Source organism: Paenibacillus sp. 10L310, from assembly GCF_056395745.1.
In genome coordinates this window covers 115344-173014 of sequence record NZ_JBFTKC010000010.1, presented here as the reverse complement: position 1 = coordinate 173014, position 57671 = coordinate 115344, and the positions used below count along the sequence as shown (strand labels likewise).

General features: G+C 43.9%; 59 protein-coding genes (2 of these 59 cut by a window edge). 17 read left to right on the top strand and 42 right to left on the bottom strand.

Annotated elements, in window-relative coordinates:
- Together AC1DE7_RS20815 and AC1DE7_RS20810 are read right to left on the bottom strand one after the other, a co-directional pair.
- Positions 1-341, bottom strand: partial view of a sugar phosphate isomerase/epimerase family protein gene (locus AC1DE7_RS20815; protein WP_017687548.1) — the 5' portion only. Its footprint begins 628 nt before the window's first position; only the first 341 of its 969 coding nucleotides appear in the window; it begins with the start codon at positions 339-341; the stop codon falls past the left edge of the window.
- A gap of 200 nt (positions 342-541) precedes the next feature.
- The gene (locus tag AC1DE7_RS20810; protein ID WP_036614448.1) at positions 542-1654 is read right to left on the bottom strand and encodes a Gfo/Idh/MocA family protein; all 1113 of its coding nucleotides are present in this window, start codon (positions 1652-1654) and stop codon (positions 542-544) included.
- Between the two features lie 190 nt (positions 1655-1844).
- On the opposite strand from AC1DE7_RS20810, the gene AC1DE7_RS20805 reads away from it, so the two are divergent.
- Entirely contained in the window at positions 1845-2663 is an 819-nt protein-coding gene (locus AC1DE7_RS20805; RefSeq protein ID WP_017687546.1) for an AraC family transcriptional regulator, read from the top strand.
- A 25-nt stretch (positions 2664-2688) separates the two neighbouring features.
- On the opposite strand, the gene AC1DE7_RS20800 is transcribed toward AC1DE7_RS20805, so the two are convergent.
- Both AC1DE7_RS20800 and AC1DE7_RS20795 read right to left on the bottom strand, forming a co-directional pair.
- The gene (locus tag AC1DE7_RS20800; protein ID WP_036674958.1) at positions 2689-3003 is read right to left on the bottom strand and encodes a hypothetical protein; all 315 of its coding nucleotides are present in this window, start codon (positions 3001-3003) and stop codon (positions 2689-2691) included.
- A gap of 31 nt (positions 3004-3034) precedes the next feature.
- Positions 3035-3973 carry a Gfo/Idh/MocA family protein gene (locus AC1DE7_RS20795; RefSeq protein WP_405157529.1) on the bottom strand — a complete coding sequence of 313 codons (939 nt, stop codon included), beginning with the start codon at positions 3971-3973 and terminating at the stop codon, positions 3035-3037.
- A 121-nt stretch (positions 3974-4094) separates the two neighbouring features.
- Between AC1DE7_RS20795 and AC1DE7_RS20790 the strand changes: the two genes are divergently transcribed.
- Positions 4095-4784, top strand: a complete 690-nt coding sequence (locus AC1DE7_RS20790) for a TVP38/TMEM64 family protein (protein ID WP_340386735.1) — start codon at positions 4095-4097, stop codon at positions 4782-4784.
- Positions 4785-4965: 181 nt separating this feature from the next.
- Complete coding sequence (gene msrA / locus AC1DE7_RS20785) at positions 4966-5928, top strand: peptide-methionine (S)-S-oxide reductase MsrA (RefSeq protein ID WP_036614455.1); 963 nt, start codon at positions 4966-4968, stop codon at positions 5926-5928.
- Between the two features lie 104 nt (positions 5929-6032).
- Here msrA and AC1DE7_RS20780 read toward each other — a convergent pair whose 3' ends face one another.
- From AC1DE7_RS20780 to AC1DE7_RS20770, 3 genes are all read right to left on the bottom strand, one after another.
- Positions 6033-7268: an MFS transporter gene (locus AC1DE7_RS20780; protein WP_405157530.1), complete on the bottom strand. Its 1236-nt coding sequence runs from the start codon at positions 7266-7268 to the stop codon at positions 6033-6035.
- A gap of 81 nt (positions 7269-7349) precedes the next feature.
- Complete coding sequence (locus tag AC1DE7_RS20775; protein ID WP_339186610.1) at positions 7350-7958, bottom strand: TetR/AcrR family transcriptional regulator; 609 nt, start codon at positions 7956-7958, stop codon at positions 7350-7352.
- Positions 7959-8095: 137 nt separating this feature from the next.
- Positions 8096-8896 (bottom strand): lipid II flippase Amj family protein, encoded by an 801-nt coding sequence (locus AC1DE7_RS20770; protein ID WP_036614460.1) that lies wholly within the window; start codon positions 8894-8896, stop codon positions 8096-8098.
- 391 nt (positions 8897-9287) lie between these two features.
- On the opposite strand from AC1DE7_RS20770, the gene AC1DE7_RS20765 reads away from it, so the two are divergent.
- Positions 9288-9758 carry a DUF2188 domain-containing protein gene (locus AC1DE7_RS20765; protein WP_339283343.1) on the top strand — a complete coding sequence of 157 codons (471 nt, stop codon included), beginning with the start codon at positions 9288-9290 and terminating at the stop codon, positions 9756-9758.
- A gap of 125 nt (positions 9759-9883) precedes the next feature.
- Here AC1DE7_RS20765 and AC1DE7_RS20760 read toward each other — a convergent pair whose 3' ends face one another.
- Positions 9884-10618, bottom strand: a complete 735-nt coding sequence (locus AC1DE7_RS20760; protein WP_477535093.1) for a YitT family protein — start codon at positions 10616-10618, stop codon at positions 9884-9886.
- Positions 10619-11567: 949 nt separating this feature from the next.
- Here AC1DE7_RS20760 and AC1DE7_RS20755 point away from each other — a divergent pair.
- The 4 genes from AC1DE7_RS20755 to cysK all read left to right on the top strand — a co-directional run bounded on the left by AC1DE7_RS20755 (position 11568) and on the right by cysK (position 14792).
- On the top strand, positions 11568-12605 hold the full coding sequence (locus AC1DE7_RS20755) for a nucleotide-binding protein (protein ID WP_083677397.1): 1038 nt from the start codon (positions 11568-11570) through the stop codon (positions 12603-12605).
- A complete protein-coding gene (locus tag AC1DE7_RS20750; protein ID WP_091018200.1) occupies positions 12602-12835 on the top strand; it encodes a hypothetical protein in 234 nt (77 codons plus the stop codon). The genes AC1DE7_RS20755 and AC1DE7_RS20750 overlap by 4 nt, the downstream gene beginning before the upstream one ends.
- Before the next feature lie 454 nt (positions 12836-13289).
- Positions 13290-13673: a YhjD family protein gene (locus AC1DE7_RS20745; protein ID WP_477535092.1), complete on the top strand. Its 384-nt coding sequence runs from the start codon at positions 13290-13292 to the stop codon at positions 13671-13673.
- A gap of 162 nt (positions 13674-13835) precedes the next feature.
- Positions 13836-14792 carry a cysteine synthase A gene (cysK, locus tag AC1DE7_RS20740; protein WP_477535091.1) on the top strand — a complete coding sequence of 319 codons (957 nt, stop codon included), beginning with the start codon at positions 13836-13838 and terminating at the stop codon, positions 14790-14792.
- Positions 14793-15282: 490 nt separating this feature from the next.
- Here cysK and AC1DE7_RS20735 read toward each other — a convergent pair whose 3' ends face one another.
- A complete protein-coding gene (locus tag AC1DE7_RS20735; RefSeq protein WP_477535090.1) occupies positions 15283-17265 on the bottom strand; it encodes an ATP-dependent DNA helicase in 1983 nt (660 codons plus the stop codon).
- Between the two features lie 187 nt (positions 17266-17452).
- Between AC1DE7_RS20735 and AC1DE7_RS20730 the strand changes: the two genes are divergently transcribed.
- Together AC1DE7_RS20730 and AC1DE7_RS20725 are read left to right on the top strand one after the other, a co-directional pair.
- Positions 17453-19045, top strand: a complete 1593-nt coding sequence (locus tag AC1DE7_RS20730) for a catalase (RefSeq protein WP_477535089.1) — start codon at positions 17453-17455, stop codon at positions 19043-19045.
- A 553-nt stretch (positions 19046-19598) separates the two neighbouring features.
- Complete coding sequence (locus tag AC1DE7_RS20725) at positions 19599-20975, top strand: right-handed parallel beta-helix repeat-containing protein (RefSeq protein WP_477535088.1); 1377 nt, start codon at positions 19599-19601, stop codon at positions 20973-20975.
- A gap of 137 nt (positions 20976-21112) precedes the next feature.
- On the opposite strand, the gene AC1DE7_RS20720 is transcribed toward AC1DE7_RS20725, so the two are convergent.
- The 10 genes from AC1DE7_RS20720 to AC1DE7_RS20675 form a co-directional block, all read right to left on the bottom strand.
- Complete coding sequence (locus tag AC1DE7_RS20720) at positions 21113-21382, bottom strand: DUF6809 family protein (protein ID WP_477535087.1); 270 nt, start codon at positions 21380-21382, stop codon at positions 21113-21115.
- Positions 21383-21847: 465 nt separating this feature from the next.
- Complete coding sequence (locus AC1DE7_RS20715; RefSeq protein WP_477535086.1) at positions 21848-22459, bottom strand: hypothetical protein; 612 nt, start codon at positions 22457-22459, stop codon at positions 21848-21850.
- A gap of 115 nt (positions 22460-22574) precedes the next feature.
- Positions 22575-22784, bottom strand: a complete 210-nt coding sequence (locus tag AC1DE7_RS20710; RefSeq protein ID WP_477535085.1) for a hypothetical protein — start codon at positions 22782-22784, stop codon at positions 22575-22577.
- Positions 22785-23089: 305 nt separating this feature from the next.
- Positions 23090-23239: a hypothetical protein gene (locus AC1DE7_RS20705; protein ID WP_477535084.1), complete on the bottom strand. Its 150-nt coding sequence runs from the start codon at positions 23237-23239 to the stop codon at positions 23090-23092.
- Between the two features lie 85 nt (positions 23240-23324).
- Entirely contained in the window at positions 23325-24110 is a 786-nt protein-coding gene (locus AC1DE7_RS20700) for a hypothetical protein (protein WP_477535083.1), read from the bottom strand.
- A 108-nt stretch (positions 24111-24218) separates the two neighbouring features.
- A complete protein-coding gene (locus AC1DE7_RS20695) occupies positions 24219-24410 on the bottom strand; it encodes a hypothetical protein (protein WP_477535082.1) in 192 nt (63 codons plus the stop codon).
- A 245-nt stretch (positions 24411-24655) separates the two neighbouring features.
- Positions 24656-25519: a hypothetical protein gene (locus AC1DE7_RS20690; RefSeq protein WP_477535081.1), complete on the bottom strand. Its 864-nt coding sequence runs from the start codon at positions 25517-25519 to the stop codon at positions 24656-24658.
- A 460-nt stretch (positions 25520-25979) separates the two neighbouring features.
- Positions 25980-26591: a hypothetical protein gene (locus AC1DE7_RS20685; RefSeq protein WP_477535080.1), complete on the bottom strand. Its 612-nt coding sequence runs from the start codon at positions 26589-26591 to the stop codon at positions 25980-25982.
- Between the two features lie 240 nt (positions 26592-26831).
- Positions 26832-27989, bottom strand: a complete 1158-nt coding sequence (locus tag AC1DE7_RS20680; RefSeq protein WP_477535079.1) for a PIN-like domain-containing protein — start codon at positions 27987-27989, stop codon at positions 26832-26834.
- 63 nt (positions 27990-28052) lie between these two features.
- A complete protein-coding gene (locus AC1DE7_RS20675) occupies positions 28053-28298 on the bottom strand; it encodes an ArpU family phage packaging/lysis transcriptional regulator (RefSeq protein ID WP_477535078.1) in 246 nt (81 codons plus the stop codon).
- A 796-nt stretch (positions 28299-29094) separates the two neighbouring features.
- Here AC1DE7_RS20675 and AC1DE7_RS20670 point away from each other — a divergent pair.
- Positions 29095-29616, top strand: a complete 522-nt coding sequence (locus AC1DE7_RS20670; protein WP_477535077.1) for a GNAT family N-acetyltransferase — start codon at positions 29095-29097, stop codon at positions 29614-29616.
- A 333-nt stretch (positions 29617-29949) separates the two neighbouring features.
- On the opposite strand, the gene AC1DE7_RS20665 is transcribed toward AC1DE7_RS20670, so the two are convergent.
- From AC1DE7_RS20665 to AC1DE7_RS20655, 3 genes are all read right to left on the bottom strand, one after another.
- Positions 29950-30435, bottom strand: a complete 486-nt coding sequence (locus tag AC1DE7_RS20665) for a hypothetical protein (RefSeq protein ID WP_192134068.1) — start codon at positions 30433-30435, stop codon at positions 29950-29952.
- 331 nt (positions 30436-30766) lie between these two features.
- Positions 30767-31141 (bottom strand): ribonuclease toxin immunity protein CdiI, encoded by a 375-nt coding sequence (cdiI, locus tag AC1DE7_RS20660; protein WP_164783154.1) that lies wholly within the window; start codon positions 31139-31141, stop codon positions 30767-30769.
- Positions 31142-31163: 22 nt separating this feature from the next.
- On the bottom strand, positions 31164-32486 hold the full coding sequence (locus tag AC1DE7_RS20655) for a WXG100 family type VII secretion target (protein ID WP_477535076.1): 1323 nt from the start codon (positions 32484-32486) through the stop codon (positions 31164-31166).
- Between the two features lie 648 nt (positions 32487-33134).
- Between AC1DE7_RS20655 and AC1DE7_RS20650 the strand changes: the two genes are divergently transcribed.
- Entirely contained in the window at positions 33135-33698 is a 564-nt protein-coding gene (locus AC1DE7_RS20650; protein ID WP_338706519.1) for a DUF4879 domain-containing protein, read from the top strand.
- A 202-nt stretch (positions 33699-33900) separates the two neighbouring features.
- Here AC1DE7_RS20650 and yaaA read toward each other — a convergent pair whose 3' ends face one another.
- The 9 genes from yaaA to AC1DE7_RS20605 form a co-directional block, all read right to left on the bottom strand.
- Positions 33901-34653: a peroxide stress protein YaaA gene (gene yaaA / locus AC1DE7_RS20645; protein WP_253501689.1), complete on the bottom strand. Its 753-nt coding sequence runs from the start codon at positions 34651-34653 to the stop codon at positions 33901-33903.
- A gap of 214 nt (positions 34654-34867) precedes the next feature.
- Entirely contained in the window at positions 34868-35746 is an 879-nt protein-coding gene (locus AC1DE7_RS20640; RefSeq protein ID WP_081746030.1) for a prohibitin family protein, read from the bottom strand.
- Positions 35724-35882 (bottom strand): hypothetical protein, encoded by a 159-nt coding sequence (locus AC1DE7_RS20635; protein WP_338587828.1) that lies wholly within the window; start codon positions 35880-35882, stop codon positions 35724-35726. The genes AC1DE7_RS20640 and AC1DE7_RS20635 overlap by 23 nt, the downstream gene beginning before the upstream one ends.
- A 395-nt stretch (positions 35883-36277) precedes the next feature.
- A complete protein-coding gene (locus AC1DE7_RS20630; protein ID WP_127545531.1) occupies positions 36278-36718 on the bottom strand; it encodes a hypothetical protein in 441 nt (146 codons plus the stop codon).
- A 156-nt stretch (positions 36719-36874) separates the two neighbouring features.
- The gene (locus AC1DE7_RS20625; RefSeq protein WP_477535075.1) at positions 36875-37075 is read right to left on the bottom strand and encodes a DUF4279 domain-containing protein; all 201 of its coding nucleotides are present in this window, start codon (positions 37073-37075) and stop codon (positions 36875-36877) included.
- 177 nt (positions 37076-37252) lie between these two features.
- Positions 37253-37735 (bottom strand): hypothetical protein, encoded by a 483-nt coding sequence (locus AC1DE7_RS20620; protein ID WP_127545528.1) that lies wholly within the window; start codon positions 37733-37735, stop codon positions 37253-37255.
- Between the two features lie 235 nt (positions 37736-37970).
- Complete coding sequence (locus AC1DE7_RS20615) at positions 37971-38252, bottom strand: hypothetical protein (protein WP_477535074.1); 282 nt, start codon at positions 38250-38252, stop codon at positions 37971-37973.
- A 62-nt stretch (positions 38253-38314) separates the two neighbouring features.
- The gene (locus AC1DE7_RS20610; RefSeq protein WP_477535073.1) at positions 38315-38674 is read right to left on the bottom strand and encodes a hypothetical protein; all 360 of its coding nucleotides are present in this window, start codon (positions 38672-38674) and stop codon (positions 38315-38317) included.
- A 135-nt stretch (positions 38675-38809) separates the two neighbouring features.
- Positions 38810-39484 (bottom strand): hypothetical protein, encoded by a 675-nt coding sequence (locus tag AC1DE7_RS20605; protein WP_477535072.1) that lies wholly within the window; start codon positions 39482-39484, stop codon positions 38810-38812.
- 400 nt (positions 39485-39884) lie between these two features.
- Between AC1DE7_RS20605 and AC1DE7_RS20600 the strand changes: the two genes are divergently transcribed.
- The 4 genes from AC1DE7_RS20600 (at position 39885) to AC1DE7_RS20585 (ending at position 43604) form a co-directional block, all read left to right on the top strand.
- The gene (locus AC1DE7_RS20600; RefSeq protein WP_477535071.1) at positions 39885-40655 is read left to right on the top strand and encodes a hypothetical protein; all 771 of its coding nucleotides are present in this window, start codon (positions 39885-39887) and stop codon (positions 40653-40655) included.
- A 322-nt stretch (positions 40656-40977) separates the two neighbouring features.
- Positions 40978-41913 (top strand): LytTR family transcriptional regulator DNA-binding domain-containing protein, encoded by a 936-nt coding sequence (locus tag AC1DE7_RS20595; protein WP_477535070.1) that lies wholly within the window; start codon positions 40978-40980, stop codon positions 41911-41913.
- Between the two features lie 138 nt (positions 41914-42051).
- Positions 42052-42897, top strand: a complete 846-nt coding sequence (locus AC1DE7_RS20590; protein WP_192134083.1) for an ABC transporter ATP-binding protein — start codon at positions 42052-42054, stop codon at positions 42895-42897.
- On the top strand, positions 42894-43604 hold the full coding sequence (locus tag AC1DE7_RS20585; protein ID WP_282320831.1) for an ABC transporter permease: 711 nt from the start codon (positions 42894-42896) through the stop codon (positions 43602-43604). Before AC1DE7_RS20590 ends, AC1DE7_RS20585 begins: the two co-directional genes overlap by 4 nt.
- A gap of 122 nt (positions 43605-43726) precedes the next feature.
- Here the strand turns inward: AC1DE7_RS20585 and AC1DE7_RS20580 are convergent, their stop codons facing one another.
- The 6 genes from AC1DE7_RS20580 to AC1DE7_RS20555 form a co-directional block, all read right to left on the bottom strand.
- On the bottom strand, positions 43727-44614 hold the full coding sequence (locus tag AC1DE7_RS20580; RefSeq protein ID WP_477535069.1) for a cell wall hydrolase: 888 nt from the start codon (positions 44612-44614) through the stop codon (positions 43727-43729).
- A 277-nt stretch (positions 44615-44891) separates the two neighbouring features.
- Complete coding sequence (locus AC1DE7_RS20575) at positions 44892-46109, bottom strand: MFS transporter (RefSeq protein ID WP_036614537.1); 1218 nt, start codon at positions 46107-46109, stop codon at positions 44892-44894.
- Between the two features lie 113 nt (positions 46110-46222).
- Positions 46223-47038, bottom strand: coding sequence for a carbohydrate ABC transporter permease (locus tag AC1DE7_RS20570; RefSeq protein WP_036674932.1), 816 nt, complete (start codon positions 47036-47038; stop codon positions 46223-46225).
- A 49-nt stretch (positions 47039-47087) separates the two neighbouring features.
- The gene (locus tag AC1DE7_RS20565; RefSeq protein ID WP_017687487.1) at positions 47088-47960 is read right to left on the bottom strand and encodes a carbohydrate ABC transporter permease; all 873 of its coding nucleotides are present in this window, start codon (positions 47958-47960) and stop codon (positions 47088-47090) included.
- Positions 47961-47963: 3 nt separating this feature from the next.
- On the bottom strand, positions 47964-49238 hold the full coding sequence (locus tag AC1DE7_RS20560; RefSeq protein ID WP_477535068.1) for an ABC transporter substrate-binding protein: 1275 nt from the start codon (positions 49236-49238) through the stop codon (positions 47964-47966).
- Between the two features lie 226 nt (positions 49239-49464).
- Complete coding sequence (locus AC1DE7_RS20555) at positions 49465-50667, bottom strand: LLM class flavin-dependent oxidoreductase (RefSeq protein WP_477535107.1); 1203 nt, start codon at positions 50665-50667, stop codon at positions 49465-49467.
- Positions 50668-51334: 667 nt separating this feature from the next.
- Here AC1DE7_RS20555 and AC1DE7_RS20550 point away from each other — a divergent pair.
- Positions 51335-52207, top strand: a complete 873-nt coding sequence (locus AC1DE7_RS20550) for a helix-turn-helix transcriptional regulator (RefSeq protein WP_036674928.1) — start codon at positions 51335-51337, stop codon at positions 52205-52207.
- A gap of 260 nt (positions 52208-52467) precedes the next feature.
- Here AC1DE7_RS20550 and AC1DE7_RS20545 read toward each other — a convergent pair whose 3' ends face one another.
- The 5 genes from AC1DE7_RS20545 to AC1DE7_RS20525 form a co-directional block, all read right to left on the bottom strand.
- Positions 52468-53388 (bottom strand): hypothetical protein, encoded by a 921-nt coding sequence (locus tag AC1DE7_RS20545; protein ID WP_405141602.1) that lies wholly within the window; start codon positions 53386-53388, stop codon positions 52468-52470.
- Between the two features lie 8 nt (positions 53389-53396).
- Entirely contained in the window at positions 53397-54764 is a 1368-nt protein-coding gene (locus tag AC1DE7_RS20540) for a nucleotide sugar dehydrogenase (RefSeq protein ID WP_036674926.1), read from the bottom strand.
- Between the two features lie 154 nt (positions 54765-54918).
- Entirely contained in the window at positions 54919-55722 is an 804-nt protein-coding gene (locus tag AC1DE7_RS20535) for a response regulator transcription factor (RefSeq protein ID WP_036674925.1), read from the bottom strand.
- 274 nt (positions 55723-55996) lie between these two features.
- Positions 55997-57397 carry a glycosyltransferase family 2 protein gene (locus AC1DE7_RS20530; RefSeq protein WP_174806433.1) on the bottom strand — a complete coding sequence of 467 codons (1401 nt, stop codon included), beginning with the start codon at positions 57395-57397 and terminating at the stop codon, positions 55997-55999.
- A gap of 22 nt (positions 57398-57419) precedes the next feature.
- Positions 57420-57671, bottom strand: partial view of a HEAT repeat domain-containing protein gene (locus tag AC1DE7_RS20525; RefSeq protein WP_036614555.1) — the 3' portion only. The gene runs 957 nt beyond the window's last position; only the last 252 of its 1209 coding nucleotides appear in the window; its start codon lies off the right edge, out of view — the gene reads right to left on this strand; it ends in the stop codon at positions 57420-57422.

The following is a 57671-nucleotide window of genomic DNA, read 5'->3' as shown; positions in this document are numbered from 1 at the left end:
CAACCGGAGAATGTATTCACTACAGGTACTTCCAGCTTCTCAGCCAGTTCTACCGATTTAACAAAATCATCGTGAAATCCTTTGGCAATATCCTTTTGCGGATGTAGCGGGTTACCGTGACAGCTAAGTGCACTGATCGTCAAACCACGTGATTCCACTGCATTTTTGAAGTTTTTCAAGGCTGTAGGATTGCTTAACAACTCATCTGGCTTACAATGTGCATTGCCTGGATGTCCGCCTGTTCCGATCTCTACTGCTTTTAATCCCTTGGATGCTACATAATCAAGAGCATCCTCCAATTTACGTCCTCCGAATAGTACCAAAAATACGCCGAGTTTCAAGTGCGATTCCTCCCTGGATTAGATATCGTATGATTGCTGAATTCATGAATATTGAACTGTATACAATTACCGTTCAGATCACATGCCTGTTTGATTAGTGTGGAAAATCGAGAGTGTTTCTATCCTGAAATTGAACGTAAGAATACTGGTTATTCTTCACCACTTGTAAGAGCATCAAGCTTCGAACACTTTTACTCAGACTAGTGGGATTCCACGGTTTCAATCTCAGTTTGAACTGTGCGAGTTACTGCAAAAGAATCATAGCTGCTCTCCAGATGTATGTGCTTGCCTTCAAGTGAAGAACGCTGGAATGAGTGCATGGCTTCCAGTACGTGATAAGCAAGCTTGCCACTGGCTTTGTGTTCCCGTCCGGCACGAATGGATTCAACCATTTCGGTTACGCCGATGCCTCGTTCGTTTTGTCCACTTTCGAAGACTGGTTTGACCGTCTCCCAAGTGTCTTGACCGTATCTGCGAACCTTCACTTCCCCGTTAAAATAATTGGGGTCCGGTACACTAAGCGTACCTTCTGTACCATAGATTTCAATACGTGGCAGATCCGAAGCTCCGCGAATATCGAAACTGGTAATCATGGTTGCAATGGCACCTTCTGCAAAATCAATGGTTCCTGCCAAGTGGGTAGGCGTCTCTACTTGCAGTGCTGTACCTTCCTTTGGCCCAGAGCCAATCTTGCGATCTGCAATCTGTATGCCTGCCGAGGCGCTGATTCTGCGTATCGGTCCAAGCAGCGTAATCAGAGCGGTCAGGTAGTAAGGTCCCATATCAAACATCGGTCCGCCACCTGCAACATAAAAGAACTCCGGATTAGGATGCCAAGCTTCTGGTCCTCCACCCATGAAGAATGAAGTCGCTGCAACCGGCTTGCCAATCAGCCCATCCTCAATGGCTTTACGAGCTGTCTGTATGCCTGAACCAAGGAAGGTATCCGGTGCAGAACCAACATACAATCCCTTTTCCTCAGCCAACTCAACAACTTTGCGACCATCCTCAAGAGAAATTGCCAGCGGCTTCTCGGCATACACATGTTTGCCTGCTTCGAGTGCAGCCAGATCGGTCATGGCATGACTGCCAGGAACCGTAAGGTTCAACACAAGTTCAATTTCGTTATTTTGCAGCAACTCATCTACATTGTAAACGTTTGCGATATTAAATTCATCTGCCCGTTCCTGAGCGCGTTCACGAATCAAATCCGCAACAGCCACGACTTCAATGACCGGGTTGTTTTTGAGATTTTCCAAGTAGATGGCGCTGATGTTACCACACCCGATGATGCCTGCTTTCATTTTCTCCACTGTGACGTTCATCTCCTTACGCATGGTGAAAATCTGCGTTTGAATGGTTGAGATACATATGTTTTGTTGGATGTTTCCTGTTCCTTAAATCTAATACTATGGTATTCCGTTTCAGCTTCAATTAAAATGAATAATATGATTGAAACATGAACTATCTGGTCATAATTTTCAAATTGCAAGGAGTATGCCCATGCCGACAGATCAATCCTGCCAAGTTCTTACAGCAGGCTTTTCATTTCATCGTAAACCCTACGCTATGGTGCAGCCTGAAGGTGTGAAGAACTACCTGTTAAGACTGCAAACAGACGGACGTTGCCGTGCACGCATAGACGGGGACATGTCCCTGGTGGATGCGGGCGATCTGCTTCTTTTTGATCCTGATGAACCCTATGAGCTGAGAATAGACAATGAAACCAATCCGATGGGAGAACGACTGGTGGAGAGTGGTGACTATCACATCTTCTTTAATGGTTCCTGGGTGGATGAGTGGTGGAAACGTCACAAAAGGCCAACCCGGATCAAAGTCGAACTGACGGAAAGTCTTTTGGTCCTGTTTCGACAGCTCGTACTGGAACAGCGCCGCATCTCCAATCCTTATCCGGAAATTTCAAGTTATTATATGCGAATTTTATGTCTCGAAGTGGATCGTCTGCTCGCGGAGCATCCAACGATAACCAACACCAATTATGTGGCTTATGAGATCAAAAACTACATTGAAGAAAACGCTTCCTCTTTATTCAAGCTCGATGATGTGGCAACACATATTGGCATCAGTGTTTCACGGGGTGTTCATCTCTTCAAAGAAGCGTTTGGCAAAAGCATCATGCAATACACGCTTGACGTACGGCTGAATATGGCCAGGGAACGAATTATTTTCAGTCCAATGACCCTGGAGCAAGTGTCTGAGTCTTCCGGCTTTAACAACTATACCTATTTTCATCGGGTATTCCGTTCCCGGTTTGGCATGTCTCCGAAGGAATTCCGCGTCATTCACCGGGAACAGATGTAATCATATCAGTATACGTAAGTTGAACTTATTTGCGCGCGGCTATGGCCTCGGATACAACCATCGCCAGATCTTCATTGCCAAACATGGACAACACGCCAAGTACCGTATCATCCGGGATTTCACCGGCTTCCTCCTTGGATACAATCAGCTTCTGCACCTGCTGCAAACGCTCGTTGCTCTGCTGATCCGGGTAGGCTTGCCGGTACATCTCTTCCGGGTCCAAACCATTATTGACACACCACTGGGCAAATACGAGGATCATCATCTCTTCTTCCTGTTTATAGGTTTCTACAACAGCTTCCTCGATCTGTTTATTACGTTCCTTTTCATATTCATCCATGACTTGATTCCTCCGTATGTGTATTCTGCAATTATTTGCGAATCAATTGTTCCGCCAGTTCATGACTGTCCATGACGTGACTTGCACTGATCAGGCAATCATCAGGTGAGTCCAGACAAGCCAGGAAATTATCAACTGCTCCGCTAAAACCTCTGCGTGTTAACACGGTGTCCCAGCTCCCGAACGTTTCTTTGGTTTCCAGACTCCCTTGTTCCATGCAGCTGATCGTGTCCATGTTCACCACTTCAACAGATCGTCCACCACCATGCAATTCGATCTTCTCCAGATCTGCCCCAGCTTCACGCACCATATCGAATCGACCGTAGGCTGTTCTGCCCAGCTTGGCCGTTCCGGTTGCATGCAGCAGTCTGTCCAGATCATTCTTCCGAATCCATTGATGAAGCAACTCCACATTATGATCCGAGTACCACAACATCAGATCCAGTATATGGATGAGATCATCATAGATGGTTTCTGCCGCAGGACGATCCTGAATGCCTGTACGATGTTTGGTCACTGTCAAGGATTCAAAACCTTTTCCACCCTGCATCCATTCTTTCGCTTTTTGGTACATCGGTGCGAATCTACGGTTGAAGCCTACTGCGAGTAGCAGCCCTTGTGCCTCGGCAAAAGCAGTCATCTCTTCCGACTCCCGAATCGTATAGGATAACGGTTTGTCTACGTACACGGCTAATCCCTGTTCCAGACATTGCATGACAATGTCAAAGTGCGCTTCCGTTGCTGTATGTACAAACACCGCATCCAAGTCCCAGGACAACAGTTCTTTCAGATCCGTTGTTCCCCGTTCTAATCGATACGCCTCCTGAACGGTTTTGACCGGCTCCGGAGATCGGTTCATAATGCCTACAATCTCCACGTTCGGATGAGCTGTTAACAGCGGCAAATATACTTTACGTGCAATATCGCCGAGGCCGATAATTGCAACTCGTTTACGTTGGGTTGTTTCCATGATGATCATTCCACCTTCAGTTCGGTTCTATATTTCCACGTCCTATAGTGTAACCCTTCGGACAGCAACTTGCCAGTGATTGCAGCACACTTCGCACGAATTGTTCAGACAATGGGCGAACGTGGTAAACTTAGGAGGAACAGCAGTACAGATCGGGACACGACCAGACCTGCCTGATCTGAAAGGAGCGTTTGGGATTTTGCGAAAATGGTTATGGCTTCTGTTATATGTTTTACTTGCAGGAGTCACGTTTATTTACAGATATGAACTGCTGGCCTGGACCGATCTTCATCAGTCCATTCCGCTGTTACTCGCCATGGCAACATTGTTTGCTCTTGTGCCTGTAATTCCTTATAAGTTTGTTATTATCGCCTTTGGTTACAGTTACGGTACCACCACAGCAGCCTGGATATGCTGGCTTGGCACCACACTTGCAGCCATGCTCGTGTATGGCGGAGCAAGAACCATCTTCAGACATCAGGCGAGATCGTACCTCGAACGTATTCGGGGTCTGAACCGTTTTACTACATGGATGGAAGCACATCCGTTCATGGGTGTCATGTCGATGCGACTGTTGCCGATCGTGCCTCAGATGGCCGTTAATATCTACGCAGGTATAACGTACACGCCATTCTGGGTCTTCATGCTTGCCACGGCCATTGGGAAAATGCCAGCGATTTTTGTATTTGCCTATGCAGGTGCACAAGCTGAAACCTCAATCTGGCTGAGCCTGGCCATCCTTGCCGGATATCTGGTGCTCATGGCCATTGTATTGCTCTTATTTCGCTTTCGGTCACGCAACAAAGCCTGAATTCAGAATTCGCAAACCGTTCAGATTCAGCTTGTTTTCATTCCGGCTTGGTTGGCTTGCCAATTCAGGATATAATAGAAGAGCAAGCCTAATGCTTGTGTAACAAGTTTTAATAAAACGGTAGATTGCTGGAGCTCGAACACGAGCGCTAAATCTTCATCAGAAATGGAGTGACTATAGCATGGAACAACATTCAAGTGAGTTAGCAACTTTTGCAGGCGGATGCTTCTGGTGTATGGTATCCCCCTTTGAAGAACTGCCCGGTATTCATAAGATCGTATCGGGTTATACAGGAGGACATACCGAGAATCCAACATATGAAGAGGTCTGCTCGGAGACAACAGGACATGTAGAGGCTGTGCAAATTACGTTTGACCCTGCCATCTTCCCTTATAAGAAACTGGTTGAACTGTTCTGGCAGCAGATTGATCCTACGGATACAGGCGGGCAATTCCATGACCGTGGATCTTCCTATCAGACGGCCATCTTCTATCACAGCGAAGAACAGCGCCAGATTGCGGAAGCTTCCAAAGCGGAGCTGGGACAAAGCGGACGTTTTGATAAACCAATCTTCACTCCGATTTTGCCAGCCAAACCGTTCTATGAAGCGGAAGAACATCACCAAAATTATCACCGGAAGAACCCTGCCCATTACAAACGCTACAGCAAAGGTTCTGGACGTGTAGATTTCATCGAACGCAACTGGACCGGTAACGTGGATAAAGACGGGCTGAAAGAGCGTTTGACGCCGCTTCAATATGAAGTTACGCAGAATAGCGCGACCGAGCCTGCATTCCATAACGAATTCTGGGATCACCACGGTGATGGTATCTATGTGGACATCGTATCTGGCGAGCCATTGTTCAGTTCTACCGACAAATACGACTCCGGCTGCGGCTGGCCGAGCTTCACACGTCCATTGCGTGACCACAACGTGAAGGAAAAAACTGATCTCAGCCACTTCATGATTCGTACCGAAGTGAGAAGTCGTGAGGGCGATTCCCATCTGGGTCACCTGTTCAACGATGGTCCTGCCGAAGCAGGTGGAATGCGTTATTGCATCAACTCTGCGGCACTTCGTTTTGTACCCAAAGAAGACTTGCAAAAAGAAGGATACGGTGAGTACGCCGTCCTCTTCCAATAAGTTATAATACAAATACAAAAAGAGCAGTGGGATGATCCCGCTGCTTTTTTGTTATACATTTTTGTTTTTAATAGACGAACTATTGTTGCACGAGAATGCATTGATTAGGTTTGGCTCGAAGAGATTTCCGAATTCAATTGACTGGCAGGAGCCGTCTGATCATTACGAAATTGAATTCGCATCGCTGGAACGATACCCAGGATCATCACGGTAACCGAAATTGCGTAGACGATAAAAATGGATGTGCTGTTCATCAGTACACCTGCCATGGAAGATCCAAGAAGCATACTTCCTATGAATAAAGGTGTGATGGTGCCATTCACTCTCCCGATCAAATGCTCATCGATCCGAGTGACCAAGTACGTGGAGATGATGACGTTGATGAATGCCATACTGATTGAGCTTAAGAAGCTGATCAAAAGGGTCAGCCAGAACCAACTGGATAACACTTCCCCCATCGTGGCTACAGCCAGACACAGCACACCTACAAGCAGAGTTAAGGTCTGGTTCAGCTTAGCACTTACAGCAGCCGCAATACCTCCTCCAATCAATAAACCTATTCCGGACGCTCCAGAGAGGAACTGTAACGACGTTGCTTCAAGTCCCAGACGTTCAGTGATTAGAAATATTCCAAGTGGACTGATGAGACCCGCTGAAAGCCCTATACAGATGAATACCAGACTAAGCATTTTTAACGAGCGAGATCGAGCAACATATTGCCAGCCCTCTCTGATATCCGCTAATAATGAGGTACTTGTTACCCGCTGAGTGGCGTCTTTAGGCAGAAATGTGAGTAGAAGCGCAGAGATCAGGAATAGAATGAGTAATGCGTACATGGATGCCTGAATTCCCATTGCAGTGTATATAAACGTTCCGACGATTGGTCCGAGAATTAAAAACAACGATTGACCACTCTGGGTAATAGCAATTGCAGATTGCAAATGTTCTCCCTTTACATTTCGCCTCACAATCTTTAGAGAGGATGGTTGAGAAAACTGGCTAACGATAGAGGATACAAACGTGGCTACGTATAGAATCTGCCAATACCCAGAAGATAAAACGCCAATAATCATGACAATAGACAACGCACTCAGAATATCCCCCAGTATCATCGTACGTTTGGGATTCCAGCGATCAGCAAGTGCACCGCCTATGATGGAGAAAACAAAAATCGGGGCATATTCAAGTACGGTAATCAGCGAGACAGCTATTGGACTTCCTTGAGTTCGATCCATTACATAATAGAGGATTGCCATATTCCGGATCCATATCGCCAGATTTTGCAGCAGATCAGACCCTGTCACGATTAAAAAAGCTTTATTCCTGAACAATGTGTTCATTCGCCATCTCCTCTTTTAAACCGACTGTCCGGTTTATTAATATTTAAAAAGAAAAACTGACGTTACATCAGCTTTTCATGGTTAACGTTGTTGAATTCCTGCCAGTAGACCGGCCATGCCTTTGTGGTAAATACGACGAATATCCGTCAGGTCCTTCTCATAATAGAGTGTAGTCAATCCGCTAAACAGACCGTAGATAATGTGCATTACATCCTGTGGGTCATCCGGTTTTAACTCTCCATCTTCCATTCCTTTAGTAATAATGGACTCATATGTCGCATACGGAATACGGATCAGGGAAAGCATCTCATCAAGCATCTCCTGACTGACGACCTGACCCGAGACAAACTCGTTAATGGCGTGATTCAGCGGGTTAGCCAAATCATCCACGTAATGGTCAGCAAGTCCGTACAATTTGTCTATGGCAGTCTTATACCCGGATTCTTTGTCCAGCCAAGCATCCATCCAATCTTCATTGTTAAGCTTGATTAGATACATGAATAACTCTTCTTTGCTTTTGAAATGATAATAGATGCTGCCTTTACTCCGATTGTTAATCGTACATATGTCTTCCATGGAAGTTGCACTATATCCCTTTTGGGCAAACAGTTCCTTGGTATTACGTGCAATGTCTTTCTTTATCTGGGTAACATCTTTTCTTCGTTTAACTTCGATTGGAAAAACCTCCATAAATTAAACCGACTATTCGGTCTAATAGTATCACAGCACAAATACCCCGTCAATTCAATTTGCTCAGGCACCCTCTCATTTGCTGTTTCAAAAGGATGTACAAGAGAGTGCCTGGCTACAATTCAGGAAAGAAGTCGTCACATCATACTTACGATCCAACCGATCCAATACGCAAATGGAATTAATAACAACTGTGCCAACAGTGTACCGAATAAACGGGATACGAGCATGCAACCATAAATCTGATTCATGCGATCCAAACGGATCTCGCCACGTAATGATTTGTCACTGAGCAGGGAAATCCGTGGATCAATCAGGATGGTTAGCAAAATAGTCGCTATTCCGTTAATTAACCCGGTTGATTGGGATGCAGCTACAGCCTGCCCTGGGTAAAGGTACGCTGCGTATAAGCTGGACAGGACACCTGTGGTATAGATTGCGGTTACCGCTACATTAAGCAGCATTAACCGTCTTGGCATCCCATGTTGTACCAATCGTTTGGCCATCTTCCAGGATGGCGGGGTGATGTAATACGTTGCATTTCTAATCTTGCTTCGCTTCAGCATACCGCGAACCATCGCAGGGATGGAACCGGCTGCTTCAAAATGTACAACCATTCTTGATGAGAGCTTCACCATGGTTGGAAAACACAATATGGCTAATGCCGTTCCAATTGTTGCCGCACCCATTAACCAGTGCAGCTGCGCCGCAAAGTGTGGATTGGTTCCACGTGTTGCAGTATCCACTAGATTACCTACCATCGGACCCTGGGCCATATTCGAGGTTCGAGAAACCAACAACAAGATCCCTGCCAATGAAATGGCCAACGCGATTCTGCGTGTGCGTAATCCACCGAGGCGGAGCGCGTATGACAAGCTGTCTGCGGCATGAATCAGCATAGTGAACAGCATAGGGATTGCCAGACTAAGACTAAACATATGTATGTACTCCTTTATATTCCTGTTATTGAACTTATTTCTTTCATGGACAGCATTATACTCCTCTGGCTTGCAAAAGTATAGGAACGAGATCCTTTTATATAAGTTGAACTAAAGAATGTTTACACTGGGACACTCCGATGACAGAACAACCTTCCGATCGCTGTTATCCCCAGATTTTTTGATTCCTTTTAGAAATGGGTAAATCCGGGGATAAAGGCGAACACTTCGTTTCTTCAGGTTTTTTCTGTCCTCTCCGTTTCGTGTGAATGTTTATTTCAATTTATATAGATCATCGGTAAATGCACTTACGACCTCTGCTGTTCATCGTTTATCCCTCCCCTCACAGGGTAATATACAACTAATCCATCATTGTATAGGAGGGGTTTATATGCCTTGGAACAAACACGACTATCCGGTATCCATGAAGAACCTGGAACCACGTGTCAGAAACAAAGCAATTGAAATCGCGAATGCTCTGCTTGATGACGGGTATGAGGAAGGGCGCTCGATTGCCATAGCGACAGCTAAGGCAGAAGAATGGGATGAGAACCATCCCGCACCGGAAAGTTCGAAATCGGACTCCACATCTTCTTCCGATAACTCCAACTCTAAAAAGTCGTCTTCCACGGATCGTCGTCATTCCGAGCCCGTCTCTTCGTCCAAAAGTCATGACAACATCCATGTCGTGCCTACTGACTCCGGTTGGGCGATCAAAGAAGAAGGAAAGTCTACCTATCTGTCCACATTTGATACTAAGGCAGAAGCTGTAGATAAGGCCAAAGAACTGAGTAGCAAACAAAATATTCGAGCGATTATCCATAATCAGGATGGTCAGATTGCTTCTTCGATCAAACCCTGAATGAATCGGAAAACAACAAAATCCCTTTTGCTGCTGAAGAGCAATCAAAAGGGATTTTGTATGAACTTTAACTATCAAGACCTGAATATGATGCATACAGGTTATGGTTGTTCTGAAACGTATGGTTAATTGGATACCCCTCTAGCCACCGTAGTCCGTTGTGAAATAGCAGCAGCGTTAACTGCCTTGGCTGCAGCCGATGGCATCGGCAATTTCACAGCCGAAGTTGTAACCACGGTTCCGCGAGCCGGAACACTAACGACGTACGTGATGACTTTGCTGGCAATCCATACGGCCAGAATCGTATATAAAGTTTCTTTTACCGGAAGAAAGAAAAGCGACAATCCCAATACAAAAGCATCGCTGACAAAGAAAACTGTTCCCAGCTTCCATCCCTTCCAGCGGCTAACCAGCACGGCGAGAATATCGTCTCCACCTGTCGCTCCACCGAATCGAAGCACGATCCCAGCGCCTACCCCTGTCAATATACCGGATAGAACTGCCGGAATCCACAGATTTCCGTTAAACGACAATACCAGTGTGGAGTATCGTTCAAAGCCGTCATAGAATAGGGAAAATGCACCGACGCCAAGCAATGCCTGAATCATGAATTTCCAGCCTTTAAGGAACCAAGCCAGGATCATGACCGGAATGTCCAGTAACAACATACCGATAGCAGGTGATAAGCCTGTTGCGTATTTTCCGAGCAGGGCCAGACCAACAAATCCGCCCTCCGATAAATGATTCTGAAAGTTAATGTGATAATAAGCAAAAGCTAAAATAAATGTACCGAGTAGCATAATGACGAATTTGATCGCCTCTTTTTTAACGTGTTGTAAGGTTAACGATGTTCTCTTCATTCAGGTTCCCTCGCAGTTTGTAGGTTGGTTTTTTATACCGACCGTACCCTGCAAAAGGTAAGCCTGGAAGAAATCATCGTGTACGTCCTTCGAATATTCATTCCAATCCCCTCTTTCGCAGAGTCAGCCGTTTTTTTGAACCGGTTGGTGTACTCTACAAGGGGCGCTATGTGTATGAGAGATCGTAACGTTTCCAGATCGTCCTTGGGGAGATTGTCCTTCGGGAACTCATGGTATCCTGATCCTTTCTGTTCTGTTGTGGTTAGCTGTGCTCAGTTAAACTGAAAAATAACTACAATGCATAAGCTTGAACATTTAATTGTACACTTACACTTGGATTACAGTACCCTCTTTTGATCGCGGTTATCCCCGGATTTTTGGAATTCCATTTTCCCTCTGGGGAAAATCCGGTGATCGCTTATGCTTCCGAAGCTGCTTTCATTCAAAAAGCTTTCAGGCGAACGCTTCGCTTCTACAGATGGGTTCTGCACTCTTCGTTCCTGTGTAAATTGTAAATCCAACTTACAGCAGTTGCAAGTTCATTCAGTTTAAACACCAAAGCTAACTTGCTTGTTCTTCTATTATATAACACCAACGTGACCGGGTCTAAACAGTAGACCCCTCAAAAACAGGCATAAAGCAGCCTTTGGACTGCTCCAGCAGTCATACGGCAACACCAGGATAAGCAATGCTTGCTAATGGTGCAACCTGCTCCTTTATTCTATGACCAAAGCTTCCAAAAATAACTGTCAGTCACCCAACTGTGACAAATTGGGGCCTTTTTTTATTTTCTTGCGCTTTTTAAAGGAATCATTTTCCTTTCACACATACACTATAGCAAACGTAATCGGCTTATTCTTTGTCCAGTTCAGACGTTTCCAGACTTACTCTGCTTTTTATGGTATAATATAACAATTGAATCCCACTACCGTTTAAGCGAGGCGGATTGATGAAAACGTTAAAGCCAAGAGTCTTTATTGGCTGCTCGCTGGAAGCGAAGCCGATTGCAGCCGCAGTACACGAAAACTTACGTTTTTCAGCCGAAGTTACCCCTTGGTATTCCGGGGTTTTTAATCCAAGCAGCTATACCATGGACGATCTGGAAGTAGAGGTCCGTACGACTGACTTTGCCATTTTTATTTTTCATCCGGATGATATATCCAAAATTCGCGGGAAGTACTACGCGTCGGTCCGGGATAATACAATGCTGGAAATGGGTCTGTTTATGGGTCGTCTGGGACGAAAACGTATTTTTTTCATTCTTCCTGAGGATATTACAGACATTAAGGACACAACCAAGGTCGAAGGATTGCGTATGCCCACAGATCTGCTGGGGTTAAATCCACTCGTATATGAAATCCGTTCTGACGGAAAGTGGGCACCAGCCGTGTCCGTGGCATGTTCCAAAATCGCAGACAGTATTGAGGAACAAGGACGCTGGAGTGATCCAGAATTGGAGAACATCATTGAGGAGCATAAACGCACTGAGGGAGAAGCAAGGTTACAACTGCTTAAGTTGCTGCGGTTCTTTAGGGAATTGCTGCGTACCCGCAAAGCAGATGCCAAGATGCTGGAGCGAATGAGCGATGCCTTGCGTACTGCCTTTGTCTCTCATCCTCCATTCGCTGTACGTGGCACAGCCATATACCGTACAGATGACAGTGGTTACATTGAGCAATTATGTGGTAATGTTGGAGAACCGGGGAGAAAGTATGACTTGTCCGCTAACGACGACAAACAACCGGATGATCCCAAGCGCATTCTGGTGATTGATTCTTACCGGGAGAATAAAATCAAGATCAACCTGTATGATGATTACCTTGAGAAAGAGTATCTGCTATGCTATCCTGTAGCCAAGAGGTATGTAATCACCGTTCACATTATTGGACATATTGAAGCGGATGAGGCGGTATTTCAGCAGATTGACCTACAGAATCGTCAACTGTTCAACGCCATCAACGATTTGTTAGGAGGCGAACCGGAATGAAACCGGAAACGAAAAAAATAAGCAAGCGCTGGGGCAACGAAAAAAAGGTACGCCTCAGTTCTGCGCCCGAATCATCACGACCGGTTCCGGAACCCAAGGAAGAAGATCGTTTCCACAAGCCGGCCGTACCGCTAACTACCATTGGGCCCTCCCTGAAGGGCAAGGAAAGACCTTATAAGGTCATCCTTGAAAAAGAGGCGTTCTACGAAAAGCCTCAATATCTTGCTTAATTTCTGAACACATCATCAAACCTGCCGCTGAATCGGCAGTATTCCATAGGCCCCGCCGCCCAAGGCAGGGGCTTTTTTGTTGCTCATTTTCGCTAAAATAAAACTGCTTCTACTCGTTGACCTGGTGCCATTGTGTTAAGGCAAGACATCCTTAAATCATGATCGCAATTCATTGCTTGTAATTACTTCTGTAGCAGACTGCATTGCATAAGGTTTATTTGGTTTATGGCCTTAGGTTTCCTGCAAAACCCATAAATTATACCTTATTTTGGAGCAGGCTTGTCCCTAAATCCCTAGCCTCACTCACTATCTGTACCTCTAGGAAAATGCGATAATGTGTGCTTCCAATATTTCTCGGTTGTATTGTGTATCTCCATTACATATATTGATTATAATATAGGAACACATGTTCTGTAAATATAAAATTCCAATTAAAGGTTAAGGAAGTGAACATATGACATCCTCAACTTCCGCCCCATCCCCTGCGGATGAAGACCATCGTCTGATTAAAGGTCTGGTTGTTCGCACGCTTTTGCTGGATGTACTTGAACGAGATATTCGCACACTGGATACGCTGCTACTAAAGATGCCCCAAGTCTACATTCTGTCGCTGACCCGCATTCAGAACAATGTGCTCAAGGAGATGTTGACCCTTCGTAAACAGATGAGAACCCGCGGTGTCAAAGTACTGGAAGAGAAACGGGAAGCCGAGGGTATCGAAACTCTGTATATGTGCAGAGGGTATTGGCAACGGTTCTATATGCTGTGGACATTCGCACGCAATGAAGTCAAAAAAGAACTCAGTCGGCATCTGCAGATGGACTTGGCGCAGACCTGATACAACTCTAACAATATTGAACCCATCCCCAGCAAAACAAGTTGACCACGGAAGGTTACGTTCATTAAGATGGAGAAGAGATATCCAACCATTCCAATAAGGCATGAATTGATTTCAACCGGATATACTCTCAACGTCTTATCAATCAAGGAGTTGTACTTCATGGATTTGAATACACATTCGATTAAACAAACACCCGCACATACAGGCATTGCCGCAGATGTAACAGAACTGATCGGCCAGACACCTGCCGTTAAACTGAACAGACTCACAGGCAGCGACTCCGCTGACGTATACGTGAAACTGGAATACTTTAACCCGAGTGGCAGCGTCAAAGACCGTGCCGCATACAATCTGATCGTTCAAGCTGAACTTGCGGGACACTTGCTCCCTGGTGCTACCATTATTGAACCGACGAGCGGCAATACCGGTATTGGTCTTGCGATGAATGCCGCCGCCAAAGGATATAAATCCATTCTGATCATGCCGGACAATATGTCCAAGGAGCGTATCAACATTCTGAAAGCCTACGGCGCAGATGTGGTGCTCACCCCTGCTGCGGAGCGGATGCCTGGTGCAATTCGCAAAGCGAAAGAACTTCAAGCAGACATTCCAGGAAGTTTCATTCCGCAGCAATTCGAAAATCAGGCGAACCCGGACATTCACCGGATCACGACAGCTCCCGAGATTATGCAGCAGATGGAAGGCAAGCTGGATGCCTTCATCGCTACGGCGGGAACAGGCGGAACCATTACCGGAACCGGGGAAGAACTGCGCAAGCAGTTACCCGATATCCGCATCTATGCGGTGGAGCCCAAAGGTTCTCCGGTGTTGTCCGGTGGCGAGCCCGGACCACACAAGCTCGTCGGTACAAGTCCGGGGTTCATTCCGGACATCCTGAATACCGACGTGTGGGATGCCATCATCCAGGTGTCCGATGAGGACGCACTGGATACGATGCGGCAGCTTGCTGCCCGGGAAGGGCTGTTGCTCGGCCCTTCCTCTGGCGCTTCGGTGTGGGCCTCCCTTCGCATTGCGAAGGAACTGGGGCCGGGGCACCGGGTGCTCTGCATTGCGCCGGATACCGGGGAACGGTATCTGAGCATGGGTATTTTTTAACACAGCATAAATCTGTACACATCAAAAAGGGGCTTCCATCTCCCATAAGTCATGAGCATGACAGAGGCCCTCCCTTATTAGCGCTCATTGGTCATTGGTTCTAATGAACCTGACACACGCTATTCGCTCCTATTTGCGCAGGTCTGACGTGTAACGAATCACAGCGACGTTATTTCTCCAAATTCGGTCGATTTACAAGCTTAAAAGCCCTTTTCGTACGGGATAACGTTACTGAGATTCGTTAGAATTTACATCTCTTCATTATCACCCTAATAAGGTGCGGTAGGTTCGTTAGAATGTTGGAGCGATTGGTAGCGAGGAGCGAGGGAAAACCCCTCGAAAAAAAGGGAAGAGAAGTACATTGAAGGAACCATCAAAACAAAAAAAGCCCTTGCTCACTTACGGATGGTTAATCCGCAGAGAACAAGAACTTATTTTGGTAAGAAACTTTATCATCGAAAATAAAACAAGAATATTTAACGTAAGCTGGTTAGTGTGTCAGGGTTGTCCATTCCACACCTTCAGGAAGCAGAGCCGCAATGCGGTCTTTGGCTTCCTTTTTGGTATACAGCGATTCATCGAGAATGACCGCAGAACCGGAATCCGTGCTTGTCCGAATCAGACGTCCGAGACCTTGCTTCACACGTAAGAGCATATACGGAAGATCGATCTCTTCGTATGGTGCTGCCGACGCACTGCGTTTTGCATTGAAGACAGGGTCCTGTGGTGGATACGGAAGCGACCAGATCATGACATTGGATAATGACGGACCTGGAACGTCCAGTCCTTCCCACAGATTAACGGAGCACAACACACTCTCCTCATCCTGCTGGAATGCCGCGATCAGATCACTGATCTCCCGGTCGCCCTCATACATAAAGCGCAAACCTTCTGCTTCAGATACATGAACGATGTCCTGCTTGAACGCACGTAGCTCTTCCATCGTTCGGAACAGAACCAGCGCACGTCCTCCACTCTCCTGAAGTAACGACACCGCATCACGCATGCGATTTTCGTTCTCCGGGTGACCCGGTATAGCTTCATCGGTAATTTTCATCTTCATTTTGTCCGCATAATCATACGGGGAAGCCACTGAGAATGATACAAAATCATCAATGCCCAGGCTGTCCGCCACATAACGGAATGAACTGTCCACAGATAACGTCGCAGAGGAGAACACGATTGGAATACCTGTGTTGAACACACGCTCGTTCAGCATTTCCTTCACGGTGCGCGGCATGATCGATAAGGTCGTCTCATCCTCGCTCTCTTCCGCCCAACAGATGTAACCATCTTCCTTGCGGAACAAGGCAAGCGCAGACTGAATCATATCGAGATGTTCTTCCACGACACGCATCTGGTAACCATCCAGCGAGAACAATCCGCTCTCAAATACCAGTTCTTCGCCGATTGCATCCAGCACACTCGTCAGACGTTCAATCTCACGTAGCAGTGGCGGCTCTACCCGAACTTCTTTCCGTTCCGAACCAGGGATCGCGACCGTATACGTATCCAGCAACGCAAACAGTCGCTCACTGCTCTCAATCGCTTCATCTACACACTCGGCGAGGGATTCACGAATCTCTCCTTCTAACAGGCGAGTGACGAGTTCCTCAAAGATGCGGTGTTTCAGCTTGTAGCTCAGTGCGTTCAGGGCTGCTTCTTCCAGCAAATGTCCTTCATCAAATACAACTGAGCTGTGATCAGGCAGCAGTGGTAATTGTCCCTCGCGTTTGCGCGCATCATACGTCCACACATGCTCCATGTAATAATCATGGGAACAGATGATGATGTCTTTGGAACGACGGTAATGGTCACGTGACAGCGTGAGGCCGCAACGTTGACGTTTTGGACAAACAAAACAATCCTGGAACGGGTCCCAGTTGATTTTGTTCCACTGACGATCATTCAGATGTGGATACTGTTTGCGGTCACCATACGGATGGAAGGCCTGAAGTGTACCCGGCGTGTTCACAAAATCCGGCAGACTCTCATGCACTTCTTCAATAACAGGCGCATCTTCATCCGCAAATCGCATCGCACTTAGTTTGTTCAGACAGACGTATTGATCCGGTGATTTGCCCAGACGTGCGTCCACTTCCAAGTCCAGATGTGCAGCCAGCTTCGCAATATCTCCACCGGGCTTCACAAGCTGTTCAATCAAGGACTCATCGGCACAGGCGATCACCGCCGGTTTGCCCGTATAACGTGCATAACAGACCGCGTAGAGCAGATAGACTAACGTCTTGCCTGTTCCGACACCGGCCTCCGCCATAATGGTCTTTTTATCTCCATAGGCCCGTTCGAGCTGGTACGCCATAAAAATCTGTTCATCCCGTACCTCGAAGCCGAACTCTGGCAAAATATCGTAAAAAACATCGGCAACCCATTCCCCAAGACGGGATACAAAAGGTTCAGCCGGATCATATGCAAAAGGATAACGTTGTGTAGACAATCCTAGGTCAGCCTCCATTCTTAGACGCGGTCCTCTTTCATTTTCCGTTCAAAAAAGGCCGCAGGGCAAAAGTTAATTATCTCACGCGATGAAGCGGGTGACAAGCTTTTTTTACGAGATTATTTGCGAGGTTTAATGTATAGAACCAATTTTCAGGGAAAATATATACAGGAATCCACTTTAAGGAAAGGCGGTGCTCCACTCCATGAATCATCAGTCTTCACAATCAGAGCATTCCTCAGACAAAGACCCTGAGACATTAACGGATCGACAAGGTCATCCCATTACGGACAATCAGAATGTACGAACCGTTGGCAGCCGGGGACCGACTACGCTGGAGAACTATCATTTTCTCGAAAAAATTACTCACTTCGACCGTGAATGTATTCCGGAACGTGTGGTCCATGCCCGTGGTGCTGGTGCTCATGGCGTATTTGAAGCGTATGGAACGGCCGGGGATGAACCGGTATCGAAGTACACACGTGCACGTCTATTTCAGGAAAAAGGCAAACTAACGCCCGTGTTCGTTCGCTTCTCTACCGTTATACATGGTGGACATTCACCGGAGACCCTGCGGGACCCGCGCGGATTTGCTGTAAAATTCTATACCGAAGATGGCAACTGGGATCTGGTGGGTAACAATCTGAAAATCTTTTTCATTCGTGACCCGCTCAAATTCCCGGATATGGTACACGCCTTCAAGCCAGACCCGTTGACCAATGCACAGGATATGGAGCGGTTTTTCGACTTTGTATCGCTAAGTCCTGAAGCTACCCATATGGTGACATTCCTCTTCTCTCCATGGGGCATTCCAGCGAATTATCGGCAGATGCAAGGGTCGGGTGTTAATACATACAAATGGATCAATCAGGAAGGCACGGGCGTACTCATCAAATACCACTGGGAACCGCTCAATCAAGGGATACGCAACCTGCTGCAAAAAGACGCGAGCGAGATTCAAGGACAGAACTTCAATCATGCGACATTGGACCTGTATCACGCTATTGAAAAAGGGGAGTATCCCGAATGGGAGCTGTGCGTTCAAGTGATGGAGGACGGCGAGCATCCGGAGTTGGATTTTGACCCGCTGGACCCAACCAAGTTGTGGCCGCAGGAGCAGTTTCCTTTTCTACCTGTTGGCAAAATGACGCTGAATCGTAATCCCGAGGATTATTTCAATGAAGTGGAGCAAGCAGCGTTTGGCACAGGTGTATTGGTAGACGGGCTGGATTTCTCAGATGACAAGTTGCTGCAGGGACGCACCTTCTCTTATTCAGATACCCAGCGTCACCGGGTGGGTGCAAACTACCTGCAATTGCCTGTAAATGCACCGAAAAATCGGGTAGCCACGAATCAAAGCGGCGGGCAGATGCAGTATCAAGTGGATCGTGCGCCGGGTCAGAATCCACATGTAAATTACGAACCTTCGTCGCTTGGTGGCTTAAAGGAAGCAGCCCCACGTGGCAAGGAACATGAACCACTGGTGGAAGGCCGACTTGTTCGTGAGAAGATTGAGCGTACCAATGACTTTGGACAAGCGGGTGATACGTACCGGGCATTCGAGGATTGGGAGCGAGATGAGTTGATCAGCAACATGGTCGGCGCGTTGGCACAATGCAAACCAGATATTCGGGAGCGCATGATCTCTTATTTCACCCAAGCCGATGCAGATTACGGTCGTCGCGTCTCTGAAGGGTTGGCCTCTGTACCAACCGATGATAGTACAACGGTCCAACCGAAACATGAACCAAGTGTCGAGCAAGCAGAGAAACGCAGTCGTGAGACGGACGGATATTAAAATAGCTGGACAGCGTTTAGACTGATAAGTCTGACACTGTTAGTACATTCTAGTATGTTGAGTAAGCAGATTACGTTCTGAATTAAACATAGCCCTGATCGTCAAGTTGCCAGTTGCAGCTGCTATCAGGGCTTTTTCATGACTAGCTGGAGTGTAATCTCCACTTCAGGATGTAGGCTGCTATTTATTTTAGGTTGAATGAAGTTCATAGGAGTGGATCATAAGTAAAACTGGTACTCTGAGGATGGAAAAGCGTACTTCTCTACGTTCATTTCAGATGATTCTTCGTTAAATGAGAGCTATCACCCAATGGAAAGATTACATAATTCACGTGATATTACAGGCATTGGAAGCTTGCAGGCCTGACCTGCCTGCATGTACCTCCATCTGATCAGATGATTATTGATGATAACGCTTACAACATTTACCATAAAGCTGTGTCCTAGAGATTACACCTAACCAGCCGGCATGATCTATCTCATAGGTAACGGTCTGCTACACGGCTACCACATGCTCTTCATTCTATTCCCAATTAACCAAGGAGGTTTACGTAATGAAATTATTCCCATCCACATCCACTCATGTATCTGCACGATCTGCACGTTCTCTGAAGGAACGCTCCCTCAAATCCAAAATGGCCCATATCTGTCTGAGCGCCGCGTTCCCTCTATTATTAATTGGTGGTGGATCGGCCGGTGCTGAGGAACTGATCGAGAGCAGCTTGCAAAATCCCTCTGAATCGGTGGCGACTTCGAATATCGCACTTGCTGCGGGTGATCTCTATGTCGCGCCTAACGGCTCAGCCAGCAATCCGGGCACCCTCAACAGTCCAACGTCACTGGCTAACGCATTGACCCAGATCGCCCCAGGCAAGACCATCTATCTGCGCGGCGGCAACTACAGCTTCTCTCAGACCATTACCATTGAACGTGGCAACAGCGGCACATCGGGGCAACGCAAAAACCTGGTGGCGTATGGATCGGAAAAACCGGTCTTTGATTTCTCCGCTCAAGCCTTCGCCTCCACCAATCGTGGACTGCAAATGTTCGGAGACTACTGGTTCGTCAAAGGGCTTGAGGTGAAGGGTGCGGGCGATAACGGCATCTTCATCGGAGGCAGTTACAACCGTCTGGAGCAGATCGAAGCTCATCACAACCGGGATACGGGTATTCAAATGGGACGTTATGCTTCCACAGCCGCCAAGAGTGAATGGCCTGCATATAATGAAGTGATTCGTTCCTACTCCCACAACAACTATGACCCGGATGACGGCGAGGATGCAGACGGTTTTGCGGCCAAACTGACCGTTGGCCCAGGTAATGTCTTCGACGGTTGTATTGCGGCCTATAACGTGGACGATGGCTGGGATCTGTATAGCAAAACGGACACAGGTGCCATCGGCGCGGTTACGATCCGCAACAGCATCGCCTACGCGAACGGTGCAACAGCAGACGGTACTTCTACCTCCAACAGTGATGGAAACGGCTTCAAGCTCGGCGGCGAGAAGATTGCAGTGAATCATATCGTTGAGAACAGCATTGCGTTTAACAATAAAAAGCACGGCTTCACCTACAACAGCAATCCCGGTTCGATCCAGATGAAAAATAACACCTCCTGGAACAATGGGCAAAGCAACTTTGCCTTTGATGTAGGCACCCACATCTTCACCAACAACCTGTCCTTCCAAGGCGGCGCCAGTGACAAAACAAGCGGAACCGACGTCAGTAGCACCAACGTCTGGTGGAAGAACAAAAAAAGTGAGAACGCCAAAGGCCTGCTCGCCAGCGCAGCCGACTTTGTCTCCCTCGTACCTTCGGTAACACGTAGCGCGGACGGAACGCCTGTCCTGGGCAATTTCCTCAAGCTTGCGGGTGGTAGTGATCTGATTGGCTCGGGTACGCCATCTGGTAAAAATATTGGGGCGCGGTAGGTGGTGATAGTACGATAAAAGAGTAATTTAAAAGCAAAATCCCCTTCCCCACTCCGCCTAAGCGGTGGTAATGGAGAAGGGGATTTTTGAATTGCTGTGTATTGTATGCTGGCTTCTAAGTTGATAGATACTCACGCTCACGTTTTGCCTAATACCTCAATGATGAGTCTGCCGCCTGTGCGAAAACCCTGTTCAAACGCTGCTTCCACATACATAGATGTGGATTGTCCGATTAAGTCGATCAGTTGCTCCAAAGTATCGTATTCGTTCTCGGTAAGCTGTGTTTTGTAGTCCTGCATCAGGTCCGATATCTGGCGATTGATCTCCTCATACTCGGCCTGCTCAGGATGAATCGACTCGTCCAAACGCAGGTTCCCGTGAAATAAATCTTCGATCAGGTTTGACATGTTATCCTTCACCTCAGGAAGATTGTACATCAGGGGATGAGGTGAGATGTGAATTTAGCGGGAAATGCGCTAGTATTTTATTGAGTCAAAATTAAAGTTAAACCATGCCTCAAACACCAAATGAAGCTTATCTTGCTATAGTCGCATATATAGCAACTATGAATGAGGCGAGTGGGACATTTCAACGGCTATATTGATTAAGTTGGCTGACTATCATCAGACCAGTACAGATTATCTTTTGAATCGGACGGATGTAATAATGCCTTAACCATCAAAGTGGTTCGGCTCGAGTTTTACATACCAGAGGCCATGTCCTTTCATACTGGAAGAAAATCCAAAAAAGTACCTTATTAATGAATGCATCTTTCAAATTTTTTATAGGTGTTCGTCCGTAAGGATCATTAGCTATAAGATCGAACTTTTATAAATGATTGTCGGCGTATCGATCCTCTTATACTAGCCAGACTATTTTTCGCCAACACTAGAATGTGGATTCTTAATGTATTGCCAAGGGACAAGCCGATTTGTTCCCTCTTCTCTCCTGAACCAAATTGTCGCAGGGTCAACAGGTACGATATCAATCACATCATTACAGGGCTCGTTTAGAACTACTTCACCAGCACAAGCCCCACGTACCATAATCATCATCCGCTGAATTGTATCAAGCTTATCTAACGACCTTCCATGCTGATAACCAGGTGAAGGAAGTGGAGAATCCAGTAAGTTCTTGATTGCATCCAAAGCCCTCTGCCCATTCTTATCGTCACTACCATTCTGCTTCTTTGCTGTAAATGTAAGCGGTGTGCCACCCATGCGCAGAAAGTTGTAGAGCGCATGCGAAATATCAGGATGAACAGATACAAGAATCTCAAGTAGTTCCTCTGCTGTGTGATTATGTAGTTTGGTCAGATCAATATTATGAGCACTCTGGTACTTTTTCGGGAGCCAATTGAATATATCCCATCCGTTTGACGATCTTGGCGATGTCATCCTGCCAAAACCCATCATCTGACGTTTTACTGCGGCCGGAAGAACTGAATTCGCAAATGAAAAAATGGCTTTATGATACCATTTCAAAGTTTCACCTCCAGACATAAAAATAGAAGGCAGGAAAAGTTTCCTTACCTTCTACATTTCTACATACTTCTATGGATTTATAATATCATCGAGTTACTATAGTGTTACTACGGATTTAATCAGCAATCCTCATACATTTATCACCTTCCCCAACAGGTACTTGCAATGGATTAAAAAGCAATCGAAGCTTTACAATGCTACCCGCAAGGTCAATCGAAATTGGCACCTGAACAAAAGCGAAGATCTCATCTGTATGTGTCGAGCTGTTTCCCTCGAAGTTAATGGCCGTAGCCGGAATGATCTTCTGATAGCTTTTAACGGACACTTCCCTCACCTCCAATCAATAAATACAATTATTTGCGTTGACAACTCTTGGTATTAACTATATAAAACAGATATAGTTGTTCGTTTTACTCGATTCCCGATAACGGTTCTAAGAACCGACCTATGGTTAGGCTCCAAGCAACACTAAAGAAAATTGGGGGAATCGGTATGAATATAATTAAAGCAATTAAGTTCAAAGGTTTTGATGTCAGAGTCCCTTTCTTTTCTTTTAAGTTTGAAATCCAAAATCCTGTTGCTTGGAAGTCGGGTAAAGCGAATAACTAACCATCCTTAACAGGTCTTTTTTTACAACTCATCCTGCTGAAGCTTGATATCCAATTCGATGAGTCGTTCCAGATCCTGAACAGTCTGCATCTTTATATTTCCAGCCTGCAGGTCTTTCACCCACTGGGCAATGGCTGCCTTCGTCAACCCGGGGGTTATAACCTGCTGCATTTATTAGATCGGTTGGCACGATTCTGATGTTCATCTCATTACCTCCAAATAAAAAGCCACCCTAATAGGATGGCATGGAAAGTGGTTAAGTTATTTTTTTGTAACGTGTTAGAAAGCCGCTTGAGGCAAGAAGCCCCATTCTATGTTGGTCATTCCCAAGAGCACGATATATTACCGTTAATTCTTCGTTCGAGGTATCAACATTCAATAAATCTCGTAATAATTTCTTCTGTTCCTCTTTTAGATCATATTCATTTATGAAAGTTAAAATATAATAAAACAAATTAAGATAGGTTTCTAACGTTCTTTCTTTTACCCACACTCCTAGCCCTACTTCCGACAAATGACCCAATGCGTCAGATCCTTTTATCCATCCACTTCCTGCTGAGACGGTTATTCCCTCAATCCTCTTATTCTTTGTTCTAATCAAATCGTTCACTACACTCATGGCTGTTTGGAGATTCGATAAATTCTTCTGTCCCTCCAATTGATCAGCAGATCGAGCAGTTTCTATAGTTTGCATCTCAATAGCTTTTCTTTGGAGCGCAAGCTCTTCTGTTTGCATTTGTATAGCTTCTCTCTGAAGGGAGAGTTCCTCTGTCTGCATTTTGATGGCTGATACTTGTATTTTCATTTCATCTGTTTGCATATCTATGGACTTACTTTGTGTCTGCAGTTCTTGCCTTTGAACGGAGATAGTATAAATTAATCCGGCAAATGCAAAACCTGAGAACAACGCATTGACAGCTCCAAACATATCCCCGAATGTTCCACGATCATCATGACCTACCCATTTATAAATTGCTACCGCTGAACCAGCCCATATCAAAAAAATCCCTAAAGCAATTATTGCAATATACTTCTTCTTCATCTAACCACTCCCACTCTATCTCTGATACAACATATTCCAGTATCAGACAATAAGTGAGGTTGGTCAAGACCTAACATGTGGGCATTAAAAAAAGCACCAAAAGGTGCCTCATTCTTTTGTCTTCCTTGCTTCTTCCTGCAATGCCCGGTATTTCGCAATGTTATCGATTTTACCTTTTAAACCTGCTATTGCCGACTTCTCAGTACTATCAACATACTCATCACCTGAATTAGAAAAAGCTTTATACTGGCCATCAGAAGTCCTTTGCACATGAATAGAATAACCCTCGTAAACCTCCATATAACACCTCCACCATAATCATATGATAGATCCCAATAAGCGACAATAATTGTGTTGAGTTGGTTTCAACGTTTGGGTGACCATCATATGCATGCGTACGCTCACTCAGACGCTGTTCTCTGCTCTTCAATCGACTGTTCCCTGCAAACCGGATGTTCTCATGTTAAGAAGCTCAGAACGGATCATATTCTGTCATATGAGAGCAAAAGAAAAAGCACCACGATGGGCGCTTCTGTTACAGCAAGTTATTCAACTCTTTCTAATGGAGCAAAACCGGCTAAAAGACGTTTCCTTCCCGCTGGTCTGGGAAATTCTATATTTATCTCTTTTTCCAAAGCCGCACCTTTAACCGAAATCACTTCACCAACACCCCATTTAGGATGTCTCAGCTTCGTACCTTCATCAATAGGCTCTAATTTATTCAAATTATCTAACATTGATTGTTTTCTCTTTAAAGTATTATATTCTTCCATTTCTTCTTCGAGAGCCTCCATAGCCTCCTCGGAAAAGGAAGGTTTCCTATAACCAACATTGGTATTTCCTTTCATTCCTCTAACTTCTTTAGTCAAATAGTCAACATTTGTTAGAAGTTGGCCAAGAATTTGATCAGTTTGTTTATCACTCGTCAATAAGCCTTCAATAATTAAACCCTCGTGAATAGGGGTCATTAAACTGTCAGGCTGAGATAACGCATTCTTAGCATATTCTTCAAGCAAGTATTTCGCTTCGGATACACTATCTAAATCTTTATAATCAAACATGATAGTACGTTGATTCTTTACATCGAAAGGTAACGGGGTATTGATATCGCAGATTTGAACATACGGCTTTCTAAGTACGTGACGTATTGCCAACTCATAGTAAACATTAGGATTGTTACCTGTGAGGTCTGCTATAACAAGGTCAGAATTTATAATTGATGAGATGATCTGATGTGTAATTGCACCAGGGTTACTGATTGTATCAGCTCTGATCACCTCTGATTCATCAAAGCCACATTCTTTTACACTTGGTAAAATGACATGTCTCAAAACCTGGTCAGCTCTTCTTCTAATTTCTGAGCCTGATTCTCCAATTGGTGAAATGACAAAACATTCTTTTTTCGACATGTTAACCCCCAAAATGATGTTTTATGACTCAGGTTTATTTTACCTCTTTTGGGCATATTGGTCTACTACAGAACTGTTTCACTCCATCCCACCTCCACCATAAACAACCTTTGCATTTCTCCGGCTGCTTGTTGGGGCGATTGCGTATCTTCTTCCGTCTTCTGCTGATCACTTCAATTCCTCCAATGAAAAAAAGCCGATCCAGTGAAGGAACGACTTTAAATGTGATATGTATGAAGTTGGTGTTACGTCCTAAAAGCATGCGCCCGAAACGGTCGCCACAAAAACGCTGCGCTTTTTGCTTTAAATGCATACGTACTATGTAACTATAGAGGAAGAACAAGACCATTTTACTGAAGCTACCAAAATCGGGTCAAGGAACAGTAAACGGGTGAGTCCCGAGAAAATAGAATAAACTAGCCGTTTTCTTGAATTTCCTTACTATTTTACATTTTCGTATTTAACAGTTACTCTGTTGACTACGATTAGTATCTGAAACAGTACTTTCATACCTATCCAATACAATTCTAATAATTTTTGGCTTGGAGTTCCATCTTGATATAGAAAAGTGAAAAACAACATATATAACAACTAATGTTAGTCCTCCAATGAAGGCCGAGTTTAAGTCAACACCATATTTATCGCTGACTGCAGCAGCTGAGATACCAATAAATACAGCAATTACCGACGAAATAAGTAAGGAAAAAGTCTGTATAAAATTACTTTTATCTACTTCATCTGTATCTATATAACTTCTTAAAATGATTCTCTCGTGATTGTTCAACTTTCTTCTGTTTAGAACTTCCATAACTCCTTGTATTTTTATCAAGTCACTGCCGAATTTTACACTCTTTTTTAACTCCGTTACATAGAATCTATATATCTCCTCTTCTAGACTTAATATCTTATCAGGTTTTTTAAGAATCAATTTCGTGGTCCATGGACCAAGAAAAACATAGAAATCAGTTAAGATAAACTTGAATTTTTTAATTTCTTTTGTCTTTAAAATTCTAAAGTTATCTATCACAGTTTTTAAATATGATAGAGATAAAAACAGAATAGCTATGAACACCCATTTATTGATAACAATCACTCCCCTCCAAAGTTACAGATTCTATAACAGAGCGAATATCCCCTCTATTTATGTCGAATACTACATGAATCTAACTTCTACTTTAATATAAAAAAGCGAGAAGAGGAACGCCCCAGTCATATGCCGCATGTGTAACTGTTACTTTCATTCTCGCTCGATTTCCACAATACAAATATAACACCCCGAATGTCTATCAAACGCCCAACAAACATTCAAAAATCAGTCAGAAGATTTGTAGAAGATTTGTAGAGGTTGAATCTGCCTTGAATTGTCGACTTTGAATAATGGATTCTTTTCATTGATAATGCGATGAAGTGCATCTATTGAGATATCATCTTGCATATTTATGAATAAATAAAAATATTCACCAGGTTTAAAATTGATGGAATCAACATTAAAACCTTGAACAAATATTTCATAGTGTGGAGAGAAAAAGTCGAGCCTTTCCGATACATCATCATAAACAGATAATAACCTTAAATCCCTAATTGCTGTGCATATCATTTCATAGCTAGCAGTTATTTTGTTCTTCTCTACAGCCATAAGATTATCAACTATATCTTCATCAAGATTGGGGTTATATTTCTGCATAAAATCTTTCAAAGAAATTATTGAAAAAGTCCCTCCCGCAGAAACTTCATAAAATTCTTCGATCAATTCTCGTCTCGGGGAAACAGGTGTTTTTTCTTTCCCACTTCCGATTTGATGAAACCAATCTTCTTTGAAATCAGTAGTAACAAATATAACATCCCCTTCTAAAGATAGGATGTAGTCCCAAACGAAATAATCGCCATACTGATTCTCTTTTTTTCCTCCGTCCCCTCCTGTTAGTGGAGGAAGCTTTTCAGCAGCCCTGTTTTTTGCAACTTTTGTTATGTCGCCTTCTCGATCAGCCTGGTTAAAATTGATCTGTTGAAAAAGCGGCTTCAGAGAGTCTAACACAATATCATCATTAAAGAACTCCTTTAATCTCTTGATAAGTTCTTTTAGTTCATTCTTATAATTTTCTCGGCTCTCAGTGTAGCTCCTCTCACTTTTGGCATATTTACCTATATTATCAATCAATCCTAACAATGGAAGTGTGGGTTCTAGTTTTTTAGGATTTTGAATATTTTTCAAAAGCTCGTCCACTTTTTCTATAGCCTCTGCTATTCTTAATGGCCTTTGATGAATAAACTCTTTAAATACCTGTGGTGGGATTTTTAATTTATCCTCATCAGAGAGTTTTTGTAGAACTTTCAAAACTTCATGAAAAACAACCTCCTTCCACTGATAAGCAGATAGCAAGGCATTCGTATCAAAAACTATATTTGCTGTGTGAATGATTTCATCAACTCGTTTAGGTTTGAAGAAATACTTCTCAATATTTTTAACCATGATCTGCCTCCTTGATGTACTTCCAATTTTATCAAAACAATAAATAAAAAAATAGGCCGGCATTTAACCGACCTCAAACTCTTCAAACTTCTCCAATCTCAACGCGGCGGACAGTGAACTGATCGCTTCATTTTTTTCACGCCCATGCGTACTATCACTAATCCCCATTTCCCCACAACTTATATAATCAAATTCCCCTTCGTTATCCAAATAACTTCGCTGAATAACCTCACGCTGTACTGAAGACAGTCTCTCCAAGGCCAAACTGAGCAAACGGTCTTTCTCCTTGAGTTCAGCCTCCTTGTCCACATTATAGATAGCGATCCTCTCTGTTGTTTGCTGAGGACATTGGTTGACTGGTGTTCACTATACACATTCCGTAATTACTGCCTCAGGCCGTACAAAACCGATCTGCCGGTACTACCGAACAGTTTCAATATATTCCTCCACAGCGCGGCGGGTAGCTTTCTCGTCGATTGTCAGTATGTTAAACGCATGTTTTGTGAGTTATTTTTGCTTGGCTTCCTCATCTAACTTGGGAGGTAATTTCATTTTATCTTTTAACTGATACACCACCTATTGTTGGAAGCATTATTGACTGAGGTGCCCCCAGCAAATATTCACCAAAGGTGAGAACGTATGCGTCAGCCCTATCCGGTGACTTGAGACCACGTTTTTTCATATCCTTCTTGCTTTCAAGAAGTATCTTACCTTTGCTGGTCATTGACCATTTTCTTGCAGGAAGTAAGTACATCGTCATCGGGTAGTTGTAAGACCGCAGAATCGTTATTTATATAATTGCTCATGTTTTGTTCCAGTTGACCTTTAATATACGCCCACATCTTCGAGCCTAGGTTTCCATAATGTTCATCCAAAGATTGCTCAAATTTACTAGGGATTTGAATATCCATTAATCGCCCATAATGTCGAATAACGAAATAGGATGTTATACTTGCTGTACAAAAATTTAATTGCAATAAATTCAATATTTTTTAACATATCCAAAATGAGGAAATTAGAACAAACTCATATCGTAGTACAAATTATAGTTTACAGAAGTAGATTCGTAGTATCTTGCATTAGAGTTGATTGGAGGAAAGGGTTCATGAATATAATAATTGAGAAGTTAAAAGATACAGATATTGAAAGCTTGTATGAATTCGAAATTGAAAACAGGACTTTTTTCGAGGAAATGATACCGTCTCGAGGAGATGATTATTACATACCTGAGGTTTTTAAAGTAAGGAATGAATCTTTACTTGATGAACAAGTCAAAGGACTCTCCTTTTTTTATTTAATAAAAGACGAAAATAACTTGATTCTTGGAAGAATAAATTTAGTTGATATTGATGATTCCGATAAAATAGGATTTCTCGGCTATAGAGTGGGACAAATCCACACTGGAAAAGGTGTTGCTAAAAAAGCATTAAAATTATTACTCAATACAATAGTTGATTTAGATATAAAAGAAGTTAAGGCAAAAACAACCACCAACAATATAGCATCTCAAAAAGTTTTAGAGCAAAACGGATTCGAGCATACAGAAACTAGTGATAAAGAATTTGAAATGAATGGGCAAATGTTAAAATTCATTAATTATACATGGATAAATAAATCATTATTTTAATCACCCATCGGACGCGACTGTTTAAGCTGAAGACCATAAGCCAAATTCCTCGTTCAAGATACTGAGGGGTTAGGCTTTTTTGTCTTTTAATATTCCTTATATTGTGAATTTCGCGTTCTTGATGTTATTCCATTGGGAAACTTATTGAGTATTGCAGATGAATTGGTTCTTACGCGCATTTAGTGAAACAAACTAGGTATATGTAATGGATCTATTAATTACTTACTTGATATAGTATTAACCGTTGACTCGCACACGTTTTTCCGTAACTTTTGAGCAATGAAAATTTTCACTTTTCTCCGCAAAATATTACGGATCTATTGTTCATACAATTCATTCAATCAATTTCAAATTGATACGCTCGATCTTTTGACCCAAAACTAAAACCTCAATATATTTTTCGTTTAACCACTCTAATGCTACTTGCCCTTCTTCTTTCAAGATAACGCCTCGCTGGCTTTTATACTGAAAGTTCTCTTTTGCCCATAACAATAGTATCTTTACATATTCTAACGTCTCAATTTCACATATACTGTCCTCTTCATCTTCTTCTGCAAAGATATCTTCAAAAGTTGTAAAAGACTGGTCAGATCTTATTAAGTTCACATTCCCTCCACCTTCGTATAACGTTATTTCCCCTTTCAGTAATTCGATTAAGTTTCCGATCTCTTCCTGGATCGTGGCGAAGTCTCCAAATATATCCGATCCCAAAGAATTACTAATCAGATAACCATTCTTTAATGATGAATCGATGCCTAGGTCCACGATAACTTCGTTGAAATCTTCTTTATATTCGATTGTATACCTGTATTTAATCATGTTCGTATCTCCAATCTTTTTAATACAACGGATAGGCGGATGTAATCATATCAATATAGCCTACAATAATTTATTCAGCACCTCTATTTGCTGTCCTCTCACCTTCTTTGGTTTATTTTCTGCATACAAAAAAGCTCGTTCCTCACAACATTCAGGTGGGAAGAGCTTTCGGATTTTTATAACATCAATCCGGGTCATACGGCAACGTTTTTAGTGCTTTCATATCTTCCCAACTGTACACCCAATACTTGGACTATGAATACTATGGACGTATAAGATAAACGAACTTTCGTTGTTCCTCGCAAATGATTTATGATTCACAATCAGTGAGTTAAGAATGTAAATCCAATCTTTTTTTTACCATATCTAATAAATTATAAATCTCCTGTTTAGCTTCTGGGTGCTCCTCCACGTACTTCTCACTGTAAATCATCAAATAGTTATAAAATTCATCATGCTCCATCACTGCCATTACATCTTCATCGTATGCTGGAGGCTCTCCAATAAAACACACTTTCTGATCACCAATATACTCTTCCTCTTCTGGCATATGATAGGATGAAAATTGTACCTCCAGTGGACCTGAACCATAACCATATCTCTCATGATCTCCGAAGTATGTTAAAGCTCTCGGAAAATCAATAATCCAGAAATAAGATTCGACTAATCTATCTATTTCAGCTTTTGTTGTCAAAATTTTGTACATCATATCTCTCCTTCGATATTAATTAAAAAGCAGGATAAAAGTTCTTTATGTTCCCTTTTTCATCTACGAACCCCACAAATTTCAGCCCATTTAGTTCTCCTTTAACTATCCCGTTTTTCACGTTTCCAGCCTGTATCTGTGGCTCTAATGCTGCTTTTCCCCAATTATACATTTTTTCATTAGAAATTATATTAGGATCATATACTGTTTTGGGATCATTCACTCTCTTCCCAAGCACATTTCCATTTGAGTCCGTTATCGGTTCAAAAATACTTTTATCTGATTCACTTCGTTTCAAGGACGGAATTTGATACTCCACCTCGTAGATCCCCTCGACATTGTGCTTCTTGGGTTCACCTATAAAATAATCCTTTTTAACACTCAGTCCATACTTATTTGCGTCTTCTTGTAAGGCCCCATTAAATTTGTCCATATTATGACCACCAGATATTCCAGGTCTGCTACCTCTCTTAAATCCATCAACGTTTACTAGGTGAGCATATGGCCTTTGCAATTTCTCCGCATCACTTACATGTTCACTTATTACTGTCTTAGTTGCTTGTCCCTTGCCCTCAGAACCCTTCTTCTGCTCATTCGCTTTCCTCGCTTCCAGATTCTTTTTAATCTTCGCCACAGCCGGATCAGAGGCAGGCAAGCGAAACGGCCCTTTGCCACCCGGCATACTCCCACGAACCATCTGAAATGCCATAAATAGCTGGCTGAACTTCAGAGAAGTCAACATCATCTGAGCATACTTATCGGATACAGGCTCGCCTGTGAAGGGATGAATTCCATTTTCAAAGGCTTTGATCTGCATCGCATAAATATCTTCTCCTGGCGCTTCAGCATCCGTAGCTTGCATCCGATTGATATCCAAATGCCCCTGATCCTTCTTATATGCCTGAAGGGCTGCCTGATCCGTAACACCATTCTCGTTCACAGGCATCCACATCAGCTTCCCATACACATTGACTTGCGCCATCCGGTAACCTTTATCCTCCGTACTCGCATCATTACCCAAGGTCTTCATCATTACTCCCGCACCCACAGCGCCAACAGCACTTCCAAGACTCACCTTTTCAGCATCGACATTCTCAAATCGCGTAGCGATCTCCTTGAGTTCCTTGGAGATGCCCACCATACTCTCCAGTGCTTTATCCAATATAGGGCGCGACTGTTCAAACTCATAGTAGAATCGCTCCTGCGTCGCCCCCATCCACATCATCTGAACGAACATGATCTGTCTCGTCAGTTCACTGCGAATATGCTCCAACTGTTGTCTGGCCTGATCCACCTGATTGGATACATGATGTAGTTGCTCAGGAGTCACCTTAATTGTACTCATCCGTTTTCACCGCTCATCTGATATATGATTAACCTATGTTAGCAGAAGTACTAGTACAATACATCCGCCTAACCTCCTGATTTCACTGCATGAATCCACGCTCAGAATGATTTATATCCGTCCCTCAGCCCCATACGATCTCTATGTAGGTGTATACATGTTCCAGAGGGTTTTCCTTTTACGACTACAGGATACTGTGGCATTTTACTGCGACAAGCCGAAAACTTTAACAAATCATAGTATCAATGAAGAAACTTGACTTTAACTGGAGATCGGATGTACTATATGTTTATATAAATGGAATATATTACAATTTAAATATCTATTTTGGAATCTTATATTATCAAGATGGGTATCAGAGCCTATCATAGCCAAGATATCAATACGTATAAAGGAGTTTTACATTTTGTCTGCAACACATAATCATTGGCAGGCATTCATTTTACATATACATTCCTACTTCATAGAGTTTTCTAGCCTGTAGAGTTCTACCTCCTTAATTTCTTTTTCAGTAAAGAAAAAAGGGGAAGAACCATCTTTAAAAGAGAGGAGGGCAAGAGGCTTTAAGCTGCAAGCAGGTCTATTTGTCGTAACCGCATGTTTTTGTAAAAAAGAATACCCATAACAAGAAAGGTGGAATTTATTGCTATGAGAAAATTGATTAGTTTAGCTCTTATTCTTGTTCTAGTGCTTTCATTTAATGTAGCTGCCTATGCAGACGGTGATGTGACTCAAGCCAAACCTATGACAAAGGAAGAAATTATTAATTCCAAAGAATTCCGTGAAGCTGTGAAAGCGGCTAAGGCTGAATTTGAATCCCAGAAGGCTGATAATGCGGGTGGTCCAGTTCTGTTTGCGCCTGCTCCGAAAGTATCTCACATTAATGTATACGGTGTCGTATCTCCTAATGGCGGTCAAGAAATTTACGGCTTCAATAACAACCCGCTCTCCACGACCAATGATCACGGTGGGGCTTGGATTCAGTGTATTACTTTCCAGATCGGTTATGACAGCAGTCACTACGGCACACTCGCCGGCAATACAATGACAAATAACTGGTCTGAAGCTATTGATCTGGACGGCGACCGTGTCGTAGATGCTTGGGCCTATTCTTGGGTTTATGAAGCGCCTACTACAGGGGGACAATTTGTAGGTACAGTCTATTCCATTAATATTCCAACACAGTGGACCGCTTGGATTAATGTTCGCTAACAGGAAGGATGTAATATGAATATCGGAGAATTGGCTATCTTGGTTCTATCATGAGGAATACGGGAAGTAAGCCCAAAAGCTCATCAGCTTTGGACATGGATTTAATTCTTGATCAGGCGCAGGGATATACATCCCCTGCGTCTTTTCTCATTGTGACCTTAAAGGGCCGACTTTGTATAGGAACCCACCGTTGCACAGCAGGCTACTTGCCCTCTGCTTGTATGAATACATAAGTACTCTCATCGGATCTTTCTTCTGAAAAAGCGAAATTCAACCGATCAAAGTTTCTTACATCTTCCACATCTGTAATCTTACGCTCTGCCAGGTACCTTACCATCTCACCTCTGGCCATCTTGGCCCAGGTTGCCTTTTCAACAAGCTTCCCATTGACCATTTGTCCGAATACACATGTAATGAACCGGGTTTCCTCACTCAGAAAAGGCAAAATATTTTTGCTATACTCTTTGGAAGCCAGATTTAGGATGTAGTTGCTTTCTGATTGAAGCTGATCTGCGAGTTTGCTACCCCAGAATTGATAGAGCGATTTGAAGCCTGGACCTTGCAACTTGCCCTGCATCTCCAACCGATAAGGGGTAACCCCATCCAAAGGCCGTAACATGCCATAAAAACCGGATAATATGCGTAAATGCTGCTGAAGATACGCCAGTTCCTCATTTTGAAAAACACCTGGAGCCATATACTGATACTGAATGCCCTCATAGGCATAGATTGCTGGTGTCAGATTTGCTTTTATATTCATATTCTGAATCCGCTCCACGTTCTGTTCGGCGATTGCATCGTTACACTTCCACATCGCTTTGAGTTCGTCATAGGATAACTTTTGAAGCAGACTCAATAGCTGTTCTGACTCGTTTATAAACTGCGGCATCTGTGCGATAGCCATAAGATCGGTATCAATCTTCATCTTTTTAGCTGGTGATATGATAATTCTCATCGTGCTGATCCATCCTTAATCTACCGTTGTTTTTGTCGTTATCCATTGTACAGGATTGGACAGGCGAATCCAATGCCATGGCTTAACTAAATCCCTCATAGTACCTTTGAAAAGACTCAAAATGAACAAGTCAGCCCACGATTGGACCGGCTTGTTCATTAGAATTCAACAGATTCAATTGATGAGAAAGCAAGGCGTGCAACTCAAACCGCTATTAGGGAGATACGCTCCCCGCGCCGCTATTTTGCTCTGTTTTTGTAGTCGGCAATTGAATCATTGGCGTATTTGACCCACTTACATATGGAAGTGCTCCATCCCATTTCTTGATGGTTTCATATTCAACGAGTTGACTCGATAATGATTGTTGAAGCTCTTTATTTGCTTTAGCCTGACCTTCTGCTTCGATCAATAGTTTGTCTGCATTACCTTGCGCTTCCACGCGCTTACGATCTGCTTCTTTCTTGGCGATCTCAAGTTCAGTCGTTTTACGTTCCAGTTCTTGAGAAGCTTCGACACGCTTATCGATTGCTTCCTGAGTCTTGGCGTCAGGTTGAGGAACACCTACAGTAACGTTGGATACAATAAAGCCTAATTCTTTAACGTCATCAGAAAAACGTTGTTGCACGTCTACTCCTGCTTCGGATGACTTTTCACCATACACATCAATGACTGTAAACTTGGAAATCCCCTTACGAGCTGCGTCACGGAAACGTGTTTTGAGATATGTATCCTCAATTTCTTGAATGCTAATTGGCCCAAATGTATTAAAGATAGAAGATACTTTACTTGGTTCTACTTGGTAGTTGTAAGCAAAATCGATTGTGATGTTTTTCCCGTCAGAAGTAGCAATCTGAATATCTCTGTATTCCACCGTTTGAATTCGGATCGGATATTTCGTCACTTTATCAAACGCTCCAACGAGTTTCCACCCTTGACTCAGTGTGCTATCTTTTACGCCTCCATTTGGTGAATAAACGACCCCAACATATCCATTAGGAATTCGTGTTAAAAAGAAGGTCACCATTAGCACTCCCACAATAATAACTAATGCAACCGCAATTGCCCCTACCCTAAACGTCTTTGAATTTTTCATCACCATTCTCCTCTTGTTTGAATTTATTGTATTTCTTCAAAATTCTACTACCTATTTTATTGAATAGCGGGAACATTAATGCCCATAGAATAAATGCTAGGATAAAAATTAAAATGATTCCCCCAATAAATGGCATATCCGTCCTCCCCTCTATGGATGTAACCGAGTACAAATTTATAAATGGTAACTAATTATATCCTTCTTTATATATACTTTGTAAATTCGTATTAGGTTTCAAGGATATTCCGCGCTTGAACTACTATTAGGTAAAGTAGAGAAAAGAAAGGTGGATGAATGGGCGTCCAGTACCCAGTTATTCCTATCAAGAAAGTGATCATCAATTCATCTGGGTATTATGGATCAGGAGTTGTATCCATTGCTCTTCTCTGTAGGTGTACACATATTCTAAATAAACTGCCCTACTGTCACAAAAAAAGAGCCATCAAAATGTTTAATGGCATCTTCGAATGAGTAATGATACGAACCAAAATTAAAACTATAAATTTATATCACAGGTTACCATCTTATGAGCTAAAACTCACTTTTAGATGATTTAAACCTTTCTAAGTCATAGTATGGATTTGAAATATGATCTCCAACCTCCATAATCGTCTCTTTAATCTCGTTTAAAATTATCAAATCTATATTATCTTCTTTACTTATAGACTCTTTAATTTTAATAAAACAATTCTTCAAACCAAGGTTAACAACAATAGAGAGTATGATATCTACATCTTCGTAGGAATTAGTATTCCATAACTTCCTCATTAAGACATCCATCTCATTTCTAGTTTTATCCTCTAAAAGTTCATAAGTCATGATTTGTCGATCTGTTAATTCGGATAGGATTAACAAAAAAACTTTTTTATCAAGAATCTTATTTTCAAAATCTTTTAAAGCATTCCTGAACAAAGACAGTAAAACTTCTGTAGGTAACCTATCCGCTAATTTCTCGATATCTCCAATCTTCATTTAATCATTTCCCTTTTGTCTATATATGAATATAATTGAAAGATTGATTTTTTTCCAAGTTCCATGCGATTATTTAAAAAGAGAACACCACTCTCAAGGTCAGATAATTGGGTACTTGTCCTCTGTATGTATTTTCAGAATGACTTGTTTCCATTGCTACAGAATATACAAATCAAAATCAAACTCTGCGTTCAAATCATAGGCTATACCAATTGCCTTTTTCTCAATAGTAATCGCAGGGGTCTCATTATGCATAATCCTAATCGAGAAGCTAAACCGAAAATTCAAATTATTCTTCATTCTCAAGGTTTTCAACTTTTCTATATGTGGCTCCAAAAGATTGAGTATGTGATTCAATTGCTGATTGATCTACCTTCTTTATTGATACATTTTATTATCATATTTGAACATCTTACTTATCTTTAAATTTAAATTAGCGAACTTTAAATGACCACATTTTGTCCCTCGACATATTCCCCCATGTAGTAAAAGCAACTGGTGAGTCTTCAGATATGTATTGGTTGAACAATAGACTTAAATTAAATGAATAGGAAGTCCCCAAATATCCAAGTAAAAAGTAATATCCGATTTAATGTTGACTGTTCTCCAGTCCGATTTATCTATTAAGAAGATTTCTTCCCCTACACCAGGTAATTCAACGGAGATATACATATTTCCACCCTCCTCAAACTTCTTAGTTATTGAGCCTGACAGAGGATCTCTTGTTAGTTCTTTATTAATTGAAACGATGTGTAGATACTTACCTTGATTTAGAAATTGGTAGCTTATTGCATCTCCTTCTTTTAAATTTGTGCATGACTGACTTTCGAACTGTTCTGTTTGAGTACTCTCTGTAGACTTTTGAGGGTTATTGACGGTAACTAAGCACACATTACCTTTTAGTTCAACAGATTTTACATGCCTGCTAGTTTCTACGGGAACCGGATCTTTCATCATAAAAAACACCAGAATGATTACTGTAATCAATAATAAACCTATAAATAATCCTTTTCTCAAATATGACCCTCCTTCTATTTAACAACGTACCATTTACCCTCTTTCCATCTTGGCCCCGGATGCAGTTGCTTTCAGATTAAAGATGATCTGAGAGTTTGCTACCCCAAAATTGATAAAGCGAGCTGAAACCCGGACCTTGCAACTTATCCTTGCATATCCAACAGATAAGGCCTAACCCATCCAAAGGACGTAATATTCCATAAAACCGGATAATATCGGACATACCATTGAAGAATTATGGATCAGGCCATAGTTGCACCCATTGCTCTTCTCTCTGGGTGTATACAACTTCCTGTGGTTTGTCCTTCAATATGACGATTACAGGATACTGTGGCATTTTACTGCGACGAGCAGTGATGCTAATGATATCATGTTCATCCACACCCTTTTCAACGATTAAATACGTTCTTAAACCATCTTCAAGATCCTTCATATCATTCTTATAGGAGCCATACCATGTGACTGAAGCTACAACTATTAGTGCAATTACAATCAATGCTCCCTTTAGAAACCTCATTTTATTCACCTCACTTTGGCCTGTAGTTTGTAATCTATTTATATTCCCACTTATTATCACCATCATTTGGTAACCACTATCTTTTCCGATTTTCCTTCCCAATCAATCTGAACTAGAAATTCATTCTCATCCAAAAACGGGGACATCCCTTCAGCTTTTCCTCTGATTACATTATTAAAAGGAACTTCTCCTGTAGCATGAATATCTTCGCTCATAAATTTGGTTTTAACTTTTTCAATTAATGAAGGATTATCTCCTAAGTACCTAATTTCATATTCATAGCTTGCTACATCGCTATTACTTTGAACTGTACATGAGACACGCCAATTCTCACTCTCTCCTGTATATGAAGTGACTTTGTTTGAACAAGCGGATGCTGTCAATAGAAGAAGAAAAAGCAAAAAAAACGATACTCTCTTCATAATAAATCCTCCTTTATTATGAATTTCAAATATTAATCCTGTTATGGCAACACAGGACGAACCAGACTTTGACACAAGCAAATATACTATTGTAAAAAAGACTGTCGCATTTGTATGACAATCTGCCAAAGTGATCTATAACACTCCGTTCAAGCCACCGAATAACCGCCCTAGAACATCAAAATATATGATGATGAAAGACAATATTATAGATATTGGTAGTATAATCAAAAATTTAAGTCTTTTCGTAGGAACAATAAATAATAAAATAATGACCATGATTAGATATATTCCCATAAGTATTGGGATCAAATAGTAATGAGTATGCTCGGGCAAGTAAGCATCGCGCAATTGATGCCCTTCGGACAGTAGAGCTGTGATTGGAAGGGATAACACTAGACTAGGTACAGTTCCATTGCCTCGTGCATACCACATCACATAAGCACACATCGGAGATACTACTGCACACATCCCCCAAAAAATAATTTCTTTCATTGGAACGAAATGTAGAAAAAACACGGTGTATAGATAATAAACAGTTAGCAGCGACACAAAAAAGAAGAATACCTTAACTGCTGCTAGTTTTGGAGAATAACTAATAACCGATATGAGTGTGGCAACAAAAATCCAAATACCTAGGCGCCCACCAATATCGTCAAATATGGGGTTAATCCCCTGAGCATCCACAAGCTTTGCCGCTAAACCTAAAATCACTCCGATCGTTATCGCACATACAATTGAAAAAACTTTTTGTTTAGTAGTTGATTGGTTTTCGACTCTAATTTGACTTAACTCTTTATGTATTCCCACTGCAACCCTCCAACTTCCATAATTCCTATATTCTAACACAACCGATCCAGCCTGTAGAATCTGTTCGATCTGTTCCTCCGATAAATTTCATTGTTATTCTTCTAAAATGGTTCTATGTATCCACTCATAACCGACCCTGGTCCTTACCGAACAGAAATCCCCACTTTGTCGCATGGGTCCTTATATCTAAATCACTATATCCACTCGTCAATCTTCTATTACCTGAAGTTAGGTCGTTATTCTCATTATCTCAATGCGCCATTTTGCTATGATTATTATTACTTTGACCGTAAATCTATTCCACCAATATCATATCAGGCCATATTATTTTCAGATAACAACTAGGTGGGTTGATGATCTTATTTTAATTTTATTTTAGAGAGAAAGGGTGTCTCATCCTATGTTTATTGTTCAATTACTGCTCGCTATCGCACTTCTGGGTAGCTCAGGTAGCTCAAATCATGCCACTTCTACACAACTAGAAATCAATCAAATACAGCCTATGGATGCTTCTCCTGGACAAGTCATGGAAACCGGTTTAGAACCTTTCCGGTCCGAACGCAATTATAATGGATGGGAGCCAGAACTAGATCAATTCGAGCAGGCCGCCAGCAGTCTTCAGAACAGGTTATTTGAAAGTGTTGTGTCACCGATCCTATCCAAACCTGGCGATACAGGAATATTTGATTATGGCGGGAATCTGAAATTACTAAAGTCTGTGCCTCTGAATACACGTTTTGAACGTGGCCCACTAACCATTCATATTGTTCATGCCCAATTATTAGAGGCTAGTGACATTCCTGAGGATTCACAGAAAAACATTTCCATTCTAAATCGAGAAGATATCGGTTCCAAGATTACTTATATCAATATCCTCTACACTGTTGAAAATACTACGGATCAGAATATCGGTTTTTACGGCTTAAACTCCGTTCATCCAAACACGGGAAAGCCGATCTCCGCAGATCGCAATTTTATGAGAAAATCATATGTCTATAATCAGTATGATGGCGTAGTTATTGATAATACGAATTACGGTTTGGTATATACCGATGACCCTGATAAGTTGGAATCCATTGAACTTGTGTTCAACAAAGTCTATGACTACGATACTGGAAAAACCATTGTAGAGCCCACTTTGTTGAAAATTCCTTTTGCTCTTCAAGAGTAGTGTAAACACAGCTCCATCGCACATTATGACAAAACTATCACTCTAAAAACCACCCTAATTCATTGAACTGCACCTCCAATTGGTAGTTGTGTCTAACAATTGGAATGCAGTTCATTCATTTGGAGTGGTTTTTTGTTTATATATCCATGGTATCCAATCGCTTTTCGTATGCAATGCTGCTACGTCCAACCGATTTCTGGAGGCTCATTATTCATATGCCTGATCGAGGATCTAAATTATTTCAATTGAAGCTGACAAAAAATTACTTCAACATTATAATTGTTACATATTATCCAAAAGCAGTGATGACCAGGAGGACAAGATGCAATTTCAACCAGTGTATCATGATGGGGAACTATTTTTACCCAAAATCGAATTAAATATGGCATGTAACCAATCGATTGGCATTATAACAGACTTGAAGCGAAAACAGATTTTAATGAATCAACTGCAGGATCGTTCCCAATATTACATATTTCGAGCTCAACAAAACGAGTATACACAATTAACGGTGGAAGAATTAATCACTTTTCTAATCAACGTAACAGAGCGGAATGATCGTGTCACTATGTTATTGGATTATTTCGCTTTGAAAGAAGAACAGAAGGTAAAAATCAAGCATCTAAGCCCATCAAAAAGAATGTATGTGACGTTGCTGCGCGTTTATTTTGCACATCAGCCTACACTGGTACTCGAGGAACCCTATTTTTATTTGGAAGAACAAGATCGTCGCCAGTTTAAACGGATTTTAGATGATCTTTCGAAACAAATACAGATTTTAATTTTAACTTCTAATTTAGAGGATGCTATGATTTCCTGTGATTCAATTTATCGTCTGAATGAATCCGGATTTCATCTGTTGGATATTCGTGATTCAGAAGAGGACAAGCAAACAGTGCAGGAACAAGATCGAGCCAATATAACCCTGCAGAAGATTTATACGAAAAAAAATGACAAAGTGATTTTATTTAATCCGCCTGAAATTGATTACATAGAAAGTATGGATGGTTCAGTTCTTGTCCATGTAGGTGGAGAAAGTTTTATCTGTGCTCTGACGCTGACCGAGCTCGAGCAGAAATTGTTTAACTTCGGATTTTTTAGATGTCATCGATCCTATATTGTTAATCTACAGAAGGTAAGAGAGATTATTACATGGACGAAAAATAGCTACAGCTTGCGATTAAATACAGGACAAGATGCGATTGTTCCGTTATCTCGTTCACAATTACAAGAATTAAAAACACATCTTAACATTTGATTTCCAGGGAAATATCGATTCAATCCAGCAACTAATGGTACCGTTCAGCCGTTGACAGCTACATTTCGGCGGATTTCGATGGTTGGAGGCATGTAATCTTTATATGCTTAAGTCATCAACTCCAAGGAAGTGATATGCATGGATGTTATCCGAGTAGAACGTATTCGAAAGAGATTTGAAAATAAGAATGCATTATCAGAAGTATCTTTTTCAATTCCAAAAGGTGAAATTTTAGGTTTTCTAGGTCCAAGTGGTTCTGGAAAAACAACTTTAATTAAGATTTTAACTGCGCAATTAAATCCGACAAGTGGACAGGCAACTGTACTTAACCAGCCAGTGGAGATGATGCATCAGTCTGCACAGAAGATGCGCTTTGGTATTTTGTCAGATAACAGTGGTCTATATGAAAGATTATCGATAGATGAAAATCTGGAGTTGTATCGCCAATTATATGACCTTCCTAAAACTTCGATCGATACAGTATTGCAGTTTGTAAACTTAAGCGAAGAACGCAAAAAGAAAGTCATCCACTTATCGAAAGGAATGCGTCAGCGTGTTATGCTGGCATGCGCAATTATCCATGAGCCGGAATTATTATTTTTAGATGAACCTACTTCAGCTTTGGATCCGGTAAACTCCACACATATTTATAAAGGGCTACGCTACTTAAATGAGAAAGGGACAACAATTTTTCTAACGACACACGATATGTCAGAAGCAGAATTGTTATGTGACCGTGTAGCGATTTTGTATCAAGGTGAAATCCAAGCTATTGGCTCGCCTAAGGCGCTTAGAAAACAGCATCGGGAAAACGTCGTTTGTGTAGAATTGGTAAACGGGGAAACCTACGAGCTCCCGATGAATGAAGGAACGGCTGAGCAAATTGCCGATTGGATGAAGCGAGGCTTAATCGAGCGATTGGAATCGAAAGAGCCAAGTTTAGGCGATATCTTTATTAAAGTGACAGGAGGTGAACTGTTATGAGTATCTCGTTAAAACGTGCGCGAGCAATATTTGTAAAGGACTACAAAGAGTTTTCACGCAATTATGGCATTTCCATCATGTTGCTTGTTCCGATTCTATTCGCATTTCTTTTTCGCACTGCAGGCCCTTCTTTCCCTGGGGCAATAGGTTTTCTTCTAAATATTTCGTTTGTGCTCTTAACCTCTTTCGCACAAGCATGTTTGATCGCGGAAGAAAAGGAACGTAACACCTTACGATCATTAATGATGACTCCAGCCACAACGATGGATGTATTAGTTGGTAAAAGCACCTTAGTCTTTGTCATGTCTGCTATTGTTCTGGCTATTGCTACGTATATATTAGGCTATGAGCCACCTAGTATATGGGCATTTGCAATTGCAATCATTCTTTCAATAATTCTATACACAGCAGTAGGAACGATATGTGGTTTATTCTCTAAAACGGTCCTTGAAGCTTCATTAGCAATCATTCCTGCAGCAATGGTATTTTCTGCTCCTCCTGTTGCAACAATCTTGTTTGGAGATTTTCCGATTTTTAAAATGCTGGATTATACACCAAGCATTCAACTTGTGACTTTGCTAAATATACCCCATACAGGCTTTACAATTGGAGACCTCTTAAAACCTCTCCTCATTATTTTGATATGGACGGTTGTATTAACGATTGTGTCTGTTATTTTGTATCAACGGCGGTTAAAGGATGAGTAGCCACTCCTCGCCTACACAACCAAAATATAAAACAAACCCCGGTACACGTCTGCATTCAGCAGCGTACGGCCGAGGTTCATCATTATCATTTCAAATATTACACTACATATCTCTACTTAAACTCATCTTGTAAAATCATGCTGCCCAATAGTCAGCAGCGTCGGCCTGCTCTTACTCCACACTGAAGTGGCAATCTTCGGATTGTAATAATACAGCGCTCCGTTCGTCGGATCAGCGCCATTCAATGCCTTACGAGCAGCCCTGTAAGAAGTCTGGGTTGGCTTGGTATTAAACTGCCCATCATCTATAGCCGTGAATTGCCCTTTCTGGAAAATAACCTTCGAAATAGACGACGGGAATTCACTCGAATGTACCCGATTCAACACAACCGCTCCTACAGCGACTTGCCCTTCAAAAGACTCCCCGCGCGCTTCACCGTGGATCAGCTTCGCCAACTGGCGCAGCGTCTCGCCCTCGGCTTTTGCCTTTTTGTTCAGCCTATTCAGCGTCGCTGGACCAGCAACACCGTCTGCACTCAGTCCCTGCGCCTGCTGGAACTTGCGGACAGCACCTTTGGTGATGGTACCGTAATATCCAGTCATTCCGGCGTCAAAGTACCCCAGATCGCTTAATTGCTCCTGCAATTGCAGCACATGCTCGCTACGAACGCCCTGTTCCAACTTCTGTGCTCCCGCAGAAGGAGCTGCCACGGTCAAGCCCAGAGTCAATGCGCAGGCACCGAGAAGCATGCTGACCCGCCCTGCTCTTTTGCCAGCCGTGTTCCCCTTCCCATGAGTGAATTTCCGACTGACAGTGATAGGTTCCATGTTGTCAGCAAACGTTAATTGATCCAGCCCCTCATTTGTGCTATCAACTGTAGTCCGTTCATTACTGATCATATGGCTTCCCACCTTCATCTCTTTCATCTCACTCACGCTATCTAATTCACTTATCATATTCTTTTCATTGATTTCATTCGCTTGATCCATTTCGATGTTGTTCTTCATCATTCCATTAACCTCCACTTTTCTGAATCCAGATCCCACTTCTTTCCCCTGAATCCTCACGGTTGGACATCCCGAGTGTCATTATAGGATATAGAAAAAACGAAGTCTATCGGACCGATGACGCAGTGAAAAAACGAAGCTGAACATAACAAAAAGAGGCATGAGCCCATGGTCACACCATGGTCATGCCCCTTCTTGTATCAACCATATACCGCTTGTCCAACCCGTTTTTCCGTAGGCAGGCAGACCTGTACAAAAGTTGCGTTGTATTTATTGACAATTACTCAGCAAGTTCCTGACCCTTCGTTTCCCGGCCCCAGAACAGTACAGCCGCTGCGCCAATGAGGATTGTCACGAAGAAAATCGTGAAAATCAGGCTGATTGCCACTTCACGCTGAACCAGCATACCGACCATTAATGGAGCAAGCACCCCACCGATTCGGCCAACCGATGTGGCAAGTCCAACACCTGTCGAACGAACGGAAGTTGGATACAATTCCGGGCTGTAGGCGTACAGACCACCCCAGGCTCCCAGATTGAAGAAGGAAAGACAGATCCCCGCGGTCAGGATCGTGGCTTCCGTTGTAGCCAATCCGAACGCAATCGCACTGAATGCAGTCAAGGTAAGATACACAACCAGTACGAACTTGCGACCGTAACGTTCAATAAAGTACGCAGCGGTGAAGTAACCTGGCAACTGTGCAATCGTCATGATCAGCACGTATTGGAAGCTTTTAACCAACGTGAATCCTTTTGCCATCACAACCGAAGGTAGCCACAGAAACATTCCATAATAAGAGAAAATGACGGTAAACCACAAAATCCAGAGCATCAACGTTGTACGGCGATGTGGTGCTGACCAGACGGTAGCCACTTTCTCGCGGAACGTGATTTTATGAAGCTTGGTATGATTCTTGTACCGCGGCGGGTCCTGAATGGCACGACGCAGATACAGTGCATAGAACGCCGGAAGCGCACCAATGGCAAAAGCAATTCTCCATCCGTACTCCGGAATGACAAAGTTGGCAATGAGCGCCGATACAATCCAGCCTCCTGCCCAGAAACTTTCCAATAATACAACGGCACGTCCCCGTTCGGCTGTAGGCATCGACTCCGATACCAGTGTGGATGCCACGGGCAGCTCTCCACCAAGTCCAATACCCGCAACCAGACGCAGTGCACACAATACCGCAAATCCAGTCGCCAATGCAGACAGACCGCTTGCAATCGTAAAGATTAACAAGGTCCACATCAGAATGGCCTTCCGTCCAAAACGGTCCGCAAGTGCACCTGCAAGCAAAGCACCTAATGCCATACCGATGGAGTTAATACTCGTAAGCACACCGACTTGTCCGGGACTGAGACTCCATTCCTTGGCAAGTGCAGCCACGATAAAGGAGATCATACCAACTTCCATCGCATCAAACAGCCAGCTCATGCCGGCACTAAACAGCAGCTTGCGCTGCTTGGGATTCCGCAATACTTCCAGTTTGCTCATCACTTATAGCTCCCTTGATCTCTATGTAGTCATTCTGACACTAAATCATTATTATGCAGAATGCTCCAGAAATCAATGCAAAATAAGCTTTTCCTTCCGATTTCTGCGATACCTTACCCCTTGAGTGAACCCGCTGTCAGACCTGCTACAAAGTAACGCTGGAGTAGAAGGAACAACGCAATCATCGGAATGGCCGTTACCAGCACACCTGTAAGCATCATCGGGTAGTTCGTCACGTATTCCCCGCGGAACTGCATAAGTGCGAGCGGTAAAGTGAGCTTGGACTTACTGCTGAGCATCAGCATCGGAATAAGCAAGTCATTCCAGACCATGACGAGCAGGAACGTAGCCGTTGCCGCCAGCGAAGGTGCAGCCAGTGGCAGTGCAATCCGCGTATAGAGTCTCCATTCGCTGGCCCCATCCATACTGCCCGCTTCCAGAATCTCCGAATTGAGCATGCGCATGAAACCTGTCAGCATAAATACTGAGACAGGCATCAGCATTGCCGCGGATACGACAATCAATCCCGTGAGACTGTCCGACCACCCGAGTGTACGCGTGAGAGAATAGATCGGCAGCATACTCACTTGGGAAGGAACGATCAGACCTGCTACGAACAGAGCAAACACAATTTTGCCTACACTGCCGCCCCAGCGGACAATGGCGTAAGCAATCATGCTACTCAGCAATAACTCAATGGCAACCGTACCAAGCGTCACGACCAGACTGTTCCCGAAATATTGCCACATCGGCTGATTGCGGAACATGCCGGTGATGTTATCCCACGTAAACGGGTCCGGCCAGCTGAATGGACTGGTGAAGAAGTTGCTGCTTGTTTTGAACGAAGATACAAATACAAAGTACAGCGGCACAAGGATCAGCAGCGCGTACACCAATAGGATCAGGCGATTGAACCATTTTAAAAACATGTGAACTCCCTTCTGCCTCGATTACAGGATGAATGCTCCAACATCAACCTCAATAACTTACCCGGTCGGCACGCAGTGCCTTGAACTGCAACAGCGTCAAGAGCGCGAGCAACACCAGGAAGATCATGGAACCGGCAGAAGCCAGACCAAATGAATAGCTGCCAAAGGCGGTATGATAGATATATGTTGTCAAAATTTCAGTTGCGTAGTTCGGCCCTCCGTCCGTCATTGTGAAAATGAGGTCAAATGCCTTGAACGACTGAATCGTCGTATAGGCCACAACAATTGTTGCCGAAGGTGCCAGCAGTGGCCAGGTCACGGTACGAAATACCTGCCATTTGCTACCGCCATCCATGCGAGCCGCTTCATACAGTTCTGCGGGGATGCCTTGCAGACCTGCGATGAATACAATCATCATCTGTCCGGCATGGGCCCAGACTTGTACCGCAGCGATGGAATAGATGGCGATCTTGGGATCACCAATCCAGTTACGAGCGATGCTGCTCATGCCCGCTTCATTCAGTCCATAGTTGATTAGTCCGATAGATGGATCATACATAAATGCCCAGATCAGTCCAACCGATACGGAGGACAGAATCGCAGGCAGGAAATACAATGCCCGAAGCACAATGCGTGTCTTGGTATTGCGTACCAGGAGCAGCGCCAAGACAAGTGATATAAAGGTTTGTGCAATAACAACCGTTAACATGAACTCCACGTTATTACCAAAGGCTTTGCGGAATACGATGCTGCTGAGACTGTCCTTGTAATTATCCAGCCCTACAAATGCATACGACGGGGATACCCCATCCCAGTCCGTAAAGGAATAGAACAGCCCCGTCAATGTAGGAAATACGAACAATCCAACGTACAGCAGCAACCCAGGGATCAGAAATAGGGATAGCTGAAGACGGTTTTTCATCGTTTATTTCCCGATATGCTGATCAATGATCGCTTGTGCCTGCTGTGCTGCTTCTTCTGGAGAAGTGCCGCTCAGTACAGACTGGATGGAGTTGGTTACTGCTTTTTGATTGTCTCCGTTCAGGATGGTGAACCGTGGCTGGAACAAGGTTTTTTTGCTTGCCCATTCTCCGGCTACCTGAAGCTCAGGCGTGTCGTACTTCACATCATTCACCGTTACATTTTGTCCAGTCTGGTTGGCATACTCGCTCGCCACTTCCGGATTGCTCAGGAATTCGAGGAACTTCTTCGCTTCTTCCGGATGTTTAGACTTGCTGTTCACGGCGAGCATGAATGTGGTCGTATGCACCCCTTCATACTTCGCTTGATCTGCACTTACTGTAATTGGTGCAAGCAGTTTTTGCTCCAGATTAGGATTCTGCTGCTTGTTCTGAGCCAACTGATATGATCCACTTGCGAGCATCGCTACTTTCTCTTGAATAAACAGCGCTCCAGCCGCAGGGTCTTTCGTACCCAGTGCATCCTGCTGGAAGTAACCTTTATCGTTCAGTTCCTTGATTTGAGTCAATGTTTTCACCCAAAACTCATCCGTCAGTTTGGCTTCGCCAGCTTCTACTTTGGTAAAAATGTCGTCACTCGGTGCATTGTTCATCACCATCGTATTCATGAATTGCCCTGGGCCAATGTCCGCTCCGGCAAAGGCAATCGGAATGATACCATTGTCTTTCAGCTTCTGGCAAAGGGCGAGGAAACCTTCCCAATCGGTCGGTGGCGTCAAGCCGTATTGTTCAAACAGTTTCACATTATAGATTGGATCGTTATATACGAGTTGATACGGAATCGCATATTGCTTGCCATCGTGCTGTCCTGATTCAATCAGCTTTGAATTGTAGGCCGACAGAAACGATGATCCGGTCAGATCCGTGAACAAGCCGGCTTTGGTGAAAGCTTCGAACTGTGCACCTGGGAAGGAGGCAAATACATCTCCTACCGAACCGTCACTGATTTTGGATTGTACGGTGGATTGGTATTGATCGGAGGGCAGTGTCTGCATCTCCACGTTGATGTTCGGGTTTTCTTTTTCAAATGCGTCAATAGTCTTGTTGAGTGCTTCGGAATCTTCTCCACGCCAGTGCATGAAGCTGATTGTAACTTTACCTGAACCCGAGGAGCCGTTCTCTCCAGATGACGCGTTATCCCCGCCGCCGCAAGCTGAAAGCAGGATGGACATCACCAGCATACTGACAAGCGGCAGGATCAATTTTTTATTTTTTTTCATGAAAGACGACCTCCTGAGGATGATTAATGTAAGTTGCACGAAAGTTTTTACACGGGGCACTCCGAGTGCAGTACCATCTTCCGATCGCTGTTATCCCCGGATTTTTGAATCATTTTTCTCAATGGTTAAAATCCGGGTATAAAGGCGAGCGCTCCGCTTCTTCAGATCGGTTCTGCCCTCTCCGTTAAAGTGTAAAAAAAGGGCTCTTACTTTAGTTGGTAGTAACTTAGTTAGTAGTAACTTGATGCTGCTTCTGTCTTGTTTTCCATTTCTCGCGAATGATCGGCATCACGGTCCGTCCGAAGATTTCGGCTTCTTCCAAGTGCGGGTAACCGGACAAAATGAAGGTTGTTACGCCGAGATCTCCATACTCCATCAAACGCTCTGCGACCTGTTCGGCTGTACCTACAATGAGGATCGCACCGCCGGAACGAACAACGGACAAGCCTGTCCACAGGTTGGGACCTACGACAAACTGTTGCTTCTCGGACAGCTCCCGTAGCTCGTTCTGTCTGCGTTGGTTGGTTGCATCCGTCTCTGCAAAAGCGGCTTTGGCTTTCTCAATCGCTTCTGGTGGTACTTTGCTAATAATCTCCCAAGCTGCTGCCCATGCTTCTTCTTCGGTATCCCGAATGAGTACCTGAGCACGCATGCCGTAACGGAGCTGACGATCTTGTCCCGTTTCCTCTTTCACCTGCTGACGGATGACCTCAATCTCTTCGATCTGCTCCTGAATCCAGTCATGAGGCTCGCCCCACATAAGGAACGTATCCGCATGTTCAACAGCGACCTTCTTGGCAATCGGAGAACTTCCTCCCAGATAGAATGGTGGATGCGGATTTTGCACCGTCTCCGGCATGCCTACCGGTCCTTTGAAATTATAATACTGGCCGTTGAATTCAGGATTGGGATTGCTGGGTGCATCTGCGCCAGATTTTGAACCACTTCCGGCAAACTCCGTCAGATTCAGTCCCGTCGATTGGGTCCATGAACGCTTCATGACTTCCATATACTCGCTCGCCCGCACATACCGTTCATCATGCGCATGTGCCAGTGGATCGCCGAGTTCCTCCAGATCTCGAACAGAACTGCCTGTCACCACATTGATCATGGCGCGACCACCAGATAGCTGATCCAGTGCCGCTCCCATTCGTGCAGCGAGTACGGGGGTAACCAATCCCGGGCGAATGGCGACAAGGGGACGCAATGTCTTTGTGTGACTCATCACAGCCGAGCCAACTACCCACGCGTCCAGACAGGCTCCCCCTGTCGGAATCAGTACAAATTCGAACCCTGCCTTCTCCGCCGTCTGTGCCACATCAATCAGATAATCCAGACTCGGTTCCCGCTCCGGGGCAACCCCTACATACTTACCATCCCCTGCTGTAGGCAAAAACCATCCAAACTTTATATCTTCCTGTTCGCTCACAAAAGTCAATCCCTTCTATTATAAATTGCTCTAAAAATGTTTCACTCAAGCACTTCGGTTACAGAAAACCTTCCGAGCACTCTTGTCCCCAGATTTCTTCTCATTCCCCTTTCATGGGGAAATCTGGTGACAAAGGCGCACGCTTCGCTTCTTCAGGTCCTTTCTGTCCCCTCCGTTGTCGTGTCATTCTTTAAATTGATTTATTAGGCATATCCAATCTCAAATGCCGATTAATTAACTTGGTTTAATAGGTATGGACATCATAACAATTGATTTGTCTGTGAGCAATGTCATTTCGCGGCAATTTTATTTTGTCATTTTGTGGTCTTTTCTCAGATTTAGGTCTTCCTGATCTTGAATATATATAAAACCCACCTGTATAATAGGTTTAAATACATGTTCAAAAAGTCTGGTTTTCAGTACCGAGAAGATGGAATGAAGCTAGAAATGGAGTAGTGGAGCGTAGGAAAACTACGTGAGCAACCACAATGTTTCCAAAGGAAACATACTTCGTAAGCCTCCCGCTAATTTCGGCTGAATTTCAGCTTCGATGTTGATGATGCCACTAGGCATGATTCGTAATCAAAAGTGGACTTTTTGAACTACATCTATAAGCGAAACTTTTAGAATGTACAAACGATACTTATATAATAAAGAGGTGTTCCTGATGACCGAGAGCATGAAGGAGGACCACCATGAGTTTTTGGATATTATTTTCTTCACTCCATCTGAATTCGAGAAAGCTGGTGGCGCCTGGCCGATCCGCATCGGCCGTAATATAGCCAAGACCAACTATCATATTGGCCCGCGCACTACACCTTATTATTATTTGCTATTTGTGCTGGAGGGGGAAGGTACATTCATACAGAACGGACAGCGTCACGCCCTTCGTGCCAGGGATGCGTTCTGTCTGTTTCCACATGTTACCCATGAGTACTGGACGGACCCCGAGGATACGTTGCAGAAAATATTTATTGCCTTTGATGGTGCACATGCAGCCGAACTGCTTTCCCGAATTGGACTTACACCCGACTCACCATACCGTTCAGGTGTACTTACCCCGGAGACTGCAAGTGCCATGCGCTCATTCATGGAGGATGTTCGCAAACCGCAGGACGGAGCGAGTGATCTGGGACGACTCACCCGGTTTCTAACTCTATTCGACCGGATTGCCCGCTCCCCCGCAACCAAAGGATTGCAACCGGATTCAGCCACACCTTGGCTCCAGAAAGGCAAGGAATACATGGACATTCATTTTGCAGGCGGCATCTCCGTGGAAGGTGTGTCCGCTCATGCGGGTGTGGATCGAACCCATTTTGCCAAACAGTTCCGCAAAGCCTATGGGCTGTCCCCTGTGCAATATATCCAGCAATTGAAAATGACCCAAGCCAAACGTCTACTCGTGCAGACGCCGCTAAGCTTAACCGAAGTGGCTCATTCCGTAGGTTACCCGGACTTGTTCTCCTTCTCTAAAGCGTTCAAAAAGCAAGTTGGTCTGCCGCCCAATCGCTATCGCACAGCGGAGAGCACGAAAGAATGAGGGAGCGACTTTCCCTCCTCAGCCTATACTCCATGCCTCATGCACCACGCCTTGTGTGCTGTGTGTAAGATGTTGCCTCTACCAAAGTACAACGGACTCCTGAGTTTCATATCCTGCACATCATAGTGCTGCCAAACCCATTACGAAATCCACCACCAAAAAGGCAAGCCCCATCTACCCGGGACTTGCCTTCTTTCTATACTATAGTCTTGACTACACGTACTACCTGAAACTAGAAACTTTTTTACGTTGACCTAACGCTATTCCTTCTTTTCATCCTTGCGCGCAAGCGGAATACCGTTCTCCTTGGCATACCATGCTTCATAATGATGCACAGCCACACCTGCAAAAGAAGAATGAGAGGTACCGAGATCAAACACCTTTGCCATCTCTTCATTCATATTGCTAACCGGTTTACGGAAAAAGGTCAGGTGATCACCCTCGTGTGTATCCGCGAGTTCCGCTCCAATCCAGACTTTCTTGCCGAGATCATCCGCTTCGTCCAGTTCTTCCTTGGACAGATCATACATCTGCTGCCCACTATCCCGGTAAGCCATAATGGCCACCGCATCAAAGTGGGAGATCACCCAGCGACTGAATGTACCTCCTTCAGCCGACTGACGGGCATCAAGCCAGAAAGGAATGGCAGCGCTCATGTACAGTCCGGCATCCTCGCCGGCTTTTGTCCAGGCCTTCATGTTGTTCTGCCACTCTGCAATGACGCTGCTCTCCTCGTTCTCCCAGCGCTTCAACTGATACGGCTCCACATCCAGTTGAATGCCTTCGAAGCGTTCATTCTTGGCCGAAGCTGCATTATATGCTCTTACTCGCTCGATAAAATCAAGTCCTTCATCCCGCTTCTCCTCATAGGCCCAGTCTGCATGACCGTTAAGTCCATGCACTTCAATCTCAGCCTGTCGGGCAGCCGCAATGAATTTGCGGTATGTTGCGTCAGGCAACTCATCCTGGATTTGCAGGAAGATGGTATCAACGCCCTGTTCTTTGGAGAAAGCAATAATCTCAGGTGTCTGCTCTGCAATAATGGACGCGTCCCACAGCCAGGTCGCTTTGTGTTCCTCTGCCGAGAACCATTTGAACATCCAGGACAGAAGCAGCAGGCACAACACCACAGCCAGAATAGCCCATTTCGCCATACCCACCAGCTTGCCCCGTTGCCTCATATATTTCCTCAGACGAGCAACGCTTCACTTGGTTCAAGCACAGGATGCTGTACCGAGTGACCAATTTTGTAGATATGCGGATGTGTGTACGAACGGAACGCATTACGTGTATCCAGAATCGGCACACCCATCTCGGCAATATCAAAGTAAGGCAAATCGCTGTGGTTGGTGATCAGCACGATGCAATCGTACTTCTTGAACTGCTCCAGATTGAACGCTTCACTGTGTACGGTCTCGCCATGTTTGTCCTGGAAGGAATCCGCATGTGGATCGTAGTAGCTAACGTTAGCTCCACTTTCCTTGAACAGTTCATATACTTCCAGTCCTGGTGATTCACGCAGGTCGGCAATATTCGGCTTGTACGACATGCCAAGGAGCAGAATATTGGATTTACGTACGGATTTAGCGTATTCGTTCAGAATTGTTGACGTTTTGTTCAATACATAATATGGCATGTTGTCATTGGTGGATTGCGCCAGCTCAATGAATTTGCTATAGAAACGGAAGCCTTTGGCCTTCCATGACAGGTACATCGGATCAAGCGGGATGCAGTGTCCACCGATGCCTGGGCCTGGATAGAATGGCATGAAACCAAATGGTTTCGTCGCCGCCGCGTCAATAACTTCCCAGATATCGATGCCCATACGGTCACACATCATCGCCATCTCATTCACAAAGGCAATGTTCACACTGCGGAATGTGTTCTCCAGCAGTTTGGACATCTCAGCCACTTTTGGTGAAGATACCGGTACTACGGTTTCTACATATTTTCCATATAGCGCTGTTCCGAGCTTCAAGCAAGCTTCAGTTGTGCCACCGATTACTTTCGGCGTATTAAATGTTGTGAAACGTCCGTTCGACGGGTCCACACGCTCAGGCGAGAAGCAGAGGAAATAGTCTTTACCTGCTTCTTGTCCGATCTTGTCCAGCTGCTGCTGGATCAGTTCTTCGGTTGTACCTGGATAAGTGGTGCTCTCCAGCGTAATCAGCATGCCTGGTTTCATGTGCAGTTTGATCTGATCCACAACGGTCTCGATGTAAGACGTATCCGGGTCCTGATTCTCACTAAGTGGTGTCGGTACGCAGATACTGAGTGCGTCGATAACTCGCAGCATACTGTAATCTGTCGTTGGCTGGAAACGGCCGCTTTGCATTACTTTTTTCAACTCATCAGACGAAATATCGTGAATATAGGAATCTCCTTGATAGATACTTTCTACTTTGGACGCATCCAGATCAATTCCGATTACCGTGAAACCTTGATTGACCATTTCCACGGCAAGTGGAAGTCCTACGTAACCGAGCCCGACAACGCCGAGTACAGCTTCTTTATTTTCAATCGCATTCAGTAATGTGTGGAATTGTTGATTCTCCATGATATTCCCTCCGGGCAGTGTATTTGGTGGTGCTTAAAATCCATATAAATAGATGAGTGTCTGTGCTCTAAATGTTGCTCTAATCTATCTGATTCATAGTGTAAAAAAAGCTCTTACTTTGCACTTCACACAATCAGTTGTTCCAAGCTGTCTTCTAATGCAGGCAGCGTCTGATTCGGGCATCCAGCTCTACAGGCGAGAACGGTTTAGTCATGTAATCATCGACTCCGCTGCGGAAACATTGACTAATCGTCTGCTCGACACGCTGTTCGGTCAACACGACAATTTTGGGTGGCTGCTCCATCTCCAGATTCTGAATATGATGGATGAACGGCAGACCATCGATGCCATACAGATTCAGTTCGGTGAGCACCAGGTCTGGTGTGACTTTCTCGATCAACTCCAGTGCAGCCAGTCCATCAACGGCTTCATAGGTTTCGTATCCCTGCATCTTCAACCGCAATTGCAGGAATTCGCGTACCGTCGGATCGTTGTCCACAATCAAAATTCGTTCCGGCTCGTCCGCCGTATTGTCCAGCGTGTAGATATGAATCTCCGACGAATCTACGAGCTTCGAGGACTCAGCCATATGCTGAATAGTTGCCTTCGAAGGGCGCTCCCCTTCCGGGAAACTGGCCAGTGTAATCTGTGGATCGGCACCGGGTACAGTCTCTTGCAACTCATGTTTGATCCGAAGTCCTTCATAATGAACTTCATCCAGTGACAAACCTGGCAGCAGGACGGCAATCGCTTGGGTAGCCCCATCCTTCCACACCTGGAAGGCAGACTCACTCGTTTGTTCCAGATGTGTCCTGACCTGCTGCTCAGGTTGAGAGTTTCCTGCACAATGGATGAACATTAAGCCGCATGTTTCGGCACCCGTTTCCTTCAATCCCTGTTCTACACTTCGGTACACATTAACGGCAGCCTCACGCTGCAATGTCGCCGTATTTGGCATGTTCTTTTCCACCCTTCTCCTCGATTATCTATAAGTCCAAAAAATATTATTTACACTGACACTCCGATGACAGAACAGCCTTTCGATCGCTGTTATCCCCAGATTTTTTGATTCCTTTATACAAGGGGAAATCCGGGGATAAGCGTATGCTTTCGATGCAGCTTTTTTTCAGAAAGCTTTTAGGTGCACGCTTCGCTTCTTCAGGCTTTTTCTGCCCTCTCCGTTATCGTGTAAATGTCTAGTTGGACATATAATTGCTTTGATTATTCTTTAATCAAGCGGCTTCGCTTGTTTTCTTCTCATCCTCGGACCAGCTTTGACGTGTCATGGTACCCCATGAGTTGTTGTTTTGCATGAACTGCACATGTCCCTGCAATCTCCACAGTACGCCGAGCTGGTGGTAACCCACGAATTTCAACGCGGAGTATACCAGCATTTTGACCAGATCGGAGAGTTTGTTATAACGTTTGAAAGCAATCTCCTCCAAGACAAGTGCGCCTACACTCAGCAGATAACCACTCACAAAGTTCAGCAGTCCGAACAGAACCAGAATCGGCCATTGCGTCATATCCAAAAGGACATATCCAGCGAGAGCCAGAAGTCCGGTAATCCGGAAATACGGGTTGAGCGCTTCAAAAAGGACGTTATATGGCATGGTCACCATACCCATAACCTTATATTTTGGATTGAACAACATGCCACGATTCTCGATCATGTTCTTCAGATTCCCGCGGCCCCAGCGCTTACGCTGACTGGACAAGATCCGGTAGGAATCCGGTGCCTGCGTCCAACATACGGCCTCAGGACAGAAGGCAATGCGGTACTTCAATTTGTTTTCCAGCATGTAACGGTGAAGTTTGATGATGATGTTCATGTCTTCCCCAGGATAACCATCCCGGTATCCACCCACGGCGATTACAGCGTCCTTACGGAACATGCCGAAGGCACCGGAGACAATGATTAGCCCGTTCATGTGACTCCAGCCAATCCGTCCGCCCAGGAAGGCTTTGAGATATTCAATCGACTGGAACATGGGCCAGATCTTGCGTGGCAGCGATACATCTTGCACTGCCCCGTTTTCAATTTTGCAGCCATTGGCGATCCGTACATCTCCACCGATGGCTACCGTCTCTTCCGGATTCTCCATATACATCCGTGCCATGCGGATCAGGGCATCCTTCTCCAGCAACGAATCAGCATCGATGGAAGAGATCAACGGATAATGGGACAGGTTGATCCCGGCATTGAGGGAATCGGCCTTACCGCCGTTTTCCTTATCAATGACATACAGATCCGGGAACTCGGGGTTATGGTAGATCCCACGAATTTTCTGACAGGCGATCTTGCCCCGAATCTTCGTATTGGGTACTGGCTTCAGACGATATTCTTCCAACAGGATATTCAGTGTCGCATCACTGGAGCCATCATTCACAACAATGACTTCATACGTTGGATAATTCAGCGTCATCAGGCAGTTCACATTTTCAATAATCGTCAGTTCCTCGTTGTATGCCGGTACCAGCAGAGAAACGGAAGGTACCAGTTCCGAGCCAGACAATGTATTGTATTTGGAATAATGCGACCGCCGGAAGATCGTCCAGATGTTACGGAACGATAAGGCCAGAATGGAAAAATAGAGCGTATTTACAAAAACAACATAGTAGATTGCGACCATGCCGTAGATTAATAGTAGATCCCTAAGCAGTGTAATCCCCTCCTACCGTAGCGACACCTGTGCGTTTCTTGCTGGTTCTGTTCTCTCGTACAGGGCCAAAATAGCGATCGTACAGCAGTCTTTTTTTGTTATGTGCAATCATCTGCTCTACAGCTCTGTCATCGGTTCTCGTGTGCTGCATGGTACTCTCAATCTGCTGCATCGCAATCTCGCGCTCAGCAACTGTACCTTGCACCGCAGCCTGACACAGCGCTTCGAATCCCGGTTCACCGAG

What these genes read in the sequence shown, in the direction of transcription:
- AC1DE7_RS20805 (WP_017687546.1), top strand. Translation starts at nt 1,845, where the DNA reads ATGCCGACAGATCAATCCTGCCAAGTTCTTACAGCAGGCTTTTCATTT.
- AC1DE7_RS20800 (WP_036674958.1), bottom strand. Translation starts at nt 3,003, where the DNA reads ATGGATGAATATGAAAAGGAACGTAATAAACAGATCGAGGAAGCTGTT.
- AC1DE7_RS20795 (WP_405157529.1), bottom strand. Translation starts at nt 3,973, where the DNA reads ATGGAAACAACCCAACGTAAACGAGTTGCAATTATCGGCCTCGGCGAT.
- msrA (WP_036614455.1), top strand. Translation starts at nt 4,966, where the DNA reads ATGGAACAACATTCAAGTGAGTTAGCAACTTTTGCAGGCGGATGCTTC.
- AC1DE7_RS20780 (WP_405157530.1), bottom strand. Translation starts at nt 7,268, where the DNA reads ATGAACACATTGTTCAGGAATAAAGCTTTTTTAATCGTGACAGGGTCT.
- AC1DE7_RS20775 (WP_339186610.1), bottom strand. Translation starts at nt 7,958, where the DNA reads ATGGAGGTTTTTCCAATCGAAGTTAAACGAAGAAAAGATGTTACCCAG.
- AC1DE7_RS20770 (WP_036614460.1), bottom strand. Translation starts at nt 8,896, where the DNA reads ATGTTTAGTCTTAGTCTGGCAATCCCTATGCTGTTCACTATGCTGATT.
- AC1DE7_RS20765 (WP_339283343.1), top strand. Translation starts at nt 9,288, where the DNA reads ATGCCTTGGAACAAACACGACTATCCGGTATCCATGAAGAACCTGGAA.
- AC1DE7_RS20760 (WP_477535093.1), bottom strand. Translation starts at nt 10,618, where the DNA reads ATGAAGAGAACATCGTTAACCTTACAACACGTTAAAAAAGAGGCGATC.
- AC1DE7_RS20755 (WP_083677397.1), top strand. Translation starts at nt 11,568, where the DNA reads ATGAAAACGTTAAAGCCAAGAGTCTTTATTGGCTGCTCGCTGGAAGCG.
- AC1DE7_RS20750 (WP_091018200.1), top strand. Translation starts at nt 12,602, where the DNA reads ATGAAACCGGAAACGAAAAAAATAAGCAAGCGCTGGGGCAACGAAAAA.
- AC1DE7_RS20745 (WP_477535092.1), top strand. Translation starts at nt 13,290, where the DNA reads ATGACATCCTCAACTTCCGCCCCATCCCCTGCGGATGAAGACCATCGT.
- cysK (WP_477535091.1), top strand. Translation starts at nt 13,836, where the DNA reads ATGGATTTGAATACACATTCGATTAAACAAACACCCGCACATACAGGC.
- AC1DE7_RS20735 (WP_477535090.1), bottom strand. Translation starts at nt 17,265, where the DNA reads ATGGAGGCTGACCTAGGATTGTCTACACAACGTTATCCTTTTGCATAT.
- AC1DE7_RS20730 (WP_477535089.1), top strand. Translation starts at nt 17,453, where the DNA reads ATGAATCATCAGTCTTCACAATCAGAGCATTCCTCAGACAAAGACCCT.
- AC1DE7_RS20725 (WP_477535088.1), top strand. Translation starts at nt 19,599, where the DNA reads ATGAAATTATTCCCATCCACATCCACTCATGTATCTGCACGATCTGCA.
- AC1DE7_RS20720 (WP_477535087.1), bottom strand. Translation starts at nt 21,382, where the DNA reads ATGTCAAACCTGATCGAAGATTTATTTCACGGGAACCTGCGTTTGGAC.
- AC1DE7_RS20705 (WP_477535084.1), bottom strand. Translation starts at nt 23,239, where the DNA reads ATGCAGCAGGTTATAACCCCCGGGTTGACGAAGGCAGCCATTGCCCAG.
- AC1DE7_RS20700 (WP_477535083.1), bottom strand. Translation starts at nt 24,110, where the DNA reads ATGAAGAAGAAGTATATTGCAATAATTGCTTTAGGGATTTTTTTGATA.
- AC1DE7_RS20695 (WP_477535082.1), bottom strand. Translation starts at nt 24,410, where the DNA reads ATGGAGGTTTACGAGGGTTATTCTATTCATGTGCAAAGGACTTCTGAT.
- AC1DE7_RS20690 (WP_477535081.1), bottom strand. Translation starts at nt 25,519, where the DNA reads ATGTCGAAAAAAGAATGTTTTGTCATTTCACCAATTGGAGAATCAGGC.
- AC1DE7_RS20680 (WP_477535079.1), bottom strand. Translation starts at nt 27,989, where the DNA reads ATGGTTAAAAATATTGAGAAGTATTTCTTCAAACCTAAACGAGTTGAT.
- AC1DE7_RS20670 (WP_477535077.1), top strand. Translation starts at nt 29,095, where the DNA reads ATGAATATAATAATTGAGAAGTTAAAAGATACAGATATTGAAAGCTTG.
- AC1DE7_RS20665 (WP_192134068.1), bottom strand. Translation starts at nt 30,435, where the DNA reads ATGATTAAATACAGGTATACAATCGAATATAAAGAAGATTTCAACGAA.
- cdiI (WP_164783154.1), bottom strand. Translation starts at nt 31,141, where the DNA reads ATGTACAAAATTTTGACAACAAAAGCTGAAATAGATAGATTAGTCGAA.
- AC1DE7_RS20655 (WP_477535076.1), bottom strand. Translation starts at nt 32,486, where the DNA reads ATGAGTACAATTAAGGTGACTCCTGAGCAACTACATCATGTATCCAAT.
- AC1DE7_RS20650 (WP_338706519.1), top strand. Translation starts at nt 33,135, where the DNA reads ATGAGAAAATTGATTAGTTTAGCTCTTATTCTTGTTCTAGTGCTTTCA.
- yaaA (WP_253501689.1), bottom strand. Translation starts at nt 34,653, where the DNA reads ATGAGAATTATCATATCACCAGCTAAAAAGATGAAGATTGATACCGAT.
- AC1DE7_RS20640 (WP_081746030.1), bottom strand. Translation starts at nt 35,746, where the DNA reads ATGAAAAATTCAAAGACGTTTAGGGTAGGGGCAATTGCGGTTGCATTA.
- AC1DE7_RS20635 (WP_338587828.1), bottom strand. Translation starts at nt 35,882, where the DNA reads ATGCCATTTATTGGGGGAATCATTTTAATTTTTATCCTAGCATTTATT.
- AC1DE7_RS20630 (WP_127545531.1), bottom strand. Translation starts at nt 36,718, where the DNA reads ATGAAGATTGGAGATATCGAGAAATTAGCGGATAGGTTACCTACAGAA.
- AC1DE7_RS20615 (WP_477535074.1), bottom strand. Translation starts at nt 38,252, where the DNA reads ATGAGGTTTCTAAAGGGAGCATTGATTGTAATTGCACTAATAGTTGTA.
- AC1DE7_RS20610 (WP_477535073.1), bottom strand. Translation starts at nt 38,674, where the DNA reads ATGAAGAGAGTATCGTTTTTTTTGCTTTTTCTTCTTCTATTGACAGCA.
- AC1DE7_RS20600 (WP_477535071.1), top strand. Translation starts at nt 39,885, where the DNA reads ATGTTTATTGTTCAATTACTGCTCGCTATCGCACTTCTGGGTAGCTCA.
- AC1DE7_RS20595 (WP_477535070.1), top strand. Translation starts at nt 40,978, where the DNA reads ATGCAATTTCAACCAGTGTATCATGATGGGGAACTATTTTTACCCAAA.
- AC1DE7_RS20590 (WP_192134083.1), top strand. Translation starts at nt 42,052, where the DNA reads ATGGATGTTATCCGAGTAGAACGTATTCGAAAGAGATTTGAAAATAAG.
- AC1DE7_RS20585 (WP_282320831.1), top strand. Translation starts at nt 42,894, where the DNA reads ATGAGTATCTCGTTAAAACGTGCGCGAGCAATATTTGTAAAGGACTAC.
- AC1DE7_RS20580 (WP_477535069.1), bottom strand. Translation starts at nt 44,614, where the DNA reads ATGATGAAGAACAACATCGAAATGGATCAAGCGAATGAAATCAATGAA.
- AC1DE7_RS20575 (WP_036614537.1), bottom strand. Translation starts at nt 46,109, where the DNA reads ATGAGCAAACTGGAAGTATTGCGGAATCCCAAGCAGCGCAAGCTGCTG.
- AC1DE7_RS20570 (WP_036674932.1), bottom strand. Translation starts at nt 47,038, where the DNA reads ATGTTTTTAAAATGGTTCAATCGCCTGATCCTATTGGTGTACGCGCTG.
- AC1DE7_RS20565 (WP_017687487.1), bottom strand. Translation starts at nt 47,960, where the DNA reads ATGAAAAACCGTCTTCAGCTATCCCTATTTCTGATCCCTGGGTTGCTG.
- AC1DE7_RS20560 (WP_477535068.1), bottom strand. Translation starts at nt 49,238, where the DNA reads ATGAAAAAAAATAAAAAATTGATCCTGCCGCTTGTCAGTATGCTGGTG.
- AC1DE7_RS20550 (WP_036674928.1), top strand. Translation starts at nt 51,335, where the DNA reads ATGACCGAGAGCATGAAGGAGGACCACCATGAGTTTTTGGATATTATT.
- AC1DE7_RS20545 (WP_405141602.1), bottom strand. Translation starts at nt 53,388, where the DNA reads ATGAGGCAACGGGGCAAGCTGGTGGGTATGGCGAAATGGGCTATTCTG.
- AC1DE7_RS20540 (WP_036674926.1), bottom strand. Translation starts at nt 54,764, where the DNA reads ATGGAGAATCAACAATTCCACACATTACTGAATGCGATTGAAAATAAA.
- AC1DE7_RS20535 (WP_036674925.1), bottom strand. Translation starts at nt 55,722, where the DNA reads ATGCCAAATACGGCGACATTGCAGCGTGAGGCTGCCGTTAATGTGTAC.
- AC1DE7_RS20530 (WP_174806433.1), bottom strand. Translation starts at nt 57,397, where the DNA reads ATGGTCGCAATCTACTATGTTGTTTTTGTAAATACGCTCTATTTTTCC.